The sequence below is a fragment of the Bacillota bacterium genome (genome assembly GCA_009711825.1).
In the GTDB taxonomy this organism is placed as follows: Bacteria; Bacillota; Proteinivoracia; order UBA4975; family VEMY01; genus VEMY01.
Genome location: VEMY01000009.1, coordinates 114949 through 157136 on the forward strand (window position 1 = coordinate 114949; position 42188 = coordinate 157136).

The following is a 42188-nucleotide window of genomic DNA, read 5'->3' on the forward strand; positions in this document are numbered from 1 at the left end:
GCCAGCCAGTTGGCGCGGATGCCGGTGGCCCGGGTGATGTAATTATTGATAATTGCCCAGATATTGCGTTTGAGCAGAAGGATAACAATGAATATAAGCAGGTAGGTGAGAATGAGGGCAGCACTCATCAGCTTAATCTCCTTGTGGTTCGGTTATGAGCATTAGTTTTCACCGAAAATGATTTGCCCCGATAGGTAGAGGTACCAGTTGTCGGTGTCAGGTTTTTCGCTCAGGTGAACCGGAACCTCGATGATTTATTCCATGATTTTTTGGAGTGCGTCCTTATCATTGCGCTCCTTAATGGCACTGGCAATCCAGGCCACGGCGTAGCGTGTGCCCGCCTCGACTACCAGCATATCCGGAGGCAGTGGCCAGGTGGCAATCCGTCCGGCGCCGCCCAGCTCAACAATTCGTTCATCGATTTGCGCCAACAGCCAAGGTGCGTCGCCACGACTTTCATCTAGTAAATTAATACCCAGGGCTTCCGGCATGATGTGGTAAATATCAGGACAACATTGGGCGGGAGAGATGCCGCCGTGCTCCAGTATTTGAAGAAGCAGCGGCTCTTACATGCCGCAGTTGGTGCCAAAGAACGCCGTGTTTGGTCCGTATTGGGCAAGTTTTTCCGGGACATCAGAGAGGATGAACTGTTGGGTGCCGGCGACGCCGGCATCTTCAACTGGGTCGGGAGCCTCCACCTCTAAAAAAGTGAGGCCAAGTTTTTCCGCCTTTTGCCGCATCAGGTCCCGCCGGGCTGCCAGCGTTTAAATCTCCATGTGGCGGGGGAAAGAATAGTGGACAAACACCTCTGTGCCCATTGCCACCGCCTGCTCAACAATCTGGTGGCCGCGACCCACGAAGTCGATGTCCATAACGATATCGCTGATGGCTGTGATTATATCTGGGTTTTCAAGGGGCGTGCCGAGGATAAAGAGGATATCGGGGCGGGCTTCCCGGGCCTTTGTCACCGCTTCTGCAACACCAGATACCGCCGTGGCAATGATAATTGCTTTGACATCCGGGTCATCGGCCATGCCTGCAATGGTTTCGTCGATATGGTCAAGGTTGGAAATCCAGCGGTCGATGCGGGTGCTGGCCAGCCAAATCCTTTCCTGGCCAAATTCTGCTTCGAGCGCTTTGGCACTCTGATACCCGGTGTCGTCTTCGAGGTCGGTTAAAGTTATGATGCCAAGTTTCCAGTTCTGCGGCGCTTTGCTACAGGCCGGGGTGACAAGCAACCCAATTATAAGCACAGAGATTAAAGTGGATTTCAACCATGGTTTAATCGACATAGTGCTTCACTCCAATCAAAATTGTGGACGGGAGTTGAACGAATTTTGTGTACAGTAATACATACTTCTAGTTTTGGTAGTGAATTCCTTTAATCCCTGCTGGTCAGACAGCGGAAAGACCACGCAGTGTTGACTTTAGTTGCTTTTTAATGGGGGGTTGGGCTTTGGCAAAGGAGTCCCAGTGTGATATCTCACCTTTCAGGGAGGTAGTAAAAAGCAAGCAAGCTTTACCATCTATTTGGGAGAGGATTTTCTTACGGGTAAAATTCGGAGGGATTCGTTAACTAAAATTAAAAAAATAAACAAAAAACTGACTACTTGAAGGTGTTAACGTATCGAACGCGAAATATTGTTAAGAGAAGCCAAACAACAGCCAGTTGGTTTTCGCGGTTATTTGTGCTTCACCTTGTGGGGAAGAATGTTTATATTGCTGGTGAGAAGAAAGAAAGGAGAGAGCTTATGAGTTGGTACATTGCAGTTCTGAAGAAGTATGCTGATTTCAACGGCAGGGCCAGAAGAATGGAATATTGGATGTTTGTTCTCTTTAATGTGATTTTTGCAATCGTGGCCGCAATTATTGATCAATTACTAGGAACTTATATGGTAATTTACGTGCTTTACATGTTAGCAGTTTTAATTCCCGGGTTGGCTGTTTTCGTTCGGAGATTGCACGATATTGGCAAAAGCGGATGGTGGTTTTTCATTTCCCTGGTTCCTATCATTGGGGGCATTTGGTTGCTAATTTTGCTTCTGACTGATAGTCAGCCGGGCACCAATGAATACGGAGCAAATCCAAAGGAAACGGGAGTCGCCGCCTAATAAGTGTTAGATATATAGGTTAGTTTGTATTTCTTCCCTGCAAAGATATGGTTTGGAGCAGATATCTGCGCCAAACCATGTTTTTTGCATTTCCTAGGGACAGGTACATTTAGTCGGCAATGAGGGCAAAAAGCATAAAAGAGTCCCCCGGCGATATGCAGGGGGACACTCGGTTTACTCAATTATCAGGTTTCTCGGGTTTAGGCCGAGGATGCGGCCCGAGGGCAGCCAGGCGCTGAGCAGTGCCACAGCCAGGCAGACAGGAATTACCGCCAGGGTTCCCCAGAGGGTGATGTCGAAGGGGAAGCTGACCAGACCCATATTGGTGAGCAGCACTCCCAGCATCCCTGGGGTGGTGGCCAGGGCCAGGGGCATGCCGATTGACACGCCGACGGCTGCCAGGAGCGCAACCTTCCAGACCATGGAGAGCCGGATCTGCAGCGGGGTCATCCCAAAGGCCTTGTAGATGCCGAAGGTCTTTTTGTCGCTGTAGATGCTAATCAAGGTTGCGTTAAAGGTAATAATCGAGGCAACGGCCATGAAAATGATGCTGAGGATTATCGCCACCAGAGCCATGTTCTAGGTTATCGCCGAGAAGTTGATCTCGCCACTCTCAGCTGCCGTGCGGACATTGTAGCTTTGGCCCAGTTGCTGCTGCATATCCCGAGCAAACTGAACCGGGTCGGCGTCTGCGTGCAATTTGACGGCGTAGGTATTGGCGTGAACGTCTGGGTTGACTTCCTGCAGGGCTGACTCCTGGATACGGAAGCCGAAGCCGCCTCCGTTCAGGGACTGGTAGATGCCGGTAATAAGGTAGGTGCGTCTTTCCCCTTCGATATAGACATCCACCGTGTCGCCCACGCTCTTGTTGTATTTCTCAGCGGTGAGCACCGAGATGGAGATTTCGTTTTCCCGCTCGGGATGACGGCCCTCCAGGTTGAGCATCTCGATGGCGTCCATGTCGCCGTGGTAGCTAAAGCCGATGACGTTGGTGGAGGCAATGCCGCCCTGGTCCGCGATGGCGGTCATTACTACATCTCGGGGCACGATTGCCCGAACCCGGTCATCTTTCTTGAGGGTGGACATGACCTGGTCGTGGCTTTCGCCGCCCTCCCGGGACACATAGACATCTGAGTTGTCGAAGCCCCAGAAGGCAAGGTTGTGGTTCAGGTTGAGTACCGAGTTGTAGGTGTTGAGGGAGAAGGTGAGCACAAAGGCCATGATTGCTGCCGCCGCTACCATGAACAGGGCGTGCCTTTTGCCGGTGAGGGTGTTTTTCACTGCCAGAAGCACTGAAACCGGAAGCGTTTTTAGGGTTGTGATATCGAAATGCTTTTTGACGTTGGAAAGGATGTTCGATGAGCTCGGGGCCTATTGGTTAGAAGTTGATAGAAGCAGCGGTACATCTGACACTAACCTAAGCGAGATAGAACAAGCAGCGCTGAGCGAGTATCTTGAGGAGAAGTTTCCCGAACGCTCTTTTTCTGAGAGCATACGTAGTGGCGATACAGAAAGCATAGAGGAAGCACTGAGAGAACGGGTTCGGCAGGAATTGTTGGAAGACTCATTTCTGATTCTCGGAGAACCGCCTGCATCTGCCAGCGATCAGGTGGAATGGGCTTTGTGGATAAGTGATTTAAGCAATTTCGCTGCCAATGTGGGATTGGGAGCCAAATACTATTATCCGGATGGCCCGGTGGTTTCTCATGGCGCTGAAATAACTGGCTACTTTTCAGTTGGAATAGACCCTGACCGCTACGATCAGGAGATTGTGGATGACATATATAGCATCATTTCTGAAAAAGCTGCGGAACATGATGTTGATGTTCCCGTTTTGTTCAGGTTCAGCGGTCCGCCCGAATTGCAGTCAAAAGCCCCATAGCGCATGCTACAGGGCTTTACCTTGTCAGGAGTTTTCGGGCTTTGCGATTGTAAAGGTGTATTGGAAGTATTTCGAACCCTCAAAAACGCCATCGATTTTAATCGTTACATCGTGGCCTTTGTAGGTCCACTTGCCTGCTTCTGTGTCTACGGTCTCAAAATCTTCTTGGTCTGTGGCCATTTGCGCGTAGTACGCAAGCATCTCATCAATTGTTGTATCTCCAGGCGCCAGCAACACCCATTGTGGATTACTTGCTAGACCAATGCTGTACAAATCGATTTCAACACCGGACCCAGGGTAGGCCAGCCAGGGTTCGGGCAGGGCCGAGGCGGCATCATCCAACTGAGCCAGGTAGTCATCTTCTGGGTCAAGGGCTTGATGCTCATCGCAGTCGGGGTCATCACAATCATTTTCACCATGATTCCCGTTGTTTTCGTCGACATCATCAACGTCACCATTGTTCTGCTCACTGCCATTGGCCGGAGGTTCATCCTGTGGCGGCGCTTCCGGAGCACTGACGCTACACCCGGCAATTAGGGCGAAAACAAGTATTAAAACAGCAATTAAATATGCTTTTTTTTGCACGCTTTTTCCTCCAGTCTATAGGGCATAGATATTGCTACTGCTGTTGTATATTCTGCATTCCTATCCCAATTTCCTCTGAGTATTTTACTATTAAATATTTGCCAGTAAAGCTGAGATGTCTTGAAGATGCTGCGTTGGCTGTACAGGCGTACAGTAGCAAATGGCAGCATTCTATTTTATTTTTTTCGAGGCTAAAGTATAATAAATTCAGCGTGAGCAAGGGGGAATAGTCGTGAATGAGGGAAAGCTCCGGGAAGCAATCAGTGTTTTCGTTGGCGAGATCACCGATATTGATTCTATTGGCACTGGCAATATATGCGACACATGGCTGGTTTCGGCGGGGAGGGGGAAGTATGTTGCCCGTCTGCGGCCAATCGGTTTTACTCGGGCGCATGTAGAAGCGGACCAACGCTTGCTATTATGGTTGGCTGAACGGGGCTTTCCGGTGGCTAGGGTTGTTTCTTCACCTTTTAGTTTCGTGGTATCGGTCGAGGGTCGTTGGCTTGAGGTGCAGGAATGGGTGAGCCACGATTCCGTCTATGGCGAAGATGATGATCAGTACCGGGACAAACTCCCCGAGCTGGCAAAATTGCAGGGTCAGTTCCACGCCCTGACTCAGGAATACCCGGAGCAGATAACCAAGCCTGAGCGCCTTGGGGCGACACCGATTGGTTTTATGGCTAAGTATTTTGAGGACCCAATCAAGGTTGGTATGGCCAGATATCGTCAGGTGGCGCCTGAAGACCGAAAGCTTATGCAGTTGGTGGCCTGGTTCGAAAAGCAACTGCTCAGCATTCGTGAGCAGATTTTGTCCGCCCTCCCGTCCCTACCGGAAGTGGTTAATCACAATGATTTTATTCTCGAGAATTTACTCTGGGAGCAGGACAAGGTTGCAGCTCTGATTGATTTTGATTTTGCCTGTAGTGGCCCTCACTATATTGATCTTGTAGAAGGGGTGCACGGGGCGGCTGTTTTCAACGGCAAAGAGCTCGTTCACTGGGGTATTGATAGCGATGGTTCCGTGCGATTTGAGGAGGGGCGTGCCTACCTAAATGCCTATTTCCAGGAGTTTTCATGTCCCGGCTTTGATTCGGAACTATTTGCCAAGTTTCTTCAGGCCAAAGTTATCAGCCTGAACTTTTATCCGGCGTTTGACTTCGCCGATACCGGTGTCAAGATGGCCGAGAATGCTCGACGGCTTCGTCTGCTTGTCGAGAATCTATCAGATAAACAGCTTTATTGACGGACAGGGGTGCCAGGACGGACAGGGGGACAGGTCCCTTGTCCGGTTTTTTTTCTTGCCAGTAGAGCGTTGATATGGTATAGTCAATATACAAATAAATGTACATTCAGGGTGGCTGCTATGACAGAATACAAGTCGGTTCTACTGTCCAAAAACGGTCGCGTGATTTTAGCGCTGGCCCGGGAGTTTCTTGCTTGTAAGCCCGGAGACCGGATTGGCACAGTGGAACATTATTCCCAAAAATATAATATCGGTCGGGGAACAGTGCAGTCGGCGCTTAAGTTTCTGCAGTCTATTGGGGCGGTGCACCTGGAATCTAGGGGGCATCTGGGTACTTACTTGGAGGGAATGTCCCATAAGAAACTCTGGGAAGTTGCAGACTACGGCGTAATTATGGCAGTTATGCCCTTGCCTTATTCCAAGCGCTATGAGGGGCTGGCTACAGGTCTGTTCATGGCCTTTGAGGAAGCAGACTTGCCCTTTAGTCTCGCCTTTATGCGAGGCGCCAGCAAACGGCTGGAGGCGCTGGAGCTTGGGAAGTATAACCTGGCTGTGCTTTCCAAGCTGGCGGCCCGGCTGGAGATTCAGAAGGGCACGCCGATTGAGATAATCCATGAGTTTGGCGTGCAAAGCTATGTTAGCGATCACGTTGTCATCTTTCGTGACGATGCCCGGGAGCAGATTGAGCCGGGGATGCGGGTGGCGGTTGACCCGGCGTCGGTGGACCAGACGATTCTCACCTGTTATGAATGTGAAGGCATAGAGGTTGACTATGTGGAAACCTCCTATGCCCAGATTTTACACAAGCTGGCCGAAAACCAGATTGATGCCGCGGTTTGGAATTTGGACGAAGTAGTGGAGCGCAAGCTGAATTACCAGCCACTCAGGAACCGTAAATCCCAGGAGGTGGCCCGGGAGGACACAACGGCGGTGCTGGCGGTGCATCGGGATGAGAAGGTGCTGGGCAATGTGCTCAGGCGCTTGGTGAATATGGAGGGAATTGAGGCAATTCAGCGCCAGGTAATTTCAGGCGAGTTGATTCCATCGTATTAAGGATTTTTTATTGAAGCAATATACAGCGAACAGTATATTGGAGGGTTGAGTATGGATAGTAATTTGGCAAAAAGACTTGAAATTCTAAAACATGCTGGTGAAATCGATGTTAAGATTCACGATTCTGTGCAATATTTCCTTGGAATACTGGAGCAAAAGTACGACATTCAATTGACGGCCCACAATGGAGCTGCGTTGGTGACTCATCTGGCGATGGCGCTCGCGAGAATTGATAAAGGCAAAGATGTTCAAGGAATGTCATCACAGCTTATGTCAGAGGTAGAAAAAAGCAAGTACTATAATGATTTAACACCGTTGATTGTAGAACTTGAACGACATAGCGGACTGGTAATTCCTGATTCAGAGCAAGGGTATTTGGCGCTTCATCTTGCTAGTCTGCTCGAAAATATCAAAGGGGGCGAGAATGAATAATCTGTCGCCATGCAAACGGGGAGTTGTTGCAATCGAATCTTTGTGCAGGGAAGGTACAGTAGGAGCAAATAAAGCCTAGGAGGATAGCTATGATAAAAATCGTTGTCGGAGGCCAAATGGATAAAAATAACATCGCCGAATTGCTTGAGCGTCACGGGCAAGACCAGGTAGAGGTAAGTATAAAAAGTGACATAGAGGCAGCACTAGCTGTAAAAAACAATCAGGCAGATTATTATTTTGGTGCTTGTGCGACTGGTGCAGGAGGCGCCTTGGCTATGGCTATTGGATTATTGGGCGCTCAATATAGTCTTTCCGTCAGTATGCCGGGCAAAATTATCGCTGAAAATGAAATTCGTGAGGGGGTGAGGAATGGCAAAAAGGCATTTGGGTTTGTCAATACCGATGCTGAGAAGGTTGTACCCGTTATAATCGATGAGATTCTAAAGAAATAGGGGGAAGAATGATGGCTTACGATATTAATGTGCTAACTATTGTTGTAATGGCGGCATTGGGAGCAATTTGTGCTTACCTTGCCAACCAGAACCTGGCAGTATTTCACGATGGGTTGCGTCCTGTCTATACTCAGTACCTCAACGGTGCGATGGACAGAAAAACCTTATTTGCTACAAGTTTTGCTTTATCAATCGGTCTGGTCGTTGGGTTTGGAATACCCACCTCAATTGCCGGCACAATTATTATTGTTCATACGGTCATGTTATCTTGTGATATGATTGGAACCCTGTTCCAGGAGAAGACCGGAAAATGGCTGGCAACGGCGGTCGGTGCCCTGTTTGCTGTAGCATTGTTGTTTGGCATGCAAACTATTATGAATTTGTTTGAAGTACTGCCAATCAATTTCACAGACGATTTAAGCAGCGTTGGAGCTTTGATTATTGTTGCTTTTTCAGTTTTCCCGGCACTGGCTGTTGCCTATCAGGCAGGATTTAAGAGCGGTGCAGTAGTTCTATTGCTGACCATGCTTGTTAAGCAAGTTACTGTAGTTTATGGTAGTTTTACATTTAATTCAGTAAACGTAGCTCTGAACCCTGATGGAATGGCTCTCTTATTTGCAATTCTTGCAATGGTGTTTGTGGCCGCCAGGAGTTCCAAAGGTGAAGGATCTGAAACAGCCGATGCTTTTGCAATATTCTCAGCAAATATTGATCGCATTAAACAGAACATTTTTATTCTCGGAATTAGTGGCGGTATCGTAGCTATTGCAACAACACTGCTTCTGATTGCAGAGGGCCCTGCTTCTCTGGTGCTTACGGTTGAAGGGCAATATAATGAGGCCGCGATGGTCGCACTCGGGAGGGCTATGGGCTTTATTCCCCTGGTCATGACCACTGCAATTGTTTCGGGCGTCTACTCGCCCGCAGGTACCAAGATGGTCCATATCCCCGCTATTCTTTTAATCAACGCAGGGATCATGGGATTAGTCGGTTCTTTTGTGATTGGTGCTTTGATAATGGTAATCGAAGTGCTGCTCCTTGGTTTTATTGCCAGAGGTTTGGACAAGTTCCCCGGCATGAAAGAACTTGGTGATAATACACGGACTGCAATGTCCAAGGTGTTGGATATCGCTCTGCTGGTTGGTGGTATGTTGGCGGCCAACGCAATTGCCCCAACTTTGGGTTACATTTGGGTAATCGGGTTGCATTTCCTTAATCAGTCTTCACCAAAGCCAATTCCTTCAATGGCAGTTGGACCTCTTGGTGCGATTACCATTGGCTTGCTCGTCAACGTATTGCATTTAATCGGGTTATTCCCGCAATAACCGATTTGGATGGGGGGGGGACCCCCATCCAGCCTAATTATTACTAACTTTGCCAATACCTGAACGTAGGTTCTGAAGAATTCGATTTCCAATGATATGTGCTCCAGGCCTGCGTAAAGTTTCATATAGGTTAGACTATAGGCAACCGTTTAACGTTGCCAATGTATGGAGGGAGGCATTATTTTGAGAACGTATCCGCTTCACAGTATAGATGTTGAACAGGCTAAGCAATTGCAGTTCAAACTGGTGGATGTGATACATCGGAATTTTAGTGGTGAGGAGTTTTTACAGGCCGGTGATTATGGAGTCGTTCCCGGTTTGGGGAAACCGCAGCAGACAGTTAAAGTGGAAAAAGTGCTTGCAGATTTCTTTGATTGTGAGGCGGCAATATTGGTAAGGGGCGCGGGAACAGGAGCCATCAGGAATGTTTTCCACGCTGTTGTAAAGCCCAATCAGAGAATAATAGTTCATCAAGCCCCTGTCTACCCATCTACCAAGGTGATAATCCACTCTATGGGGTTAAAGCAGGTCCCCTTAGACTTCAATGACATTAACTCCTTTGACGAAGAACTAATTAAGTCATCAGACTTTGCCCTGATTCAATACTCACGACAGCAGCTCAACGACAGTTATAATATGAAAATTGTGATTGATAGATTAAAGGCGATTAACAAAGATATTATTATTCTTACCGATGATAACTATGTTGCGATGAAAACCGCAAAAATTGGCGCCCAATTAGGGGCGGATGTTTCAGCATTTTCTCTGTTTAAGCTATTAGGCCCTGAGGGTATAGGGTGTGTTGTAGGTTCGCGGAGAATAATTAATAGAATCAAGGAGCTCAATTATTCAGGAGGCAGTCAAGTTCAGGGGGCCGAGGCGATGGAGGCGCTGAGAGCATTGGTCTATGCGCCAGTAGCCTTGGCTATTCAAGCGGAGGAAGGCAATAAGATTGTGGACAGGTTGAAATCTGGCGAGGTGTCGGGAGTCAAAACCGCGTACATCGCCAATGCCCAATCACGAGTTATTCTGGTGGAATTTGAGCGGCCTGTGGCAAAGAAAGTGCTACAGAATTGTAATCAGCTTGGTGGCGCGCCTCATCCCGTGGGGGCTGAGTCTAAATACGAAGTGACTGCTATGTTCTATCGGGTCTCTGGTACTTTTTTGGAAAAAGACCCCGGCCTTGCAGATCGGATGATTAGGATTAACCCCATGCGTGCAGGGGCGGACACAGTGATAAGAGTTCTAAGCGAGGCCTTGGAGCAGTTAGGTGTGTGTTAATTACAATATCCCGTTAATGAGAGGTAGGTTGAATGTATATACAAACTGTGCAGGGTTGGAAAGAAGCTGATGAGCTTGGCAAAACCTACTGCCATGAACATTTGCAACTAGATCTATCTGGCCAAAAGCAGGACCCGGACACCAACTTCGACGACCTAGAGGCAGTGATCGCGGAGTGCTCGCGTCTGGCCGACCGGGGTCTTGGCGCGCTGGTGGAAGTGACCAATCGGGGCATGGGCCGCAATGTGGCGGCAATGCAGCGGGTAAGCAGTGAGACCGGTATCCATGTAATTGCTTCCACCGGATTTTACAAAGAACCGTATCTGCCAGACTATTTCTATACTGAGACAGAGGCGGCCCTGGTCAGAATGTTGCTCACCGATATCCTGGAAGGGATGGACGGCACTGGTGTGAGGGCCCATGTCATAGGCGAGGTGGGCACCAGCAGAGATCAGATCACTGACGAAGAGCGCCGGCTCTTCCGGGTGGCTGCTGCTGCTCATTGTGAGACGGGGCATCCTGTCTACACTCATACCACCCTGGGCACAATGGCCCTGGAGCAGCTGGCCCTGTTGAAGGAGCGGGGAGTGGACCTGACCCGGGTGGCAATTGGCCACTTGGACTTAGCTTGCGACCGGGAGTACCATCTCCGGATTGCCGATCAGGGATGCTTTCTTGCCTTTGATACCATTGGCAAGCTCAATTACGAGCGTGATGAAGCCCGGGCTGAGCATCTGCGAGCCCTGTTTGACCGCGGCCATGGCGGGCAGATTCTCCTGTCCCAGGATGTTACTCGCAAATCTCATTTGGAGAAGAACGGCGGCATTGGCTACAGTTATCTGCTGGATAAATTCGTGCCGCTGTTGCAGGAATACAGGTTTACCGACAGCGACTTGGAGCAGGTGCTTGTCACCAACCCGGGTAAATTCCTGGCCGTGAGCAGGTGATGCAGCATCCTCTGCTAACGGGCTGACCATCGACCGGGTACAGCAATGCAGTGGTGGATATTAGTCGAACGAGGTTTTGAGTTCCATTGACAGATAGGTGGTGACAGTGAATGTTTCTGGAAGCGACAATGAAGAGAAATCCCCGGCTGATGGAGGCAGCGGTTAGACTGCACCGGGATGGGCATATCCGGCCCAACACCTATGTCATCGACATGGATGCCCTGCGCCAGAATGTGCGGGGACTGGTGCAGGCTGCGCGGCAGTCCGGGCTTGAACTATATATGATGACCAAGCAGGTGGGGCGGAATCCGGCAATTGCCCAGGAGATTGCCGCCTGTGGGATCGAAAAGGCCGTGGCCGTGGACCCTTGGGAGGCATTGACACTGGCTAAGGCAGGCATTCGGCTTGGTAACGTTGGCCATCTGGTGCAAATTCCCTCCGGCATGCTGCGGGAGATTATTACCCAGCGGCCGGAGGTAATTACCCTTTTTTCTGTAGCCAAGGCCAGGGAAGTGAGCGCTGTTGCCGCCGAACTGGGGGTTACGCAGAAGGTCCTGATGAAGGTTGTCGGCCCTGAAGACATGATTTATGAGGGGCAGACCGGCGGTTTCCCGGAGGCGGAGCTTGTGGCTGCGGCCCAGGAGATTGGCGCCCTGCCCAACCTCCAGATTGCCGGGGTGACGGCGTTCCCCTGTCTACTCTATGATGCCGAGGCAGCGGAATTTGCCAAGACACCCAACTTCGCCACCGTACTTAGGGCGGCGGAAAGCCTGCGCCAGGAATTGAATCTGGAGATTGAGCAGGTCAACACTCCCAGCGGCACATCGATTGCCACGCTGCCCATTCTGGCGGAAACAGGCGCTACCCACGGTGAGCCCGGCCATTCTTTTACCGGCACAACCCCCTCCCATGCCAATCGGGATTTGCCGGAGTTGCCGGCAATGGTCTATGTGACCGAGGTCTCCCATATCTACGACAATCTGGCATATGTTTATGGCGGCGGCTTCTATCGACGCTCAAATATGAGGCAGGCGGCTGTGGGAAAAGGATGGCCGGAAATGGCCGCTAATATCCTTGCGGTGCGAGAGATTGCCCCCGAGGCCATCGATTACCATGGCGTGCTCAGTCTGGAGTCGGGACGTGCCCAGGTGGGCGATACCGCTATCTATTCCTTCCGCACCCAGATTTTTGTCACCCGGGCGGAGGTGGCCCTGGTGTACGGAATCAGCAAGGGAGAGCCGAAGCTTGCGGGGATTTACGACAGTCTGGGTAGGGAAAGCCAATGGTAAAGAAGCGAGTGCTATTATTGGTTGTCGACAGTCTTGGCGTCGGCCATATGGCTGATGTCCGGGAGGTTCGCCCCCAGGACGAGGGCGCCAATACCCTGGGCCACATTCTCGAACAGCTGCCCAATCTGCGAATCCCCAATCTGCTAGCGCTGGGCGCCGGTAAATTGCTTGGGGACAACACGCCGGCGCGGGGTGTCTACGGAAAGTTGAACTTGCAGCATCAGGGCGCCGACAGCTATATGGGTCACCAGGAGCTGATGGGATCCCGGCCCCAAAAGCCACTACTCGTGCCCTTTGAAAATGTAATTGATGAAGTGAAGGCCGGCCTGGAGGCAGCCGGTTTTACGGCCGAGATTCCCGAACCCCAATTACCCTACCTGCTGGTGGAGGGTTTGGTGGTCGTGGCGGACAATATCGAGACCGATTACGGACAAATCTATAATGTCTCGGCGTCGCTGACCGAGATTAGCTTCGAACATGTGCTGGCGATTGGACGCAAGGTCCGAGAGCTGGTCCAGGTGAACCGGGTAATTGCCCTGGGCGGTATGGTCAGCCCGGAGCAGCTAAGGGCAAGCATTGAGCGGCGGGATGATGGCTTGGTCGGTGTGAACTCGCCTCGCTCCGGCGTCTATGGGTCCGGCTACCGGGTCCGGCATCTGGGGCTGGGGATTGACCCCTCCCAACAGCTGCCGGCCCTGCTGGCGGAAAAAGGTTGCCAGGTCAGCCTGATAGGTAAGATGCAGGATGTGATCGAGGCGGAGCAGGCACAAAAGCTTCCGGCGGTGGAGACGGATTTGGTTCTGTCCTTGGCGGAGGAACAATTTCAGGCTATTGAGTGCGGTTTAGTGGCGGCCACGGTCCAGGAGACAGACCTGGCCGGCCATGCCCAGGATGTGGAGCGCTATGGACGCAAGCTGGAGCTGGTGGACGTTTTTCTCGGCAGGTTTATGGAGCAGATGAATGCAGGCGATGCGCTCTTTGTGACCGGCGACCACGGCAACGACCCGACCATCGGCCACAGCCAGCACACCCGGGAGAAGACACCGCTATTGGCATATAGCACACAGTTCCGGGCGGCAGGCATCGGCGAGCGGACGACCCTCTCGGATATAGCGGCAACAATTGCCGCATACTTCGCCAGTAGGCCCCCGGCCAACGGCAGGAGCTTCCTCGGCGATATAACGTAAAATATTAACGGGCGGCCACTGGCCGCCCGTTAATATTGTTAATCTATATCTTCCTCAAAGAACACTTGTATCTGAACATAGTCAGGATCGTTATACCACAAATCTGTTTCAATCATTACCGCAAATCCATTCCACAACCAGTTGCCGCCAATTCCATGCCAGGTTTCCACCATTTCAAAACTACCTTGGGCCTCGGCTACTTCCAGATAGTAATCGATTACTTCTTCCCGGGTGGTTCCGCCGGGAGCAACAAGTGTCCAGCCCGGATAATCACTGTTCCAAGGTGGCTCATGCCAGGCAGCGTCCACTGCAGAACCGGGGTATGCCAGCCAGGGGTCTGGTAATTCATCAGCGGCGTCCGCCTGATACCCTTCAGGCAAGCCGTCGGCATGACCATTATCACCATTACCGTTGTCGTCATCGACAGGTCCAGGTTCATTTACACCGTTATCTACACCGTTATCAGGCCCATCAGCATCATTGCCATCATCCACCGGAGCGCCGCCACACCCTACAGCCAACACAAGCACTAGCAAAATAAGGCCCGCGACATATAATCTACGCTTATACATAGCCCATTCCTCCTAAATCAAGATTATATCATCATTATTAGATTTCTCGTTTAATTATCAAAACCCTTTTAATTAATAATTTTATGAACCTTTGTTGCTGCATTGGCCACCACTGGCGACTACTCTAATTCTTATAAGAAAACAGTGTTATCTCTTTAGGTAAGCTCTTCGCGTAGCGGCTTGGCTATTCCTGGCTAAACAATTGCACAACAAATTCATCTTCTGTCAGACTCAGGCTGTCATCTTTGAGATATAGAAACGGCTCATCTATATCTCGCTGTCCGGGCAGGTAGTCACTAAGTGAACCCTCATGGGATCCGCAAAGGACGTAGGCGCCTGTCAGGTCTTCTATTGGGTTGATACTTTTTGTAGCCAGAAAAAATTCCTCCGGATCATCAACTTCAATGTTCAGGTCCATGTTAATATAAATAGTTTCTCTGTATAGGCTCTCTCGTGCGCGCAATTTCGGCCTCCGCCTAGGGATAGAAACAAATCCATTTCTATCTGTCGTGAGCCTTTCTACATAGACCGATCGGTATTTGGTGGATTGCAGGGTGGGGATGCCCAGGAAATGGGGGTTTTGGGCCGACTGTAAACGGTAATACACAACAGCGTTGGATACCGGCTCCATTGTTTCATCAGCCAAAACCTGAATTGTCAGCGGTCGCACTTCATTTGTCCATAATGGTATGTGATACGCGCTAGCCACAATCAGCAGGCCTGTCGCTGCCAAAATCAGTTTCTTCATTCGGCGTAATCCTCAATCAGCAGAGAAATAATTCGCACCCGGCGCTGGCTGTTTATGAGATTCTCCCGTGTATATGAGCTCAGTTCCTCATTCAATTGGCCGCCAGAAAGAAAGTAGGCCAGCATAACTGGTTCTCCCACCGTGAGATCTTGAGCGGGTAACTCCAGGGTTGCTACGCCGGAAGTCGGATCCTCGGTTAAGATGCCTCTGTTGTGGAGCATGGTTTTGCCATTAGTCGACCCCGCCTGAAAGTAAAACTGCCATAAGAAGTCCGATTCAGCGGTATCCAGGCGATTGAAGGAAAGGTGTAGACGACCAATGAAATCAAAATCGGGGTCATTGCTGGTATAGGGATTGTGATTTTCTCATAAAAAGCAAGTCGTTCCACATGCTTGCCGTCTTCGTAGGTGTCCATCCACACTGACAGCTGTTTGGGATTGTCCAAGGGTATGTTTAGGTCATAAGTAATTGCCATGTCGTTAAAATTTTGAGTGGTTTCTAGTACGGAGTCATCAACGGGCATGATATGATAGGTATCTTGGGCGCAACCAGCAAAAGCTATGGACAATAATATAGCGAGCAGCAAGGAAAAGTTCCTCATTCCGGACCTCCTTTGATAAATTGACCCATTATTTGGTCTTTTATGGTATAATATACCAGCCATAAACACCGAAAGCCATGAAGAGAGAGGAAACCATATGGCGCAGTTGAAGGTATTTGCCGAAACAGGAGCAGATGGCGGCTGTCTGCTTTTCACCTTTGAGCCGCCAGGAATGTTGGCTCGGGGAAACAGTGTGGAGGAAGCTCTGGGGCAGGCGTCTTCGGCGGCGTCGAGACTTGATACTTTTCTTGCCGAATGTGGCCGGCCATATCCCGGTGCCGGGCCCAGTCCGGAAATCCTTGTCGCTGAAACAGTTAAGCGCCGCGGCAAAGTGGCCAATGGCAACACATCGGTCAGCTTCCAGAAAGATAAAGAACCCCTGGAGGCAGAAGAGATACCCCGATTCCTGACAGTGCTGGCGCATCAGCGCAAGGAACTGTTGGACCTGAAGGCGGAAATTCCCCAGGAGACCTATGGATTCAAGTTCCTCCCCCATCGTAAGACCATTGAGGAGCAGCTTAAACATATCGCCGCCTGTGAGCGTTGGTATTTATCCCGCCTCTGGACTGATTTGCCCCGATTGCCCAGAGCCAAGGACGTTTGGGAGAAGCTGGCTCTGAACCGTGAATTGGTTGAGCAAGTGATGCAGGATCTCACCCCTGAGGACCGGGCCCGGGTTGTCGGGATAGAGGGGGAGGTATGGACCTGTCGCAAGGTGTTGCGCAGGCTGATGTATCATGAGCGCTTCCACATCGATACAACTAAGCGGGACTTGAGCATGTTTTTGTCAGGATGCCGAAATGATAGTGAGAAATAGGAGTATAACATACAACCGTGTTGCCTTCACTGGCCACACGGTTTTGTTTGTATTGGTCGTCAATAGTTCCTTCTAGTTGCCAAGAGACAGAAATTTAAGTATAATTATGCTGGAGGTGATTCTTTTGTCTGGGTGTGAACCCGAAAAACTCTATACCTACCAAGACTACCTTCAGTTGCCTGAAGAACCAGGCTATCGATATGAAATTCTTGAAGGGCAGCTGGTGAAAGATCCTGGCCCCTCAACGCTTCACCAGTTTGTTTCTCAGCGCGTCTTTGAGATTATCAAAGCGTACTTTAACCAACAAGACTCAGGCGGCCTCGTTTTCTACGCTCCGCTGGATGTGACTTTGGCTGATACAACCGTCGTGCTCTTTATATTTCAAGCGAACAGCGACACATAGTTAAAGACACACACATTGATGGTTCACCGATTCTAATTGTAGAGATATTGTCGGCGTCAACAGGAATGAAAGACAAAGTGAGAAAGCTGCAAATCTACCAGAAGGCCGGTGTTAAGCATTATTGGTTGGTTGATCCGGAGAACCAAAGTTTTAAGGGCTTTGTTTTAGAGGGTAGTTTATATAAACTTGCTGTCTATGGAAAAGCAACTGACAGAATTATTCACCCTGTTTTGCCCGGAATGGAGATAGATTTGCAGACCTTATGGCATATGGATTGAAAGGCTTCGTTTAAATGAGACCTGTGCGTGCGCGCAGGTTTCTTTGATCGCCCGATGGTGTTGTCGCTTGTAGGCATCCGCACATTTTCAGTATTTCGAGGGAGAAGCACCGATAGCCGGCATAGAATGGAGTGAGAAATGTGAGATTTTGAGGAAAGGAGCGTCTCTATGCATCCACGTGTTCCCAAGCACTGCCCGCCTGGTTTTATGGGTCGCTATACTGTTGTCCCCGGGGATACAATGTTTTTTATCGCCCAACGCTTTGGTGTTTCCCTGGACGCACTGATTGCAGCAAACCCCCATATCCCCAATCCCAACTTGATCTTCCCCGGTGATGTACTGTGTGTCCCGCAAAAGTTCCCGCCGCCACCACCGCCACCCAAAAAGGATTGTCCCTGTCCCGTAACCCTGTTTGATTTCATTAATCGCCTGGTCGAAGTCACAACTGAATGCGGTGTCGTAGTTGGAAATCTGGATTTTGTCGGTGAGGATTCAATTATACTCAGCGACCCCAAGACAAAGAGAAAGACGATCGTCCTCTGTAGGGAAATATGCTTTGTCCGCGTTTTGAAGCATTTCCGGGAGGAGGGTAATGATGAGTTTTAATCGCTGTCAGTGCCCGAAAGGATTAGAACAGTTTTTAGACAGAAGGGTAAAAGTGGCTACAAAATGCGGGGACATAACTGGCATTCTCCGCGCTTTTGGCGAAACCTTCCTGGAAGTGCAAGAAGAGCATCCTAAAACCGTATTGACCATCATCCAGTGTGAAAAGGTTTGTTTTATCACACGAATCGGGTAGCTGTTTTCGGACAGGGGGACAGGTTCCTTGTCCAGACAGGCCGCCTATTATACTCCCCAACTGTAAATGTTTGGCAAGGTGGTCCATCTAAAAAAAGAAAATGGTTTTAGTCAGTAATATAGTACAGCCATCATTTTGATGGCTGTAGCTATATTAGGCTGCATGGTTGACAAAGGTTCCGGCAAACCGGTCGTATACCGACTGGTGTTGACTGTTGAAAGCTATGTGTATAACAAACAATAATACAAGCAGCTGGGCGCCGATTGAAAGGAGCATCAGGCCAGTTGAAGGTCCGGCCAGGGTAATCCGAATCACAGCCGTATGGGCCAGTTGCCAGGGGAGGAACTTGATAAGTGAACGCAGTAGGGAGCGGCCAAAGCTAATGCGCTGCCCCTTGCTGTCTACAACCCGGATCTTCAAGGGCCGTTTACCAACGGTGCCCTGATGTTTCGAACTTTCCATGAGTGAAAAGTAGAGAATCAGGGGGAGGATAACAGTGGAAAAGGCCAAGGCATCAAAGGCCAGGGGTGAGGAGAAGATTGTGGGGTAAATCCGTTCTAGTACGTCAGAGAGCCCGGCCATGTTTACGGCAAAAAAAGCTGCCAGGTAGAGGGCAAAGAGCAGGAGGTCAATTGCGAACGCGAGCATACGTGGTTTCAGTCCGGCACGGGGGTGCATACTTGTTCCTCCTTCACTGGATAGCCTTATTGGCCTGTTCAATGATCTGCTTCGGATAACCTAGGTATTCCAGCAGTTTGATGGCATTGCGGGACTTGGCCACCCCTTCTTTAAGGGTAAAGTCAAAGTCCAGGCCGCTCTTGTCGACTTTGTCGGAGAAGTGATAACACTGGTACTCACCGGGTAGTTCATCAGCCAGGTCCAGGTCGTGGGTAGCGACGATAACCAGGGCGTTTTTGCGCTTGAGGTAGGCGAGAATTGCCCGGGAGGCCGCCAGCCGCTCCAGGTAATTGGTGCCAGAAAGCAGTTCGTCGATCAGGCAGAGGGCGGGGTAATCCTTATACTCCGGTGCGATGATTGTGCGCAGTCGTTCCGCTTCGGCGAAGTAGAAGCTCTTGCCTTCAGCGATATTATCGGCCTTGTTTATGGAGGAGATGATTTGCACGAAGCTCCCCCGGTAACTTGTGGCCAGGGTGGTGCAAATAGTTTGGGCCATCAGGGCATTGATGCCGATGGTGCGTAAAAACGTCGACTTCCCAGACATGTTGGTGCCAGTGATTAATATACCCTGGTCACTAATTGTAATTGAGTTTGCCACTGGCTTTTCCAGCAGGGGGTGGCGAACGCTTTGTAAGTCGAGCATCTTTTCGCTTACAAACTTGGGCTCGCTGTATTCAAGCTTGGTGCGGTAAGAAGCCACCGATTGCAAGGCATCGATGGTGCCAATAGCTATATAGCTGCTTTGCAGATGCTTGACTTGACGATTTATTTCTTCGATTGCGCCATAGAAGCTGCGTACTTCCATGAGGAAGAAAAGTTTTAGGTAGTCATAGATGAAATCAAAGTCGGAAGCGGTTACTTTATTAAATAACCAACGGGTTTTTTTGATGATTTTCCGTCCGGCCCGGGCAGCTTCCGCCAATTCTTTTTGATACTCTTCGAGGCCGGTTACAGAGAGGCCGGCAATGCGTCCTGCCGCCCGGAGCAGCGAGCTTACGGTGGAGATGGCAGGAATCTGGTAGCTGTAAGTTTTGCTAACTTTGTAGTGGATGTAGGAGTTGAGGCTGAACATCATCATAATCAGGAAGACACCCCGGGCGCCCCAAATAAATGGGGTGAGGAGGGAGAACAGGGCAGCCAGCGCCAGCAGGGTATAAACGGGCGCCAGGGCGCTCTTCTGCGGTCGCTTGCCCCAGAGCAGCTGGGTGAGGCTGTTATCCCGGGGGCGCTTAAGCTTTGTGAGCTCGATTTGCACGCTTTCCCGGAAGGATTGGTCCTGCTGGAAGCGGGTGATGATTTTATTGCGCTTAGCTAATGCTTCCTCTGAGAAGCTTGGTGTTCGCAACAGGTGGTAGAGGACAGATTCGCCGGGTAAGGTCAACGTGCGGTCAATCAGGGCATAGAAGCTGTCCATGTTTAGATCGTCCCAGGTCTGCTCGTCTATCGTGAAACCTGCTTCCTGTTGATATTTGTGCAGGGCGGCGATTTCAGTAATTTCCCGTTTGCGTTGAGATTTGTATCCCCAGGTGTTACGCAGTTCAGCCAGGATGGCTAATTTTTTGTAGCGGAAATATAACCAGATTGTAACGACTGCAAGCGGTAGGGCAGCCAATGCCCAATATAAAGATGTCGCAAAAACTGCCGCCAGATAGATGGCGCCAAAGAAAATGAACAGGGTCAGGCCCAGCATGCCTTTGTAGATGCGTTTATGTAACTTGGGATTAATGTGATCAGCCACGGAGAAAACCTCCTGTTAAAAAACTGTGTATATTTTAACATAATTTCCGGATTTGGATGGCTATCATGTTAAATTTCCCTAACAACTTCACCGTCGGCAGGTTTTTGTCAGGAGGCCAGAGAAGTATATTTTCAGACTTGCAATCAGCTTTAAGAGGTATAATGTATCACGGGAAGGGGAACTAAAATGACTTTGGATCTTTCCAAAATGTCCACTGAGCTGCGAAACAGCCACACAATGGATCTGGACACAATGTCTATACATGATGCGTTGAAAGTGATGAATGAGGAAGACGCTAGGGTGGCGGATGCTGTGGGGCAGGCATTGCCCCAAATTGAACGCGCGGTAAAAGCGGTGATTAAAGCGTTCAAGGCCGGCGGGCGCCTGATTTATGTGGGCGCCGGAACCAGCGGTCGGTTGGGGCTGATGGACGCCGCCGAATGTCCGCCCACCTTCGGCACCGATCCAGGTATGGTGGTGGCGCTCTTGGCCGGTGGCGATAAAGCGTTTACCCAGGCAGTTGAAGGCGCCGAGGACAGCGCTGCCATGGGCGCCGAGGATTTGAAGGCCATCAATCTCCAGGCCAAAGATGTTGTGATTGGTATCGCCGCCAGCGGACGTACGCCCTATGTGCTGGGGGCTCTGAACTATGCCCGGGAGGTGGGGTGCACCACTGCCGCCATTGCCTGCAATCATGGTTCAGCTGTCGGCGCTGCCGCCGATATTGCCATCGAAGTAGTGCCCGGGCCGGAGGTGCTCACCGGCTCCACCCGCCTGAAGGCCGGGACTGCGCAAAAGCAGACCCTGAACATGATCTCCACAATGTCGATGGTGGGGATCGGCAAGGTGTATCAAAACCTGATGGTTGATGTCAGGCGAACCAATGAGAAGTTGGAGAAAAGGGCGCTAAACATTATTGTCAATGCCACCGAATGCGACTGGGATACGGCGTCCCGGAAGCTGCAAGAAGCAGATGGCAGTGTCAAGTTTGCCATCACCATGATCTTGCTAAACTGTGATCTGGCAACTGCCCGGTCCCGTTTGGAGGCGGCCGGGGGCCATATCCGCAAAGCACTTTAAGCTTCGCAGAATTTAATCAATCTAATCGCCGGAGTCCAATTATACTATTTTGTAGGGGTGAAAGAATGAACAATTATGAACAGCATACTTCCAACCGGCAAACCCCAAATCTAGGCAGCGATGTCCTGCAGTTGATGGCGCCCTTGGATGGAGATGTTGTATCACTGACCGATTTTCCCGACCATATCTTTGCCAGCGGCATGCTGGGAGTGGGCATTGGCTTTATGCCCACAGGCAATTTGTTGGTGGCGCCTGCGGCCGGCAAGATTCACAAAGTTTTGCCCGGCAACCACGCTTTGGTGTTGCGCACCTGGGAAGGGCTGGATTTATTGTTGCACCTGGGCCTTGACACCGTGGACATGGACGGCGCCGGCTTTGAGCCGCTTTGCGCCGAAGGCCAGGAGGTGGAGTCCGGCCAGCCTCTGATTCGCTTTGACAGTGAGACGATTCTTGCCGCCGGAAAGCATATGCACACTGCGTTGATTGTTACGAATAAAGAAGCGGTAGCTGAGTATAAGGTGCTCGCTACCGGCACAGTGGAACTTGGCGTGACGCCTGTTTTAAGTTTCCGGATACAAAAGCAATAATTCCACACCGAAAACCCGCCTGCTTTCAGGCGGGTTTTGTGTATAGTGGTTTGGCGTATTTGTCAATATGCTCTTTAAGTGACGGGGATGTAAGTTGTTCATAGTGTATGACATCAAAGTGATAGGGTAAAGGCAGTTCTTCATTCAACAAGATTTTTAATTTGTCAACGGTGGCCTCTCGGATGTTGGCACCATAGATGACAAGGTCTATGTCCGAGCCATTTTTGTGATTACCGATTGTCCTGCTGCCAAAGACAGCGGCCTCTTCAATATCTCCGAACAGTGCTAACGTATCGATTATAGTGGCAAGGCTTCTTTTCGGAACTCCGAAACTCATAGCTTAGACCTTAATTCCAGATAAACTTGTCTGCTTGGTATTCTTCACTGATTTTTGCAATAGCTTCCATAAACCTGTTTTCATCGTAGTTGAGAGCAGCGGGTTAAACAAACAGTTTGGCAGTGTGCGTGCTGTCAATAATCTGTCCTTTACGATTGAAGGTGAGAAGATAACCGGTCTGATCGGGCCCAATGGCGCTGATAAAACTACGCTCCTTAAGATGATGGCGGGATATTTGCTACCTACCGCAGGGGATTTGCAGGTCCTTGGTGAGGTGCCATTTAATAGCCTGAATGTCGCAGCAAACATGGTTTTTGTTGACGATAACATGACCTTCCCCGCCAGCCTCTCAGCACTGCTGAGCTTCTGACAGCCGCCGGTGGATTTTACGCCAATTGGGATGCGGGGCTGGCCGAGCGCTTGTTTGAGTATTTCGAGTTGAATCCAAACCAGTCTCATCAGAGGCTATCCAAGGGCAAGAAGAGTACATTTAACATGATTATTGGCATTGCTGCCCGTTGCCCCCTGACAGTTTTCGATGAACCAACCACGGGCATGGATGCAGCGGTGCGCAGGGATTTCTATCGGGCCTTGCTCAATGACTATTTGCAGCATCCCCGGACGATAATTCTATCCAGTCATCTGCTGGGGGAGATAGAGAATCTGTTAGAGGACGTTCTACTGATTGACAAGGGCAGCAAACTTCTGCATATGTCGGTGGCAGACCTCAAAGAATATGCAGTCGGCCTCCGTGGTCACCCCGATATAATTGCCCGGTTTGCAAAAGACAAAGAACTTCTCCATCGGGAGCGTTTCGGCAAGGACGGTCAATATGCTGTTGTTGAGAATCAGTTTTCGGCCAGTGATGTCCAGGCTGCCCGCGGGGCAGGTCTGGAAGTGCTGCCGGTGAACGCAGCAGATTTATGTATTTATCTGACCAGCAGGGGCAAAGGAGGGATCGACGATGTATTCAACCAGGACTAATCTCTGGTCCGTTGTTAAAAGACAGTTGGTTTTTAAGCTAAAGGCCAATAGCGGCATGTTCATTACAATGATGGTTGTCCAGGCAATTGCTCTCTTCTTTCTCTTTAGCGGCATGAGCGGTACCAGTAGCTCCAGCACTGGTCAGCTTCAAATAACCATCAGGGTGTTTTCTGGTTCAGGGTTGATTGCTTTTACGCTGATCTGGGCGGCGATTATTGCCTTTGCCCTCACAACTGAAATTAGTCGCAATAGTGATTTTGCCTTTGTGTCCAATCGCTTGAGCAGTAATTTCGCCAATGTTTGCTTTTTGGCCTTGGCCAGCGTACTTGCCGGTTTTACCGCGGTGCTGGGCAGCATTTTGCTCCGGAACTTAATTTATGTGTCGGTTGGAGTGGAGCATATTATTGCCAATAATTTCTATCTCGGCCCCGGTGAGCTCTTGACGGGCCTGGTGGCGACTGTGTTCTACATGTTTGTGGTTAGCGCTCTTGGCTACATGTTCGGCGCCCTGGTCCAACTGTTTAAGCCCCTGGTGGTGATTCTGCCAGCGGTTTTGCTGGGGAGCTTAATCATGGAAGCTCGTACTGAATTCAGGTTTTTGCTCAGGATGGTTGATTTTTTGATTACCGAATCGGCGTTGCTGGTCTTCGTCTTAAAAGCCCTGGTTGTGGCTATCCTGATGTTTGGTGCGGCTGCCCTGATTACCAACAAACTAGAGGTGCGGCGATGAGGCCGCGGGGAAAATGTCTTTTGATTAGGAGGTGGCTGCGAAGCGCTTCAAGCTTGTAAAATCCGTTGTGCTGGCCTATTGCGTGTTTTTAACCGTATCCTTGGCTGCGTTTTATCTGCTGTCCGAATACCCTGAGCGAGATGCCGCCAGCGGCGATACTCGGAGCGAGTGGTCCTTTGAGTCCAGGGAGGGATGGCAAGACCAGTTTGCGGGGATTCACGTGCGGGAACAGTGGCAATTTGCTCCCCCGGGGGGAAGCCTGGTGATTACCGCCACCGAGCCGCTATCCGGCCTTTGGGTGCTGGTGGAGCGCACGGATGGCGATAAAGTAGAGGTTATCGAATATGGAGTTGCCCCGCAGTTTGCCGATTTAATCAGATCTTATGCGGTAGAACTGCGGGATGAACAGCTGGTAATCACGCCGCCACCGTTTTATGAAGTGGAGCTGGCGTCGTTTTCCAGAGATTTCACCGAGGTGCAGTTTTTCAAAGGCGATGACCCGGGCCCGGATTACGGCGGCGGGCATAGCTGTCAATCTTTTGTTCAATCGGCAGATTATGTTGCTCAACGTGCCACGGAATATCGAAATGGAGTTTGTTGAAAAGAATATACACCCAATTAGCGTATGGGACTAACCAGAAACCGTCTGTTTAAAGCGAACAGACGTTTTTTTATAAAAATACTTATTGGCTAAATGCCAAAGCTAAACTTCCACGACAAAGAGGTGGGAACGGTGATTTTTCGCACTGCTTTAGCTATTTATACCAACTAAACTGGGAGTGGATGAACTTGCCCATCATACCATGTGGGGGTATAATGGGCGTATATTGAATTGGAGGCGGTAGTGTGTACAATATTGCAGTATATGTACTTGCCTTGGTGCTATTGGCCGTGTCCTGGCATAAAAACAAACAGAAAACGAAACTGGTGTTTAAAAAAGCCGGCAAATCGTTCATGAATATCCTGCCGGAGATGCTGTCGATCATTATCTTTATCGGAGTGGTTTTGGCTGTGATGGATGCAGAGACCATTTCCAGTCTAGTGGGCGCTGAATCTGGCGTGTTGGGACTCGTGCTCAGTGCTGTTGTCGGGGCGATTACCTTGATTCCTGCCTTCATTGCCTTTCCCACCGCAGCAATGCTTTTGGAGGGCGGTGCAGGTACTTTGCAGATTGCCGTCTTTATCTCAACCTTGATGATGGTAGGAGTGGCAACGGCACCCCTGGAGATTCGCTATTTTGGCCGTCGGTTTACTCTGGTGCGTAACGGACTTGCCTTTGCTTTTTCCTTCGTTATCGCATATTTCGTCTATTGGGTGGTGGGAGTATGAAACTTAACAAGCGCTACCTGCTTGTGGTTGGGGCCGCAGGCGTGCTTCTACTCAGTGCCGTGATTGACTGGAATGTCTCTGTCCGGGCAGTGCAATTAACTTTCAGCAGTCTGATGCAGCTGATTGTCATTCTGCCGCCAATCTTTATCCTGATGGCACTGCTGGACGTCTGGGTGCCCAGGGAAACCTTAATCCGGCTTATGGGCGGTAACTCCCGCCTGTTGGGGGTGGGACTGGCTTTCTTTCTTGGCTCTGCCGCGGCAGGGCCCCTGTACGTTGCATTTCCCGTAGCCGCTCTGCTCTTGAAAAAAGGCGCCTCCTTTACCAATGTGGCCATTTTTATCGGCGCCTGGTCCACTACAAAAATCCCATTAATGATGTTTGAATTGGCCGCCATGGGGCCTGTATTTACCGGCGCCCGGCTCCTGATTAATATTCCGGTAATTAGTCTGATTGCCATAGTCATTAAACTTGCCCTCGGGCATGAACAGCAACAGGCAGTGCGGGAGAAGGCAGCGTCGATGCTTGAATAAGCATGTCCCCGATACTAATGCAGTATCGGGGTTATTGCTTCGACCTGCAAATGGCAGGAATTTTCCCTGTGTTGGTTAAATACTTCAATAAAGAGAGTATTTTTGCGAGGTGGATGAAATGGATGTTGTGGTAATCGGCGCTGTCGCTGCCGGCATGAGTGCCGCCAGTAAGGCAAAGCGGACCGAGCCCGAGGCCCGGGTTCGGGTTTTCGGACGGGAGGATAATGTATCTTATGCCGCCTGCGGTCTGCCCTACTATATAGGAGATGTGGTGCAGGACCAGGCGCAGTTAATTGCCCGCACCCAGGAGGAATTTGCTCGTCAGGGTATTGAGGTTAATGTTGGCCATGAGGTGAAAAAGATTCTGCCAAAAGAACGACAACTGCTTGTGCTTGACGCCAGCGGAGAGGAACAAACGGTCAACTATGATAAGTTGGTTATTTGTACCGGCGCCCGGCCGGTGCTGCCGCCAATTGGCAATAGCGATTTGGCCAATATTTTTACCGTCAGCTCGATTCCTGATTCGGAAGCGGTTAGAGCCGCCATCGAAGCCGGCGCGAAGCGAGCTGTGATTGTCGGAGGCGGTTATATTGGCCTCGAGATGGTGGAGGCCTTGCGACTTAAGGGCTTGGAAGTTAGTGTGATAGAGCGTTCAGAGCAAATCGCTGGAACGATTGATCCGGAGATGGCGAAAATTGTCAGGGATTATCTGCTGGCTGAGGGTGTGGATGTGCAAACCGGTGTCGCCGTCGAGGAGTTCATTGGCGAAGAGACTGTCCGGGGCGTGCGCACCAATCAGGGGACTGTGCCTTGTGATCTGGCAATTATCGCTGTCGGGGTTGCGCCAAATAGCGAGCTGGCCCGGGATGCAGGTATCGAACTGGGCGTGCGGGGGGCAATCCGGGTCAACCGGCGCATGGAGACCAATCTGCCCGATATCTATGCCGCCGGCGATTGCGCTGTCGCCTGGCACGAGCTGTATCAGGACAACACATACATTCCCCTGGGGACTACTGCCAACAAGCAGGGGCGGATTGCCGGCGAAAACGTCGTCGGCGGTCAGGCAGAGTTTGCCGGCATCGTTGGCACCGGGATAGTGAAAGTCATGGAGCTGGGAATCGGTCGCACTGGCTTGAGCAATCGCGAGGCTGAGACGTTGGGTAAAGAGCTGTTATCAGTGCGGGTGGAGGTCAACAACCGTGCCGGCTACTATCCTCAAGCGGGGAAAGGAACGGTGAAACTGCTGTTTGACCACGAAGGCAAGGTTTGGGGGGCGCAAATGGTTGGCAGCGACAACTTCGCGAAACGCATCGATGTCCTGGCTGCCGCCATCCAGTCCGGCTGCAGTCTGCAGCAATTGGCCGGGCTGGACCTCAGTTATTCGCCGCCCTTTAGTCCGGTTTGGGACCCGGTGCTGGTGGCCGCCAATGTGGCCCTGGGCAAACTCCGTTAACTTTGTCTGACACATCGGAAGGATATAGATGTCGACTGTCTAATATTTAAACATGGGATATTGGGAATATAATATCCGCTTTTTTGTCAGGGGGGGCTGTCTGCCCCCTTCTGTTATACGGAAACGGGGAAATATAATGCGAGTGTTTGTAATTGTCCTATTGTCATTGGTTTTGACGCTTACGTTGCTGTTTGGGGCGCTGACCTGGGGAGTAAACTCCCTTTTGTCGGAGCGATTCATTGCAGAGTTCACACGCGAAGTGGAATTCACGCGCTTTGTAAGTTTTGTGTTGGAACACGAAGCCATGATTGAGGAAGAAGCAGATGAGGAGCTTGCGTTTTTCCTTGAGATGCTGGAACTGGCCGAAGCCGACGTATACATTGCTGCTGCTATGGAGACGGGAATGGTCAGCGTCCTGCGGTTCATTCGCGGAGACGGGTCGCCGGAACTAGTTGTAGATCTGCAACCGGTCCACCAAGCAGTATCTGGCTATTATCAGGATTATGATGACTTTGTTACTTTGTTGGAATCACAGGAGCCAGAACTGCTCGCGGACTTGCCCCAGGTGGCTAGAGAACAGGTCCATGCCGAGTTTGCCGCAGAGGCCGACCTTTTTCTTGCCGAAGCACTCCCAGAAGCGGTAGACATAGGGGAGATCTTTCTCGGTGAAGCAGGTGCCGAGGATTTGAACGTCTTGCGGAGCGGATACAGAACTTTTCAATCCCTGGTTTATATCCCATTGGCGCTGGCTGTGGTGTTGGTTGCGGCCTTGATTCTAATTGGCCGGCAACGGGGTTTATGGGGTATTGGTAGTGCCGCGCTGGTGGCGGCGGCCGGCGTCTTTGTGCTTTGGGCCCTAGCCCGTTATGGTTATACTGCGGCGCTAACTGCCGTTAAACTTGAATTCCCCGGCATGTCTGAATTTTTGGGTGCGCCACAGCTGATTTTTAATATTTGGCGTGACATTGGCATCGGATTTCTGGCGGTAAATGTGTTGAGTTTTGCCGGTGCTCTGTTCGGCGCCGTTTCGATACTGCCTGATTGGGGGTAATTGAGTATGCGCTGGGGGATAACAGTTGTTTTGGCATTGCTTCTGGCAGTAGTGCTGGTATTGGCGTCACCCCTGGCGGTCCTGACAGAGCAAAACCTCCGGCAGGTGCTAGCGGAGCTGGACTATAACGAATTGCACAGGCAAATTCAGACACGACTTCCGGGTGCCGACGGACAGCCGCTGGCACCCGGGGAGTTGGAGGAGGGCTTGTGGCTACTGACGTTTGTGGATTTGGAACCGCACTTGCGGGACAATCTGCCTGAACTTGCGCTTTCACTCTTATTTCACCTCCGTGACGGAAGGAAACTGGAATACCAGTTGAGTTTGGAGTCTGTTAAGGAGCAACTGCTTGCCCAAATTCAGGAGTATGAAAGCTTTATTGCAATTTTACAGCGGGCAGACCCGGACCAGGTGCGCTTGTTGGAGAGTCTGCCGCGGTTGTTGCGCCAACCGGCATATAGACTGGCGGCCAGGGAAATGGAGCGGCAACTATCCGAGTCGTTTCCGGATAACGTGGATTTTTGGGAGCATTTTCGGAGCAGGTCGGAGCCCACGCTTGAGGGCTGGCTTCTGTGGGCGAAGCGGTGGCTGTTTGCGCTGCGGGCGCTGCTGCTGTTAACGCCCATCCTTATCCTGGCCACAGTGCTTTGCTTCCGGCTTCGTGCTGTGGCACTCCTGGGGGCGGCGTTTTTGGGCGCCGGCATGCTTGCCGGCTTGTCACTGGCGGTTTTCCCGGGTTGGGGGGAACTTGCTTTCAATGAGTTGTTCACCACTTTAGTGGCTTCTCCAATTCGGTTTGCCACCGGAGTTAGCGCCGGGTTCGGTGTGGTTTTGCTGGTTGCAGGCTTTGCCCTGCAGGCCCGGCGTCAAGGCAACCAAACTTAGTGAGTCTTTTCGAACTCGGATATTGGCCGGGATCCCGGATGAAAATTGTTTGTTTGGGCGTCTACGGGCGCCTTTAGTTATAATATGGAAAAAATTTTTTCCGCTAAAACCCCCTTTTTTTGTGGTTTAGTTCGAATGTAGTAATAGAAACCAAAGAAGGGTGGGTATTACATTGAAAAAGTTTTTAGCAATTTTTTTCGCCTTCGCGCTAGTGGTTACCATGCTTCCGGGCTTGGCTGCCGCTGAAGGAACAGAGGGCGAAGAAGAACAGACAGTGCAAGAGGAAACCGATTTAACTCCCGAACCCGAGGACTCTGAACCTGGGGACCCCGATATGGAGGAACCCGAGACTGAAGATCCTGAAGCAGAAGAACCTGAGACTAGTCTGGTGAGTGTCTCCCGACTGGTGGTTACTACAGGCTTGTATGAAGGATACAGCTTTGAGTTTACCCTTGACGAGCTGACGGTGGATGAGGTAGAGGCAATTACGGTTGACCTGTACAGGGACGACCTGAAATTAGCCACCAACGAACTCATTAACTGGGACGGCCTGGAGGGGCTGAGCGGTTTGTCCTCTCCGTTTGCGCTAGCTGGGTTTGATTATGAAGCAGACGGTTATTGGGCAAACACCTGGCACGAGCCCAAGGATGTTGTTCCCAACAAGGGCGTTGTGACTGTGGTGATTGAAGATGAAACTTTCACCGGTGATATTGCGGTGGATCTTGATGAGGACGCGGAAGCAATTGTTCCCGACCCGGACCCCGAAGATCCCCCGGCATTGCTACCCGACTCTCCATTCTACTTCCTGAAGCGGTTTGTAGAGAATGTTCGCATTTTCTTTACCTTCAACGAAGAAAATAAGGATGAGCTCAGGGCCGATTTGGCCGAGGAGCGGGCCCGGGAATTGGCCGCTCTGGAGCAAAAGTATATTGATGAAGAATTGACTGAAAAAGAAATCGAAATGTTTACCAAGCTTGCCGAGGAGCTCAAGGAATATTCGGAAGGATTTTTGGACAGATTCGCGGATCTCGATGAAGAGGAACTTGAATCCTTGGAGCTAACCGAGGAGGAGGTTGCCAAGGTAGAAAAGGCAATGGATAACCTGGGTGAGGCCTTGGATTGGCTGGGTGACGGCAAGGACGACGATGACGAAGAAGATGAAGGTAATTACGACAAGTATCTACGTCGGATTGAGCATCTGAAACAAGTTCAGGAAAGGTCCAATGGCCTGGGGCTGGAAAGGGCTATCCAAAATGCTTATCGTCAGCGGGAGCGTTGGCTGGCTCGTAACGGTATGTTGGATGACGAAGAAGAGCCCGAGGAGGAGCAGGAAGAAGGCACCGAAGCTCCCGATGAAGATGAAGAACTGACGGAAGCTGACGAAACCACCGAGACCGCTGAGGGCAACGAAGAATTGAATGACAAGGATAAGAAAGAAAAGAACACTCCTCCCGGTCAATTGAAAAAGGAAGACAGGGAAAAGAACACTCCCCCCGGTCACTCTATCCGGGACGCTGTCCGCAATAATAACGGCAACAACGGAAATAAAGGCAATAACGGTAATAACGGCAACAACAAAAATAAAAATCGGTAACTAATAAAGCGCCCATGTGGGCGCTTTATTGTTCTTCTATTATATAGGGCCCGAAGGTTCCTCTGGCTGTTTCCTGATCATTGGCCAAATGATAATGGATATACCAGGTGCCGGGCTGCTCGAGGTCAACTGTGGTGGTATTCAGGTCTTCAGGCTGTTGCCAGTCCCAGATGTCCGGGGTTTCCGGGCTATCTGTCACTGCGATTGCCTGGGCCAAAAGCAGGGGTGAATCCATCAGGGTTCGCCAGTGCCAGTTCAACTCCACAGCAATTGGCGCCTGGCTGCGGGTCTCGGTCTGGCTGGCGCTGACACTGAGACTGTAATCTTCGCTGTTTCGGTCTATAGGTTCTTTTGTCGTCGGCTCTCCTGAGAAACGGACGCTCACCACCGGGGAGCTGGACATATACCCATCGGGATATGTTGCGTAGATGCGGAAATGCTTTGTGCCCTGAGCAATATTATCGGACCAGGAGTAACGGCCTTCCCGGGCGGTGCCGACAAGCGCTTCGTTATCATCGGGGCCGCGGACCGTTTTTATCGCCGACCATGAGTTGCGCTGCTCATCATACGCCATCAATGTATAGAGGATGTTGGCATCGGAGCTGACGGGCTGCCAGGTGAAGAGATATTGGTCCGGAGCTGTTTGGGTATAGCTGAGTTCAGGTGCCCTGACTTCCCTGAAGGTCAGGAGCGGTTCCTGGTCGAGGTAGGAATAAAAGTATTCGGCCAGTCCCGGAGTTTCTAAAGGCAGGGGCAGGAAGATGTTGCCGTGGGGATATGTGTTGCCCCCGCGGGTGGGTTGAAGATTATCTGTCCAGATTCGCGACTCCGGCACCCCGGGGTTCGCCAGCGAATAGCTGAGCATGCCCCGGATATCCATAACTCCGGTAACAAGCTGGCGGGCGGTGGGAGAGCCCATCAATTGAACGTAATCTTCAGCCGCAATTTCGCCCACGTCCCAGGCCCAGTAATCCTTGTATAGTTCCACACCCATGGAGGCATAATCATCCACCAGCGGATATTGGCCGAGATCGCGTAACAGGTAGTATTCACTATTGCGCCAGTGTTTACGGTCAAAAAAGTGGAAGTAGGTGAAGTGATGGCCATATTCATGGGCCAGGGTTCTGGCCATCGCCTCGGGGGAATCGCGTTGGTCGCCGTTATACAGCGAAATCTGCCCCATTCTCGTCCGGTACAGGTGGCTGGGTGGTAAAAACCCGTTGGCCTGTATACTGAGAATCCAGGCCCGGTCCACCTGCTCATACGTGCCGTTGGCAAAATTATCGGAGTGGGGATAAATGCTGACGCTTTCCAGGTAAGCCAGTTCTGAGCCGTGAGTATTTTGTTTCAATTCGTCATGGAGTGCAGATAATTTCTGTTTTGTCCAGGTTTGAGAATAGCTGATGTACTCAATTCCCTCAGGAGCAAGCCACCGGGCCAGTGGTTGCTGGGCCAGGGCCGTGCCTGGCCAGGGGAGCAGCACCGCTAAGATTATAACTATTTTAACCAGTCTTTTTAGCATCGCAGTCCCTCCGTTTTTAGCTAAAAAAATTATATCATTTCCTATGAACCAGCAAAAGAGCAGGAATTCTTTGTTTATCCGGAGAAGTAAGGGCAGATTCGTTTTTGGAGAGGAGCTGGGCTGATGAAAAAACATCTCTTGATTATGCTGGCCCTGATATTTATTATGTCCGGCTGCGGCAGCGCCCAACTAGGATATGAAATAACCGGCGATAACCAATTCATCATTCAAAACTATTTGCAGTTTGACACCCAGACCCTGGATGCCGGCGGTCGCGAACTTTTGGCGGACACCGTGGAGTATTGGCGCAGTCTGGGCTTCACTATCTATCCCGGGATAACTGAAAACGAAGTGGGCGGACGCTTACATCTGCAGGCGAATAGTTCCCGACACCTGGAAGCGTTGGTGGAGAGCAATCTCACCGGCGCCCGGGGACCATTTTCCAGCGCTCAGTTCCGACGCTCAGGCACCTGGCTCTATGAGCAATATAGTCTGGACTTAGCAATAGATCTGGGCAATTTTTTTGACGATGATTCCCTCAGCGAGCTGCCGGAACGGGAGCGGGAATTTCTGAGCGAGATTGCTTCCAGGTTGGATGAAATGGATATGGAAGTGCAATTTACCCTGCCGGGACGGTATACCGCGGGTAATGCCGAGCTGGTGGAATCACCCTCGGAGTCATCAACCACCCTTACTTGGTCGCTAACCCCAGGGTATAATCAGTTGCAGGCGACGACCCGGGTCTGGATTGTCTCCCCTCTGTTGGCGGGCGGCGTGATTATCGGCGTTAGCTTGCTAATTGCGGCAATTATATTTGGGGCTGTTAAAAAAAGAAAACAGTCGGTTCGCTGATTAAACTGTGCCTGGGCACAGTTTTTTTGCAGACAAATGTAAGCACTCGTGAGCATAGATTATAGTAGTGGATGTAACATCTAAAGTTTCAAACAATGAACGTCGATAAAGAATTGGTTTGAGCAAAACACAGGGTAGACTTCTCAGGTGAGGCAGGTGTAAGTATGAGCGTCCAGCGCCCTGATGACCGGGAAACTTTATTGGCGATGTCGGCGTATCTGGTGTTTCTTATGCCCCTGATCTTTATTCCTGATTCCCGGTTTGCCATGTTTCACGCGAACCAGGGGTTGCTCTTGCTGGGGGTGGCGTTGTTCTGTCACCTGCTCTGGTTGGTGCCCCGGTTTGGTTGGTTGCTGGTGTTTTTAAGCTGGCCGTTACTGGTCGCCCTTGCCATAAGAGGGATTATTGCCGCTGCCCGGGGCGAGTGCAAACCTCTGCCCGGGGTGGGAAAATTGGAGCTCCTAAAGTAAGATATTTCCTTGACGGTCGCTACAAGAGGAGGTAGAATCAAAGTAAAAGTCCGGACATACGGACAAATGGAGGGTGAGTGAACCGTGGAGCAGTTGGCAAGGGTGCGCAAGTCCCTGATTGCCAAGGGGTTTAGACAATTGGAAGTTCGTGAAAATCGGGGGGCGCTGGTCTTAGAGGGGATTGTGGACAGTTGGCAACAATATATAGCCGCTGGTTATACGGTCGTCGGTTATGGTTTCCGGGGAGTGGTTAATAATCTCAGTGTCAAAGGCCTGACACCGGCGCCAATGACTTTGCCCACGCTGCAGGACCAGGTGTTGACAGGCGAAGCGGTGGATGTGGCCATCGTTGGCGGCGGCATTATCGGTTGCGCCGTTGCTCGGGAGTTAATGCGTTGGAATTTGTCTGTGGCCGTGCTGGAAAAGGAAGATGACGTTGCCAAGCACACTTCCAGCCGCAACAACGGCATGGTGCATCCGGCAATGGCTGTGAAACTGGGCAGCAAAAAACATCATTACAACCTCCGGGGCAATCGGGCCTACAAGCAAGTGGCCGCAGAACTGGGGTTTGAGCTGAACTGGCCGGGATCCGCTGCGGTGCTGGAAAAGTCCTGGCATCGCCTGTTGGCGCCCCTGGCCCGAATCCAGGCAAAGCAAAAGGGCGTCCAGGGTGTGCGGATGCTTGGTCCGGGAGCACTCCGTCGGTTGGAGCCGAATGTTGGCGCTGGGCAGCGGGGTGCGCTGTTGTTGCCTGAGACCGGAGTGGTGGCGCCGTACAAGGTGACGGTGGCCTATGCAGAAAATGCGATTCAAAACGGGGCCCAATTCTTTCTAAATACTGTCGTTTTGGGGTTTGACATGGAAGCCGGGCGCATTGTCGGTGTGCGCACAAACCGCGGGACATTGCGGGCGCGATTGGTGATCAATGCCGCCGGCGTCTGGGCAGATAAAGTGGCGGCCCTGGCCGATGACCAGTATTTTAGTATCCATGCCCGGAAGGGTGTAATTGCCATCCTGGACAAAAAGACTGGCGCCAGTCAGTCCATGGTGTTTGGACGGCTGGCCCTGGGCAGTGATTCCCACACCAAGGGCGGGGGCCTCACCCCGCTGGTGAAAGGGAATATCCTCGCCGGGCCGACGGCAACCGAGGTGCCTCACCGGGAGGATTACAGCACCAGCTCCGAAGACATGGAATTCCTGTTTCGACGGCATCTACCACTAAATCGCACACTCCGTCCCCGGGACGTGATTACCTACTTCGCCGGCACCCGGGCCTGTACTTTTGAGGAGGATTTCATAATCGAGCCCTCCCGGGATGTGACCAACTTAATCCATGTAGCTGGAATTCAGTCACCCGGCCTCGCTTCGGCGCCGGCGATTGCCGAAGATGTGGCCGAGATGGCGGTGGATTCATTGCAAAAACAGATGGAAGTGCGACCAAATACGCGGTTTAATCCCAAGAGGCAAGGACCACCTGAGCCGTTAAAACTCTCGTTTCCGGAGCGGAACAAGTTAATTGCAACCGAACCCGCGTATGGAAGAATCGTTTGTCGCTGCGAGTTAATTTCCGAGGGCGAAATCATCGCCGCCCTCCGGAGCCCGTTGCCTGCCACCAACCTGGATGCTCTGAAACGGCGGGTAAGGGCTGGAATGGGTCGCTGTCAGGGTGGTTTCTGCACACCGGCTTTGATTGGCATTATTGCCCGGGAGGTAGCTCGGGATGTGACAACAATTACCAAGCGGGAGCCGGGCAGCGAGTTAGTTGCCGGGTTAACAAAAGCCGGGGGGGAGAGCAATGCTGAGCAGTGATGTGCTTGTAATTGGCGGCGGACCGGCAGGCCTGGCGGCGGCCATTGCCGCTCATGAGCAGGGCGCCAGCGTTCTGCTGGTGGAGCGGGAGCAGCGTCTGGGCGGCATTCTCAAACAGTGTATACACGACGGCTTTGGTATCGTTCGCTATAAGGAGAAGTTGTCGGGACCCGAGTACGCTCAGAGGGATATTGGCCAATTGCGTAAACGGGATATTCAGGTGCTGACCGGGACGTATGTGATGGAGCTGGACAGAAGTGAGACGGGTTTCAGGCTGATGCTCCAGAACCCGGAACAGGGTATGTTTCCGGTCCAAACCCGGGCGCTGGTGGCGGCCACCGGTTGCCGCGAGCGCACTTCCCGCCAGGTCTTTATCCACGGCGATCGGCCCGCCGGTGTTTATACGGCGGGCACCGCCCAGAGCATGGTAAATATTCACGGCTGGCTGCCCGGCAGGAAGTGCGTAATCCTCGGCTCCGGGGACATCGGCCTGATCATGGCCCGGCGCCTGGCCTTAGAGGGTGCAGAGGTTGTGGGGGTGTACGAGATTAAGACCGAGCCCTCAGGGCTGACCCGCAATGTGGTTCAATGCCTGGACGACTTTGACATTCCCTTGCATCTGAGCACCACCGTAACCCGGGTCCACGGCGCCCAGCGGGTGGAGGCGGTGACTGTAGCGAAAGTCGGTCCCGACCTCAAGCCGCTGCCCGGCAGTGAGCAGGTGGTGCCCTGTGACACTCTGGTGCTGTCGGTGGGCCTGATTCCGGAAAATGACAGCCTCGAGTCCTTGGGTGTGGATATCGACCCTAAAACCGGCGGGCCTGTGGTGGATCAGAACTTTCACACCAGTGTTCCGGGCCTATTTAGTTGTGGCAACGCCGCCTTTGTCAATGATCTGGTGGATTATGTTTCCGAAGGCGGTAAGTTGGCGGGAAGGGCGGCTGCCCGCTATGCCCGGGAGGGCGGCATTCGAGGCACGCTGCCTGTGGGCTGGGGACCCGAGATTATGACGGTTGTGCCGCAGCGCTTGGCGCCGGGAGGGGAGGCGGTTATGTTTTTCCGGGCCACCAGCAGCATGGAAAATGTGCGCCTAGTGGTGCGTTCGGGCGCCCGCGAGCTATTCAGCAAGCGCTACTTGCAGCTGCGGCCACCAGAGATGGAAAGGATTGCCTTAGAGCTGGACCCCTTCCCCGCTCAAGCGGTGGAATTCAGTCTTGAGGAGGTGAAGTGATGCGTACATTTGTCTGTGTGCAATGTCCCTTAAGTTGCCAGTTAAGTGTTTCCGGCTCGGACGAGGAGCTGGTGGTGGAGGGAAACCGCTGCCCCCGGGGCCGAGAGTATGCGATTCAGGAACGGACTTGTCCCACCCGCTCCCTGACCACCACAGTCAGAACGATTTTCCCCGACTTTCCTAGGCTTCCGGTCCGAACTGCTGGCGAAGTGCCTCTCCAGTCTGTCCATTCGGTGATGGAGGTGATAAACTCTCTACAGGTGGAAAAACGGCTGCGGCCCGGGGACATGGTGTTGGCAAAGATTCCCGGCACCGACGTGCCGCTGATTGCCACCGACGATATGTTTAGCGGGGGGAATGAATATGAGCGCGCTGCTCCTGGCCATTGACTGCGGAACCCAGAGTTTACGTGCCCTGATCTTTGACGGAGAAGGCCATCTGTTGGCAAGGGAAAAGGTGGCGTATGAGCCATATTTCAGCGACCAGCCTGGTTGGGCCGAGCAGGACGCCGAAATCTATTGGCAGAGTCTGTGTGAGGCATGCGCTAATTTAAAGACGCGGCAGCCGGAACTGTTCAGCCAAATTGCCGGCTTAGCGGTTACCGCGCAGCGGAACACGGTGATAAATGTAGATAGCGCCGGTGTACCCCTGCGTCCGGCAATTACCTGGCTGGATCAGCGCAAGGCCGAACGCAGAGCAAAATTGGCTGTCGCAATACTCCAGAAGGAAGCGAAGATTAACTGGCTGCGCCAGCACCAACAGGAAATCTGGAAGCGGACCCACAAGGTTCTGCAGGTCTCGGCCTTCCTCAACCAGCGCCTGACGGGAGAGTTTCGGGACTCGGTGGCTTCGCAAATCGGTCATGTCCCCTTTGACAATAAAAAGCGGCGCTGGTCGCCGCCGGGAGATTTTAAGTCGGTGCTGTTTAAGGTGGAGTCGGAAAAACTGGTGGACCTGGTGGAACCGGGGGAAGAGTTGGGCTCAGTCAGTGCGGAAGCGGAGGCGGCTACAGGACTGCCCGCCGGCCTGCCGGTGATTGCCGCCGGCTCCGATAAAGGCTGCGAGACCTTGGGCACGGGCTGCCTGGAGTGCAGTGCCGCCAGCCTCAGCTTTGGCACTACTGCCACCGTCCAGACCGCTTCCCGGCGATATGTGGAGCCGATTCGGTTTATGCCCGCCTATGTGGCGCCGGTCCCCGGATTTTACAATCCGGAGGTCCAGATTTTCCGGGGTTATTGGATGACCAGCTGGTTCAAAAAAGAGTTTGGCTCCCGGGAAATGGTTCAGGCCCAGCAAGAGGGAATTGCTCCCGAGGAGCTCCTCAACCGGCTGCTGCGCACGGTGCCGCCCGGCTCCATGGGCCTGATGCTCCAGCCCTTCTGGGGCCCGGGCCTGAAGATGCCCGAGGCCAAGGGCGCAATGATTGGTTTTGGCGATATCCACAATCGGGCCCATATGTACCGGGCCGTGATTGAGGGCCTGGGTTATGCCCTCTTAGACGGCCTGGCCAGGATTGAGGCGGTATGCAAAACGCCGGTGAAAAAACTCTATGTGTCCGGCGGCGGTTCCCAGAGCGACGATATCTGCCAAATAACCGCCGATATGTTCAACCGCCCCGTCTACCGGGGGGAGACCAGCGAAGCCAGTGGCCTGGGGGCGGCGATTGTTGCCGCTGTGGGGCTGGGATTGCATCCCGATTTTCCCGCGGCCGTCGCAGCTATGGTCAGGCATGAACGTGAGTTTCTGCCCGACCCCGAGCGGGCAAAAATCTATCAGCAATTATATAACCGGGTCTACCGGCGGATGTATAAAACTTTGCGCCCGCTGTACAACGAAATCCGGGAGATTTTGAATTACCCGGAAAAAGTGGAATAGGGAGAGTGATTCTGTGGCCAAAGACAAGGAGTTTCAGCCCAATTGGTATCATAAACCGGCGCCGGAGCAATCATACCGATCTATTTTTCGCTGGGGTTATCCTGACCAGTTCAAACACCCCAATAAGCGCCTCTACCGCCTGATGAAGCAGACCTTCGCCATGACCGACGCGGACTTTGAGATGCCCCGGGATGTGGGCGAAGAGCAGGTCTCCTTTGACGTTCCGATAAATTTGAGCGAAGCGCAGCTTGACGAACTCCGGGCAATCGTCGGTCCGGAAAATGTCCACATTGATGATTATTCCCGGCTGCGGGTGGCCTATGGCAAGATGATCTACGATCTTGTCCGCCTGCGCAAGAAGATTATCGAAAACCTGCCGGATGCGGTGGTTGCGCCCCGGCACAAGGAAGATATCCGCGCCCTAATCCGCTGGTGCAATGAACATAAAATCCCAATCACACCCTTTGCCGGCGGCTCCTCGGTTATGCGGGGCACTGAGTGCCCCAAGGGGGGCATTTCCCTGGATATGCGGGTGCATATGAACAAGATTGTCAAGCTCAATCCTGAGAACCAGACGGTAACTGTCCAGGCGGGGATGATGGGGCCAGATTATGAGGAGCAGTTGAACCGGGCGCCAGAACTGTTTGGCACAAAACTCCGCTACACCGGCGGGCACCTGCCCCAGTCCTTCCACTCGGCTGCGATTGGCGGCTGGATTGTCACCCGGGGCGCCGGGCAAAACTCCACATATTATGGGAAGATTGAGGATCTGGTGATTAGTCAAGAGTACGTGACCCCGGTGGGTGATATAGTGACCAAAGAGTATCCCAAAGAAGCGATTGGTCCCGATATCGACCAGATTATGATTGGTTCCGAAGGCGCTTATGGCATTCTCACCGAGGCGACCCTGAAGATTTACCGTTACATGCCCGAGAACACCCGGCGCTTCAGCTATATCTTCCGGGACTGGCAGAGCGCCCTCAACGCGGTGCGGGAAATATCCCAGGGCGAGTTTGGCCTGCCCTCTGTGTTCCGGCTTTCAGACCCGGAGGAGACCGATGTCGGCCTCAAGCTTTACGGCGTCGAGGGCACGGTGATTGACAAGCTGATGCAGGCCCGAGGTTATAAGCAGGGCGAACGCTGCCTGCTTCTGGGCACCGCCGACGGCGAGGCGGGCTTCAGCCGCCATATCAAGCGCATGGTCCATAAGATAGCGAAGAAACACGGCGCCATGAGCACCACCGGTTACGTGACCCGGCGCTGGGAACACGGACGCTTTATGGATCCGTATATGCGGGAAGACCTCCAGGATTACGGGGTAATCATCGACACCTTGGAATGCGCCGTGCCCTGGGACCGACTGCACGAGGTCTGGAAGTACGTGCGGGCGTACTGCAAATCTCGGCCTCAGACAATCTGTATGTCTCATTCATCACACTTCTACCCCCAGGGCACCAACCTCTACTTTATCTTCATCGCCCGCATGGAACCTGAGGAATATCTGGAATATCAGGCGGGGGTCATCGACCACATCCGCCAAGCCGGCGCTGCCCTCAGCCACCACCACGGCATCGGCCGCATGCTGGCGCCCTGGTACGAAGATGCTCTCGGCAAAAACGAACTGGAGCTCCTACGGGCGATTAAGCGCCACTTAGACCCTAACAACATCCTCAACCCCGGCTGCACGCTGGCCCTGGACCTGCCGGAGGACGAAAAACGCTAACCCGGACAGGGGGACAGGTCCCTTGTCCGGGCGGCGCTACAGTTTCCAAGCCAAATTTTATCAATCGCTGATATGATAAAACCGCCCATAACAGGCGGTTTTTATATAGTAGTATTAAAATTTAGTTAGATGCAACGACAAAGGTTCGTTCCTGCTGTCATACAATCTATGGTAGAAGGTATAAAACTAAATCCTTTTGGCACGCTATGCCTTCCGTGGCTGACTGCTTTTAAGGCCTGACAAGATTAATCCTTTGCTCTGACATATATGGTTGTTTAATATCTTCCTCATAATACAATACATTGAGCTCAAACTTTGATTCTCTTGGAAAGTAGTCACTGAGCACAGCATGCCATACATCACTTTGGCGGAAGAAAATCCGTAGTTTTTCCTGGATTTCTTCCCTGGCCTCAGTGCTCAGCTGATTGGCTGAATAGATGTAGACACTTATATCCGCCAGCTTTTGCGCCCGAGCGTCAACCGCCTGCAAATTGTAATCGGATTGCAGTTCTGCAGCAAAATCGGAAAAAGAATCTAATCTTAGTTTTTCACTGGCACGTTGTGGTGCGATAAGATTCATAAAACCGCCAAACACCAGTGCCGCCATTAGCAACAACAAGAGAACATTCCTAAATCTTTTTTTTGTCTTATATGCCACAACAGCACCCGCAACCGCAATCAACAAAGCAAAAACGTAAAGAGGAAAATATTGAGAAATACCTTACACCCCCAGTTTGATGTGGTCAGCTACCTTCGATAATTACTAATCCAAGATCATCTAAAGTACTGGACACCCTGATAGGCTGTACCGGTGTTAAACCAGATATCAAGATTGTAATTCCGCCTATATCCCCAGTTTGATGTCGTAATATACCTGGTTCCAGAACTTGTAAAATAGTTTGTTATTGTCACCCAATGATTTCTTAAATCCTCTATAGCCGACGTATTCCAAGTGATCATTAGAACAGGACAATCAGAGTTTAATCCAGCCCTAATGTAGTTACTAACATTTACAATCGTCCAGGGTGAATTATCTATAACTGGAGTCAAAACTACATTTCTACTCCGTGCAAAATCCACAAATCGAGACCTCATTGTGCTTATATTTGGTATTCCCCAATAACAACCCTTTTTAACGATAAATCATGACCAACTTCATACATATCAGCACCTTGTTTAACAACAAATCCAAATGGAAAGTTAAATATTATTTCATTGTAGCGTGCATGTTCAACCAACGCCTCTGTAAGCAAAGGCTCGTCATCTGAAATAACAAGAGGCTCATAGTAGTTATCTATGGCTCCCATTATAACAAACCCGGTATACGTATTACCATTCTTTAAAGGAATTAAAAACGCGTATCTAACGGAATCCATATCATAAATAGGGTAAAAGTTATAGTCTAGTTGCAATTGAGATCCTGACTCATAATCATGTAAAACATCTCTGGTAAAATCCTGCAGCCTAGCATAATCGATATCATCATATTGTTGATTAAACAACTTCATCCTATATTCTTCTGATGCACCATAAGCCCCGGTCTGAGGTATGCCAATTGCCATAATTGCACAAACCACCAAAAACATCGAAATCGCCTTACATACCCATCCAAATCTGCTTTCCATAAAAAAAGCGTTCACCCTTATCCCTCCGATTATTAATTTAGTTTTCTGGAACCACCTTAAAACTACTCCTTCCCCCCCCCCCCCCCCACCCCCCCTC

Annotated in this window: 50 protein-coding genes and 1 pseudogene (1 of these 51 running past the window's edge); 34 read left to right on the forward strand and 17 right to left on the reverse strand. The window is 51.5% G+C overall.

All coding sequences use genetic code 11. The features are described from left to right. From FH749_04520 to FH749_04535, 4 genes are all read right to left on the reverse strand, one after another. On the reverse strand, nucleotides 1-128 hold the start of the coding sequence (locus FH749_04520; GenBank protein ID MTI94742.1) for a hypothetical protein. It extends 418 nt beyond the left edge of the window; the window shows 128 of its 546 coding nt (coding positions 1-128); it begins with the start codon at nucleotides 126-128; its stop codon lies off the left edge, out of view. 126 nt (nucleotides 129-254) lie between these two features. Further along, nucleotides 255-560, reverse strand: a complete 306-nt coding sequence (locus FH749_04525; protein ID MTI94743.1) for a DUF3798 domain-containing protein — start codon at nucleotides 558-560, stop codon at nucleotides 255-257. A 6-nt stretch (nucleotides 561-566) separates the two neighbouring features. Continuing rightward, nucleotides 567-740, reverse strand: coding sequence for a DUF3798 domain-containing protein (locus FH749_04530; GenBank protein MTI94744.1), 174 nt, complete (start codon nucleotides 738-740; stop codon nucleotides 567-569). A gap of 24 nt (nucleotides 741-764) precedes the next feature. Beyond that, nucleotides 765-1292, reverse strand: coding sequence for a DUF3798 domain-containing protein (locus FH749_04535; GenBank protein ID MTI94745.1), 528 nt, complete (start codon nucleotides 1290-1292; stop codon nucleotides 765-767). Nucleotides 1293-1751: 459 nt separating this feature from the next. Here FH749_04535 and FH749_04540 point away from each other — a divergent pair, with 459 nt between their 5' ends. After that, nucleotides 1752-2111: a DUF805 domain-containing protein gene (locus FH749_04540; protein MTI94746.1), complete on the forward strand. Its 360-nt coding sequence runs from the start codon at nucleotides 1752-1754 to the stop codon at nucleotides 2109-2111. A gap of 174 nt (nucleotides 2112-2285) precedes the next feature. Here FH749_04540 and FH749_04545 read toward each other — a convergent pair whose 3' ends face one another. Then, nucleotides 2286-2687, reverse strand: coding sequence for an FtsX-like permease family protein (locus tag FH749_04545; GenBank protein MTI94747.1), 402 nt, complete (start codon nucleotides 2685-2687; stop codon nucleotides 2286-2288). 3 nt (nucleotides 2688-2690) lie between these two features. Next, entirely contained in the window at nucleotides 2691-3332 is a 642-nt protein-coding gene (locus FH749_04550) for a hypothetical protein (GenBank protein MTI94748.1), read from the reverse strand. Between FH749_04550 and FH749_04555 the strand changes: the two genes are divergently transcribed. After that, on the forward strand, nucleotides 3316-3993 hold the full coding sequence (locus tag FH749_04555; GenBank protein MTI94749.1) for a hypothetical protein: 678 nt from the start codon (nucleotides 3316-3318) through the stop codon (nucleotides 3991-3993). The genes FH749_04550 and FH749_04555 overlap by 17 nt on opposite strands. Before the next feature lie 24 nt (nucleotides 3994-4017). Here FH749_04555 and FH749_04560 read toward each other — a convergent pair whose 3' ends face one another. Further along, complete coding sequence (locus FH749_04560) at nucleotides 4018-4578, reverse strand: hypothetical protein (protein ID MTI94750.1); 561 nt, start codon at nucleotides 4576-4578, stop codon at nucleotides 4018-4020. A 205-nt stretch (nucleotides 4579-4783) separates the two neighbouring features. Between FH749_04560 and FH749_04565 the strand changes: the two genes are divergently transcribed. The 9 genes from FH749_04565 (at nucleotide 4784) to FH749_04605 (ending at nucleotide 13787) form a co-directional block, all read left to right on the forward strand. Further along, complete coding sequence (locus FH749_04565; protein MTI94751.1) at nucleotides 4784-5821, forward strand: hypothetical protein; 1038 nt, start codon at nucleotides 4784-4786, stop codon at nucleotides 5819-5821. A 120-nt stretch (nucleotides 5822-5941) separates the two neighbouring features. Continuing rightward, complete coding sequence (locus FH749_04570; protein ID MTI94752.1) at nucleotides 5942-6874, forward strand: hypothetical protein; 933 nt, start codon at nucleotides 5942-5944, stop codon at nucleotides 6872-6874. Between the two features lie 51 nt (nucleotides 6875-6925). After that, complete coding sequence (locus FH749_04575; GenBank protein MTI94753.1) at nucleotides 6926-7306, forward strand: PRD domain-containing protein; 381 nt, start codon at nucleotides 6926-6928, stop codon at nucleotides 7304-7306. A gap of 89 nt (nucleotides 7307-7395) precedes the next feature. Then, nucleotides 7396-7758 carry a DUF2620 family protein gene (locus tag FH749_04580; GenBank protein ID MTI94754.1) on the forward strand — a complete coding sequence of 121 codons (363 nt, stop codon included), beginning with the start codon at nucleotides 7396-7398 and terminating at the stop codon, nucleotides 7756-7758. An 11-nt stretch (nucleotides 7759-7769) separates the two neighbouring features. After that, a complete protein-coding gene (locus FH749_04585) occupies nucleotides 7770-9083 on the forward strand; it encodes a hypothetical protein (GenBank protein ID MTI94755.1) in 1314 nt (437 codons plus the stop codon). A gap of 183 nt (nucleotides 9084-9266) precedes the next feature. Further along, nucleotides 9267-10364, forward strand: coding sequence for an aminotransferase class V-fold PLP-dependent enzyme (locus FH749_04590; GenBank protein ID MTI94756.1), 1098 nt, complete (start codon nucleotides 9267-9269; stop codon nucleotides 10362-10364). A 32-nt stretch (nucleotides 10365-10396) separates the two neighbouring features. Then, nucleotides 10397-11311: a phosphotriesterase-related protein gene (locus FH749_04595; GenBank protein ID MTI94757.1), complete on the forward strand. Its 915-nt coding sequence runs from the start codon at nucleotides 10397-10399 to the stop codon at nucleotides 11309-11311. 110 nt (nucleotides 11312-11421) lie between these two features. Further along, entirely contained in the window at nucleotides 11422-12600 is a 1179-nt protein-coding gene (locus tag FH749_04600) for a YhfX family PLP-dependent enzyme (GenBank protein ID MTI94758.1), read from the forward strand. Continuing rightward, on the forward strand, nucleotides 12594-13787 hold the full coding sequence (locus tag FH749_04605; GenBank protein MTI94759.1) for a phosphopentomutase: 1194 nt from the start codon (nucleotides 12594-12596) through the stop codon (nucleotides 13785-13787). The genes FH749_04600 and FH749_04605 overlap by 7 nt, the downstream gene beginning before the upstream one ends. Before the next feature lie 38 nt (nucleotides 13788-13825). Here FH749_04605 and FH749_04610 read toward each other — a convergent pair whose 3' ends face one another. From FH749_04610 to FH749_04620, 3 genes are all read right to left on the reverse strand, one after another. Then, the gene (locus FH749_04610; protein ID MTI94760.1) at nucleotides 13826-14359 is read right to left on the reverse strand and encodes a hypothetical protein; all 534 of its coding nucleotides are present in this window, start codon (nucleotides 14357-14359) and stop codon (nucleotides 13826-13828) included. A 184-nt stretch (nucleotides 14360-14543) separates the two neighbouring features. After that, entirely contained in the window at nucleotides 14544-15107 is a 564-nt protein-coding gene (locus FH749_04615) for a hypothetical protein (protein MTI94761.1), read from the reverse strand. Between the two features lie 196 nt (nucleotides 15108-15303). Next, nucleotides 15304-15708 carry a hypothetical protein gene (locus FH749_04620; protein ID MTI94762.1) on the reverse strand — a complete coding sequence of 135 codons (405 nt, stop codon included), beginning with the start codon at nucleotides 15706-15708 and terminating at the stop codon, nucleotides 15304-15306. A gap of 97 nt (nucleotides 15709-15805) precedes the next feature. Here FH749_04620 and FH749_04625 point away from each other — a divergent pair, with 97 nt between their 5' ends. The 5 genes from FH749_04625 (at nucleotide 15806) to FH749_04645 (ending at nucleotide 18005) form a co-directional block, all read left to right on the forward strand. After that, on the forward strand, nucleotides 15806-16525 hold the full coding sequence (locus FH749_04625) for a hypothetical protein (GenBank protein ID MTI94763.1): 720 nt from the start codon (nucleotides 15806-15808) through the stop codon (nucleotides 16523-16525). Nucleotides 16526-16631: 106 nt separating this feature from the next. After that, entirely contained in the window at nucleotides 16632-16928 is a 297-nt protein-coding gene (locus FH749_04630) for a hypothetical protein (GenBank protein MTI94764.1), read from the forward strand. Further along, on the forward strand, nucleotides 16904-17206 hold the full coding sequence (locus FH749_04635) for a Uma2 family endonuclease (GenBank protein MTI94765.1): 303 nt from the start codon (nucleotides 16904-16906) through the stop codon (nucleotides 17204-17206). Before FH749_04630 ends, FH749_04635 begins: the two co-directional genes overlap by 25 nt. Before the next feature lie 168 nt (nucleotides 17207-17374). Continuing rightward, complete coding sequence (locus FH749_04640; protein MTI94766.1) at nucleotides 17375-17812, forward strand: LysM peptidoglycan-binding domain-containing protein; 438 nt, start codon at nucleotides 17375-17377, stop codon at nucleotides 17810-17812. After that, on the forward strand, nucleotides 17802-18005 hold the full coding sequence (locus FH749_04645) for a hypothetical protein (GenBank protein ID MTI94767.1): 204 nt from the start codon (nucleotides 17802-17804) through the stop codon (nucleotides 18003-18005). Before FH749_04640 ends, FH749_04645 begins: the two co-directional genes overlap by 11 nt. Nucleotides 18006-18158: 153 nt before the next feature. On the opposite strand, the gene FH749_04650 is transcribed toward FH749_04645, so the two are convergent. Together FH749_04650 and FH749_04655 are read right to left on the reverse strand one after the other, a co-directional pair. After that, a complete protein-coding gene (locus tag FH749_04650; GenBank protein ID MTI94768.1) occupies nucleotides 18159-18683 on the reverse strand; it encodes an RDD family protein in 525 nt (174 codons plus the stop codon). Between the two features lie 13 nt (nucleotides 18684-18696). Beyond that, nucleotides 18697-20421, reverse strand: coding sequence for a MutS family DNA mismatch repair protein (locus tag FH749_04655; GenBank protein ID MTI94769.1), 1725 nt, complete (start codon nucleotides 20419-20421; stop codon nucleotides 18697-18699). 186 nt (nucleotides 20422-20607) lie between these two features. Between FH749_04655 and murQ the strand changes: the two genes are divergently transcribed. Together murQ and FH749_04665 are read left to right on the forward strand one after the other, a co-directional pair. Continuing rightward, entirely contained in the window at nucleotides 20608-21501 is an 894-nt protein-coding gene (gene murQ / locus FH749_04660; protein ID MTI94770.1) for an N-acetylmuramic acid 6-phosphate etherase, read from the forward strand. A 65-nt stretch (nucleotides 21502-21566) separates the two neighbouring features. Next, nucleotides 21567-22088, forward strand: a complete 522-nt coding sequence (locus FH749_04665) for a PTS glucose transporter subunit IIA (protein ID MTI94771.1) — start codon at nucleotides 21567-21569, stop codon at nucleotides 22086-22088. 25 nt (nucleotides 22089-22113) lie between these two features. Here FH749_04665 and FH749_04670 read toward each other — a convergent pair whose 3' ends face one another. After that, entirely contained in the window at nucleotides 22114-22425 is a 312-nt protein-coding gene (locus FH749_04670; protein MTI94772.1) for a nucleotidyltransferase domain-containing protein, read from the reverse strand. An 82-nt stretch (nucleotides 22426-22507) separates the two neighbouring features. Between FH749_04670 and FH749_04675 the strand changes: the two are divergent. The 8 genes and pseudogenes from FH749_04675 (at nucleotide 22508) to FH749_04710 (ending at nucleotide 29390) form a co-directional block, all read left to right on the forward strand. Next, nucleotides 22508-23409 (forward strand): annotated as a pseudogene (locus tag FH749_04675) (ABC transporter ATP-binding protein). Beyond that, nucleotides 23390-24139: a hypothetical protein gene (locus FH749_04680; protein MTI94773.1), complete on the forward strand. Its 750-nt coding sequence runs from the start codon at nucleotides 23390-23392 to the stop codon at nucleotides 24137-24139. Before FH749_04675 ends, FH749_04680 begins: the two are co-directional and overlap by 20 nt. Before the next feature lie 82 nt (nucleotides 24140-24221). Continuing rightward, nucleotides 24222-24740, forward strand: coding sequence for a hypothetical protein (locus tag FH749_04685; GenBank protein ID MTI94774.1), 519 nt, complete (start codon nucleotides 24222-24224; stop codon nucleotides 24738-24740). 245 nt (nucleotides 24741-24985) lie between these two features. After that, the gene (locus FH749_04690; protein MTI94775.1) at nucleotides 24986-25468 is read left to right on the forward strand and encodes a permease; all 483 of its coding nucleotides are present in this window, start codon (nucleotides 24986-24988) and stop codon (nucleotides 25466-25468) included. After that, nucleotides 25465-26001: a permease gene (locus tag FH749_04695; GenBank protein MTI94776.1), complete on the forward strand. Its 537-nt coding sequence runs from the start codon at nucleotides 25465-25467 to the stop codon at nucleotides 25999-26001. The genes FH749_04690 and FH749_04695 overlap by 4 nt, the downstream gene beginning before the upstream one ends. A gap of 118 nt (nucleotides 26002-26119) precedes the next feature. Continuing rightward, nucleotides 26120-27454 carry a pyridine nucleotide-disulfide oxidoreductase gene (locus FH749_04700; protein ID MTI94777.1) on the forward strand — a complete coding sequence of 445 codons (1335 nt, stop codon included), beginning with the start codon at nucleotides 26120-26122 and terminating at the stop codon, nucleotides 27452-27454. Nucleotides 27455-27590: 136 nt separating this feature from the next. Next, on the forward strand, nucleotides 27591-28505 hold the full coding sequence (locus tag FH749_04705) for a hypothetical protein (GenBank protein MTI94778.1): 915 nt from the start codon (nucleotides 27591-27593) through the stop codon (nucleotides 28503-28505). A 6-nt stretch (nucleotides 28506-28511) separates the two neighbouring features. Continuing rightward, nucleotides 28512-29390, forward strand: a complete 879-nt coding sequence (locus FH749_04710) for a hypothetical protein (GenBank protein MTI94779.1) — start codon at nucleotides 28512-28514, stop codon at nucleotides 29388-29390. 126 nt (nucleotides 29391-29516) lie between these two features. Here the strand turns inward: FH749_04710 and FH749_04715 are convergent, their stop codons facing one another. Next, nucleotides 29517-29915 carry a hypothetical protein gene (locus FH749_04715; protein ID MTI94780.1) on the reverse strand — a complete coding sequence of 133 codons (399 nt, stop codon included), beginning with the start codon at nucleotides 29913-29915 and terminating at the stop codon, nucleotides 29517-29519. A gap of 43 nt (nucleotides 29916-29958) precedes the next feature. Between FH749_04715 and FH749_04720 the strand changes: the two genes are divergently transcribed. Further along, complete coding sequence (locus FH749_04720; protein ID MTI94781.1) at nucleotides 29959-30984, forward strand: hypothetical protein; 1026 nt, start codon at nucleotides 29959-29961, stop codon at nucleotides 30982-30984. Nucleotides 30985-31009: 25 nt separating this feature from the next. Here FH749_04720 and FH749_04725 read toward each other — a convergent pair whose 3' ends face one another. After that, the gene (locus FH749_04725) at nucleotides 31010-32506 is read right to left on the reverse strand and encodes a hypothetical protein (protein ID MTI94782.1); all 1497 of its coding nucleotides are present in this window, start codon (nucleotides 32504-32506) and stop codon (nucleotides 31010-31012) included. 123 nt (nucleotides 32507-32629) lie between these two features. Between FH749_04725 and FH749_04730 the strand changes: the two genes are divergently transcribed. From FH749_04730 to FH749_04760, 7 genes are all read left to right on the forward strand, one after another. Continuing rightward, entirely contained in the window at nucleotides 32630-33358 is a 729-nt protein-coding gene (locus FH749_04730) for a DUF3153 domain-containing protein (protein MTI94783.1), read from the forward strand. 164 nt (nucleotides 33359-33522) lie between these two features. After that, the gene (locus tag FH749_04735) at nucleotides 33523-33828 is read left to right on the forward strand and encodes a hypothetical protein (GenBank protein MTI94784.1); all 306 of its coding nucleotides are present in this window, start codon (nucleotides 33523-33525) and stop codon (nucleotides 33826-33828) included. A gap of 84 nt (nucleotides 33829-33912) precedes the next feature. Further along, the gene (locus FH749_04740; protein MTI94785.1) at nucleotides 33913-35637 is read left to right on the forward strand and encodes an NAD(P)/FAD-dependent oxidoreductase; all 1725 of its coding nucleotides are present in this window, start codon (nucleotides 33913-33915) and stop codon (nucleotides 35635-35637) included. Next, the gene (locus FH749_04745; GenBank protein ID MTI94786.1) at nucleotides 35624-36868 is read left to right on the forward strand and encodes an FAD-dependent oxidoreductase; all 1245 of its coding nucleotides are present in this window, start codon (nucleotides 35624-35626) and stop codon (nucleotides 36866-36868) included. Before FH749_04740 ends, FH749_04745 begins: the two co-directional genes overlap by 14 nt. Beyond that, nucleotides 36868-37257, forward strand: a complete 390-nt coding sequence (locus FH749_04750; protein ID MTI94787.1) for a DUF1667 domain-containing protein — start codon at nucleotides 36868-36870, stop codon at nucleotides 37255-37257. The genes FH749_04745 and FH749_04750 overlap by 1 nt, the downstream gene beginning before the upstream one ends. After that, nucleotides 37226-38743 carry a carbohydrate kinase gene (locus FH749_04755; protein ID MTI94788.1) on the forward strand — a complete coding sequence of 506 codons (1518 nt, stop codon included), beginning with the start codon at nucleotides 37226-37228 and terminating at the stop codon, nucleotides 38741-38743. The genes FH749_04750 and FH749_04755 overlap by 32 nt, the downstream gene beginning before the upstream one ends. A 13-nt stretch (nucleotides 38744-38756) precedes the next feature. Next, entirely contained in the window at nucleotides 38757-40466 is a 1710-nt protein-coding gene (locus FH749_04760; GenBank protein MTI94789.1) for an FAD-binding oxidoreductase, read from the forward strand. 229 nt (nucleotides 40467-40695) lie between these two features. On the opposite strand, the gene FH749_04765 is transcribed toward FH749_04760, so the two are convergent. After that, nucleotides 40696-41124: a hypothetical protein gene (locus FH749_04765; GenBank protein MTI94790.1), complete on the reverse strand. Its 429-nt coding sequence runs from the start codon at nucleotides 41122-41124 to the stop codon at nucleotides 40696-40698. 442 nt (nucleotides 41125-41566) lie between these two features. Continuing rightward, nucleotides 41567-42106, reverse strand: a complete 540-nt coding sequence (locus FH749_04770; GenBank protein ID MTI94791.1) for a hypothetical protein — start codon at nucleotides 42104-42106, stop codon at nucleotides 41567-41569. Nucleotides 42107-42188 lie beyond the last annotated feature (82 nt).

Coding starts and splice junctions, on each gene's coding strand:
- FH749_04530 (MTI94744.1), bottom strand. CDS start 740: ATGCGGCAAAAGGCGGAAAAACTTGGCCTCACTTTTTTAGAGGTGGAG.
- FH749_04535 (MTI94745.1), bottom strand. CDS start 1,292: ATGTCGATTAAACCATGGTTGAAATCCACTTTAATCTCTGTGCTTATA.
- FH749_04540 (MTI94746.1), top strand. CDS start 1,752: ATGAGTTGGTACATTGCAGTTCTGAAGAAGTATGCTGATTTCAACGGC.
- FH749_04545 (MTI94747.1), bottom strand. CDS start 2,687: ATGGCTCTGGTGGCGATAATCCTCAGCATCATTTTCATGGCCGTTGCC.
- FH749_04550 (MTI94748.1), bottom strand. CDS start 3,332: ATGGCCTTTGTGCTCACCTTCTCCCTCAACACCTACAACTCGGTACTC.
- FH749_04570 (MTI94752.1), top strand. CDS start 5,942: ATGACAGAATACAAGTCGGTTCTACTGTCCAAAAACGGTCGCGTGATT.
- FH749_04575 (MTI94753.1), top strand. CDS start 6,926: ATGGATAGTAATTTGGCAAAAAGACTTGAAATTCTAAAACATGCTGGT.
- FH749_04580 (MTI94754.1), top strand. CDS start 7,396: ATGATAAAAATCGTTGTCGGAGGCCAAATGGATAAAAATAACATCGCC.
- FH749_04585 (MTI94755.1), top strand. CDS start 7,770: ATGGCTTACGATATTAATGTGCTAACTATTGTTGTAATGGCGGCATTG.
- FH749_04595 (MTI94757.1), top strand. CDS start 10,397: ATGTATATACAAACTGTGCAGGGTTGGAAAGAAGCTGATGAGCTTGGC.
- FH749_04600 (MTI94758.1), top strand. CDS start 11,422: ATGTTTCTGGAAGCGACAATGAAGAGAAATCCCCGGCTGATGGAGGCA.
- FH749_04605 (MTI94759.1), top strand. CDS start 12,594: ATGGTAAAGAAGCGAGTGCTATTATTGGTTGTCGACAGTCTTGGCGTC.
- FH749_04610 (MTI94760.1), bottom strand. CDS start 14,359: ATGTATAAGCGTAGATTATATGTCGCGGGCCTTATTTTGCTAGTGCTT.
- FH749_04615 (MTI94761.1), bottom strand. CDS start 15,107: ATGAAGAAACTGATTTTGGCAGCGACAGGCCTGCTGATTGTGGCTAGC.
- FH749_04620 (MTI94762.1), bottom strand. CDS start 15,708: ATGAGGAACTTTTCCTTGCTGCTCGCTATATTATTGTCCATAGCTTTT.
- FH749_04625 (MTI94763.1), top strand. CDS start 15,806: ATGGCGCAGTTGAAGGTATTTGCCGAAACAGGAGCAGATGGCGGCTGT.
- FH749_04630 (MTI94764.1), top strand. CDS start 16,632: ATGCTGGAGGTGATTCTTTTGTCTGGGTGTGAACCCGAAAAACTCTAT.
- FH749_04640 (MTI94766.1), top strand. CDS start 17,375: ATGCATCCACGTGTTCCCAAGCACTGCCCGCCTGGTTTTATGGGTCGC.
- FH749_04645 (MTI94767.1), top strand. CDS start 17,802: ATGAGTTTTAATCGCTGTCAGTGCCCGAAAGGATTAGAACAGTTTTTA.
- FH749_04650 (MTI94768.1), bottom strand. CDS start 18,683: ATGCACCCCCGTGCCGGACTGAAACCACGTATGCTCGCGTTCGCAATT.
- murQ (MTI94770.1), top strand. CDS start 20,608: ATGACTTTGGATCTTTCCAAAATGTCCACTGAGCTGCGAAACAGCCAC.
- FH749_04665 (MTI94771.1), top strand. CDS start 21,567: ATGAACAATTATGAACAGCATACTTCCAACCGGCAAACCCCAAATCTA.
- FH749_04670 (MTI94772.1), bottom strand. CDS start 22,425: ATGAGTTTCGGAGTTCCGAAAAGAAGCCTTGCCACTATAATCGATACG.
- FH749_04680 (MTI94773.1), top strand. CDS start 23,390: ATGTATTCAACCAGGACTAATCTCTGGTCCGTTGTTAAAAGACAGTTG.
- FH749_04695 (MTI94776.1), top strand. CDS start 25,465: ATGAAACTTAACAAGCGCTACCTGCTTGTGGTTGGGGCCGCAGGCGTG.
- FH749_04700 (MTI94777.1), top strand. CDS start 26,120: ATGGATGTTGTGGTAATCGGCGCTGTCGCTGCCGGCATGAGTGCCGCC.
- FH749_04705 (MTI94778.1), top strand. CDS start 27,591: ATGCGAGTGTTTGTAATTGTCCTATTGTCATTGGTTTTGACGCTTACG.
- FH749_04710 (MTI94779.1), top strand. CDS start 28,512: ATGCGCTGGGGGATAACAGTTGTTTTGGCATTGCTTCTGGCAGTAGTG.
- FH749_04725 (MTI94782.1), bottom strand. CDS start 32,506: ATGCTAAAAAGACTGGTTAAAATAGTTATAATCTTAGCGGTGCTGCTC.
- FH749_04730 (MTI94783.1), top strand. CDS start 32,630: ATGAAAAAACATCTCTTGATTATGCTGGCCCTGATATTTATTATGTCC.
- FH749_04735 (MTI94784.1), top strand. CDS start 33,523: ATGAGCGTCCAGCGCCCTGATGACCGGGAAACTTTATTGGCGATGTCG.
- FH749_04745 (MTI94786.1), top strand. CDS start 35,624: ATGCTGAGCAGTGATGTGCTTGTAATTGGCGGCGGACCGGCAGGCCTG.
- FH749_04750 (MTI94787.1), top strand. CDS start 36,868: ATGCGTACATTTGTCTGTGTGCAATGTCCCTTAAGTTGCCAGTTAAGT.
- FH749_04755 (MTI94788.1), top strand. CDS start 37,226: ATGAATATGAGCGCGCTGCTCCTGGCCATTGACTGCGGAACCCAGAGT.